Annotated in this window: 54 protein-coding genes, 5 tRNA genes and 1 rRNA gene; 23 read left to right on the top strand and 37 right to left on the bottom strand. The window is 45.8% G+C overall.

Translation table 11 applies throughout. The features are described 5' to 3' along the window. Positions 1-197 precede the first annotated feature (197 nt). The 3 genes from ACWJJS_RS15630 (at position 198) to hpaB (ending at position 4,467) form a co-directional block, all read left to right on the top strand. Positions 198-2,372, top strand: coding sequence for a glycoside hydrolase domain-containing protein (locus ACWJJS_RS15630; RefSeq protein ID WP_077721738.1), 2,175 nt, complete (start codon positions 198-200; stop codon positions 2,370-2,372). 72 nt (positions 2,373-2,444) lie between these two features. Next, positions 2,445-2,870 (top strand): hypothetical protein, encoded by a 426-nt coding sequence (locus ACWJJS_RS15625; protein ID WP_156735985.1) that lies wholly within the window; start codon positions 2,445-2,447, stop codon positions 2,868-2,870. Positions 2,871-3,021: 151 nt separating this feature from the next. Beyond that, positions 3,022-4,467 (top strand): 4-hydroxyphenylacetate 3-monooxygenase, oxygenase component, encoded by a 1,446-nt coding sequence (hpaB, locus tag ACWJJS_RS15620; protein ID WP_454023693.1) that lies wholly within the window; start codon positions 3,022-3,024, stop codon positions 4,465-4,467. 55 nt (positions 4,468-4,522) lie between these two features. Here hpaB and ACWJJS_RS15615 read toward each other — a convergent pair whose 3' ends face one another. After that, the gene (locus ACWJJS_RS15615; protein ID WP_003156724.1) at positions 4,523-4,765 is read right to left on the bottom strand and encodes a DUF2651 family protein; all 243 of its coding nucleotides are present in this window, start codon (positions 4,763-4,765) and stop codon (positions 4,523-4,525) included. Between the two features lie 334 nt (positions 4,766-5,099). Here ACWJJS_RS15615 and glpT point away from each other — a divergent pair, with 334 nt between their 5' ends. Both glpT and ACWJJS_RS15605 read left to right on the top strand, forming a co-directional pair. Next, complete coding sequence (glpT, locus tag ACWJJS_RS15610; protein WP_003156725.1) at positions 5,100-6,434, top strand: glycerol-3-phosphate transporter; 1,335 nt, start codon at positions 5,100-5,102, stop codon at positions 6,432-6,434. Positions 6,435-6,529: 95 nt separating this feature from the next. After that, entirely contained in the window at positions 6,530-7,414 is an 885-nt protein-coding gene (locus ACWJJS_RS15605) for a glycerophosphodiester phosphodiesterase (RefSeq protein ID WP_077721736.1), read from the top strand. A 183-nt stretch (positions 7,415-7,597) separates the two neighbouring features. Here ACWJJS_RS15605 and ACWJJS_RS15600 read toward each other — a convergent pair whose 3' ends face one another. From ACWJJS_RS15600 to ACWJJS_RS15585, 4 genes are all read right to left on the bottom strand, one after another. Beyond that, positions 7,598-7,846, bottom strand: coding sequence for a DUF2651 family protein (locus ACWJJS_RS15600; protein ID WP_077721735.1), 249 nt, complete (start codon positions 7,844-7,846; stop codon positions 7,598-7,600). A 67-nt stretch (positions 7,847-7,913) separates the two neighbouring features. Beyond that, positions 7,914-9,116: a hypothetical protein gene (locus tag ACWJJS_RS15595; RefSeq protein WP_063174900.1), complete on the bottom strand. Its 1,203-nt coding sequence runs from the start codon at positions 9,114-9,116 to the stop codon at positions 7,914-7,916. 397 nt (positions 9,117-9,513) lie between these two features. Beyond that, positions 9,514-9,678 carry a hypothetical protein gene (locus ACWJJS_RS15590; protein WP_164672390.1) on the bottom strand — a complete coding sequence of 55 codons (165 nt, stop codon included), beginning with the start codon at positions 9,676-9,678 and terminating at the stop codon, positions 9,514-9,516. Continuing rightward, positions 9,678-11,297 carry an APC family permease gene (locus tag ACWJJS_RS15585; protein WP_063174899.1) on the bottom strand — a complete coding sequence of 540 codons (1,620 nt, stop codon included), beginning with the start codon at positions 11,295-11,297 and terminating at the stop codon, positions 9,678-9,680. The genes ACWJJS_RS15590 and ACWJJS_RS15585 overlap by 1 nt, the downstream gene beginning before the upstream one ends. 185 nt (positions 11,298-11,482) lie before the next feature. On the opposite strand from ACWJJS_RS15585, the gene ACWJJS_RS15580 reads away from it, so the two are divergent. Next, entirely contained in the window at positions 11,483-11,743 is a 261-nt protein-coding gene (locus ACWJJS_RS15580; protein WP_003156732.1) for a hypothetical protein, read from the top strand. 45 nt (positions 11,744-11,788) lie between these two features. Here ACWJJS_RS15580 and ACWJJS_RS15575 read toward each other — a convergent pair whose 3' ends face one another. The 12 genes from ACWJJS_RS15575 to ACWJJS_RS15520 all read right to left on the bottom strand — a co-directional run bounded on the left by ACWJJS_RS15575 (position 11,789) and on the right by ACWJJS_RS15520 (position 21,938). Beyond that, positions 11,789-12,487, bottom strand: coding sequence for a YqeB family protein (locus ACWJJS_RS15575; protein WP_025650164.1), 699 nt, complete (start codon positions 12,485-12,487; stop codon positions 11,789-11,791). Positions 12,488-12,597: 110 nt separating this feature from the next. Continuing rightward, complete coding sequence (locus ACWJJS_RS15570; protein ID WP_007408989.1) at positions 12,598-12,846, bottom strand: sigma-G-dependent sporulation-specific acid-soluble spore protein CsgA; 249 nt, start codon at positions 12,844-12,846, stop codon at positions 12,598-12,600. Positions 12,847-12,926: 80 nt separating this feature from the next. Next, complete coding sequence (locus ACWJJS_RS15565; RefSeq protein ID WP_014304250.1) at positions 12,927-13,403, bottom strand: DUF4879 domain-containing protein; 477 nt, start codon at positions 13,401-13,403, stop codon at positions 12,927-12,929. A 103-nt stretch (positions 13,404-13,506) separates the two neighbouring features. Further along, positions 13,507-13,686, bottom strand: a complete 180-nt coding sequence (locus tag ACWJJS_RS15560) for a hypothetical protein (RefSeq protein WP_003156739.1) — start codon at positions 13,684-13,686, stop codon at positions 13,507-13,509. 13 nt (positions 13,687-13,699) lie between these two features. Continuing rightward, on the bottom strand, positions 13,700-14,842 hold the full coding sequence (locus tag ACWJJS_RS15555; RefSeq protein ID WP_317461723.1) for an ABC transporter permease: 1,143 nt from the start codon (positions 14,840-14,842) through the stop codon (positions 13,700-13,702). Beyond that, the gene (locus ACWJJS_RS15550) at positions 14,839-16,014 is read right to left on the bottom strand and encodes an ABC transporter permease (RefSeq protein ID WP_454023692.1); all 1,176 of its coding nucleotides are present in this window, start codon (positions 16,012-16,014) and stop codon (positions 14,839-14,841) included. Before ACWJJS_RS15550 ends, ACWJJS_RS15555 begins: the two co-directional genes overlap by 4 nt. Before the next feature lie 8 nt (positions 16,015-16,022). Next, positions 16,023-16,958 (bottom strand): ABC transporter ATP-binding protein, encoded by a 936-nt coding sequence (locus ACWJJS_RS15545; protein ID WP_454023691.1) that lies wholly within the window; start codon positions 16,956-16,958, stop codon positions 16,023-16,025. Positions 16,959-17,099: 141 nt separating this feature from the next. Continuing rightward, positions 17,100-17,744, bottom strand: coding sequence for a response regulator (locus ACWJJS_RS15540; RefSeq protein ID WP_017419306.1), 645 nt, complete (start codon positions 17,742-17,744; stop codon positions 17,100-17,102). A gap of 4 nt (positions 17,745-17,748) precedes the next feature. Continuing rightward, positions 17,749-18,879 (bottom strand): sensor histidine kinase, encoded by a 1,131-nt coding sequence (locus ACWJJS_RS15535; RefSeq protein ID WP_264101301.1) that lies wholly within the window; start codon positions 18,877-18,879, stop codon positions 17,749-17,751. A 10-nt stretch (positions 18,880-18,889) separates the two neighbouring features. Further along, positions 18,890-19,603 (bottom strand): YjjG family noncanonical pyrimidine nucleotidase, encoded by a 714-nt coding sequence (locus tag ACWJJS_RS15530; RefSeq protein WP_454023690.1) that lies wholly within the window; start codon positions 19,601-19,603, stop codon positions 18,890-18,892. Positions 19,604-19,695: 92 nt separating this feature from the next. Next, positions 19,696-21,081 (bottom strand): amino acid permease, encoded by a 1,386-nt coding sequence (locus ACWJJS_RS15525; RefSeq protein WP_077721718.1) that lies wholly within the window; start codon positions 21,079-21,081, stop codon positions 19,696-19,698. Positions 21,082-21,506: 425 nt separating this feature from the next. After that, the gene (locus tag ACWJJS_RS15520) at positions 21,507-21,938 is read right to left on the bottom strand and encodes a MarR family winged helix-turn-helix transcriptional regulator (RefSeq protein WP_070081297.1); all 432 of its coding nucleotides are present in this window, start codon (positions 21,936-21,938) and stop codon (positions 21,507-21,509) included. A 194-nt stretch (positions 21,939-22,132) separates the two neighbouring features. On the opposite strand from ACWJJS_RS15520, the gene ACWJJS_RS15515 reads away from it, so the two are divergent. From ACWJJS_RS15515 to ACWJJS_RS15505, 3 genes are all read left to right on the top strand, one after another. Continuing rightward, positions 22,133-22,537, top strand: a complete 405-nt coding sequence (locus tag ACWJJS_RS15515) for a CidA/LrgA family holin-like protein (protein WP_070081296.1) — start codon at positions 22,133-22,135, stop codon at positions 22,535-22,537. Further along, complete coding sequence (locus ACWJJS_RS15510; protein WP_070081295.1) at positions 22,507-23,199, top strand: LrgB family protein; 693 nt, start codon at positions 22,507-22,509, stop codon at positions 23,197-23,199. Before ACWJJS_RS15515 ends, ACWJJS_RS15510 begins: the two co-directional genes overlap by 31 nt. A gap of 110 nt (positions 23,200-23,309) precedes the next feature. Further along, positions 23,310-24,155, top strand: a complete 846-nt coding sequence (locus ACWJJS_RS15505) for an aldo/keto reductase (protein ID WP_079890943.1) — start codon at positions 23,310-23,312, stop codon at positions 24,153-24,155. A gap of 52 nt (positions 24,156-24,207) precedes the next feature. Here ACWJJS_RS15505 and ACWJJS_RS15500 read toward each other — a convergent pair whose 3' ends face one another. Further along, positions 24,208-25,374, bottom strand: coding sequence for a DUF4885 family protein (locus ACWJJS_RS15500; protein WP_454023689.1), 1,167 nt, complete (start codon positions 25,372-25,374; stop codon positions 24,208-24,210). Between the two features lie 135 nt (positions 25,375-25,509). On the opposite strand from ACWJJS_RS15500, the gene ACWJJS_RS15495 reads away from it, so the two are divergent. Beyond that, positions 25,510-26,391: a hypothetical protein gene (locus ACWJJS_RS15495; protein ID WP_454023688.1), complete on the top strand. Its 882-nt coding sequence runs from the start codon at positions 25,510-25,512 to the stop codon at positions 26,389-26,391. A gap of 76 nt (positions 26,392-26,467) precedes the next feature. Here ACWJJS_RS15495 and ACWJJS_RS15490 read toward each other — a convergent pair whose 3' ends face one another. The 13 genes from ACWJJS_RS15490 to ACWJJS_RS15430 form a co-directional block, all read right to left on the bottom strand. Continuing rightward, positions 26,468-27,130: an ABC-2 transporter permease gene (locus tag ACWJJS_RS15490; protein ID WP_026092313.1), complete on the bottom strand. Its 663-nt coding sequence runs from the start codon at positions 27,128-27,130 to the stop codon at positions 26,468-26,470. Then, positions 27,108-27,980: an ABC transporter ATP-binding protein gene (locus ACWJJS_RS15485; RefSeq protein WP_454023687.1), complete on the bottom strand. Its 873-nt coding sequence runs from the start codon at positions 27,978-27,980 to the stop codon at positions 27,108-27,110. Before ACWJJS_RS15485 ends, ACWJJS_RS15490 begins: the two co-directional genes overlap by 23 nt. A gap of 422 nt (positions 27,981-28,402) precedes the next feature. Beyond that, complete coding sequence (gene glmS / locus ACWJJS_RS15480) at positions 28,403-30,205, bottom strand: glutamine--fructose-6-phosphate transaminase (isomerizing) (RefSeq protein ID WP_003156758.1); 1,803 nt, start codon at positions 30,203-30,205, stop codon at positions 28,403-28,405. Positions 30,206-30,636: 431 nt separating this feature from the next. Beyond that, complete coding sequence (glmM, locus tag ACWJJS_RS15475) at positions 30,637-31,983, bottom strand: phosphoglucosamine mutase (RefSeq protein WP_007408011.1); 1,347 nt, start codon at positions 31,981-31,983, stop codon at positions 30,637-30,639. 17 nt (positions 31,984-32,000) lie between these two features. Continuing rightward, positions 32,001-33,440 (bottom strand): CdaR family protein, encoded by a 1,440-nt coding sequence (locus ACWJJS_RS15470; RefSeq protein ID WP_173613204.1) that lies wholly within the window; start codon positions 33,438-33,440, stop codon positions 32,001-32,003. Continuing rightward, entirely contained in the window at positions 33,433-34,254 is an 822-nt protein-coding gene (cdaA, locus tag ACWJJS_RS15465) for a diadenylate cyclase CdaA (protein WP_017419295.1), read from the bottom strand. Before cdaA ends, ACWJJS_RS15470 begins: the two co-directional genes overlap by 8 nt. 166 nt (positions 34,255-34,420) lie before the next feature. After that, the gene (gene rsiW / locus ACWJJS_RS15460) at positions 34,421-35,047 is read right to left on the bottom strand and encodes an anti-sigma-W factor RsiW (RefSeq protein WP_003156765.1); all 627 of its coding nucleotides are present in this window, start codon (positions 35,045-35,047) and stop codon (positions 34,421-34,423) included. Positions 35,048-35,060: 13 nt separating this feature from the next. After that, positions 35,061-35,624: an RNA polymerase sigma factor SigW gene (gene sigW / locus ACWJJS_RS15455; RefSeq protein WP_003156766.1), complete on the bottom strand. Its 564-nt coding sequence runs from the start codon at positions 35,622-35,624 to the stop codon at positions 35,061-35,063. A 231-nt stretch (positions 35,625-35,855) separates the two neighbouring features. Further along, a tRNA-Gln gene (locus ACWJJS_RS15450) sits at positions 35,856-35,927 on the bottom strand. A gap of 4 nt (positions 35,928-35,931) precedes the next feature. Next, positions 35,932-36,016: transfer RNA gene (locus ACWJJS_RS15445), tRNA-Tyr, on the bottom strand. A 19-nt stretch (positions 36,017-36,035) separates the two neighbouring features. Then, a tRNA-Thr gene (locus ACWJJS_RS15440) sits at positions 36,036-36,108 on the bottom strand. 5 nt (positions 36,109-36,113) lie between these two features. After that, a tRNA-Val gene (locus tag ACWJJS_RS15435) sits at positions 36,114-36,189 on the bottom strand. A gap of 3 nt (positions 36,190-36,192) precedes the next feature. Next, a tRNA-Glu gene (locus ACWJJS_RS15430) sits at positions 36,193-36,264 on the bottom strand. Between the two features lie 181 nt (positions 36,265-36,445). Between ACWJJS_RS15430 and ACWJJS_RS15425 the strand changes: the two genes are divergently transcribed. The 12 genes from ACWJJS_RS15425 (at position 36,446) to ACWJJS_RS15370 (ending at position 50,005) form a co-directional block, all read left to right on the top strand. Beyond that, the gene (locus tag ACWJJS_RS15425) at positions 36,446-36,898 is read left to right on the top strand and encodes a DUF523 domain-containing protein (RefSeq protein WP_003156767.1); all 453 of its coding nucleotides are present in this window, start codon (positions 36,446-36,448) and stop codon (positions 36,896-36,898) included. 18 nt (positions 36,899-36,916) lie between these two features. Beyond that, complete coding sequence (locus ACWJJS_RS15420) at positions 36,917-37,393, top strand: GNAT family N-acetyltransferase (protein WP_014304238.1); 477 nt, start codon at positions 36,917-36,919, stop codon at positions 37,391-37,393. Positions 37,394-37,492: 99 nt separating this feature from the next. Then, the gene (gene murQ / locus ACWJJS_RS15415; protein ID WP_070081289.1) at positions 37,493-38,422 is read left to right on the top strand and encodes an N-acetylmuramic acid 6-phosphate etherase; all 930 of its coding nucleotides are present in this window, start codon (positions 37,493-37,495) and stop codon (positions 38,420-38,422) included. A gap of 128 nt (positions 38,423-38,550) precedes the next feature. Then, the gene (locus ACWJJS_RS15410) at positions 38,551-39,918 is read left to right on the top strand and encodes a PTS transporter subunit EIIC (RefSeq protein WP_353575526.1); all 1,368 of its coding nucleotides are present in this window, start codon (positions 38,551-38,553) and stop codon (positions 39,916-39,918) included. An 18-nt stretch (positions 39,919-39,936) separates the two neighbouring features. Beyond that, the gene (gene pbp4b / locus ACWJJS_RS15405; protein WP_326359220.1) at positions 39,937-41,220 is read left to right on the top strand and encodes a penicillin binding protein PBP4B; all 1,284 of its coding nucleotides are present in this window, start codon (positions 39,937-39,939) and stop codon (positions 41,218-41,220) included. 46 nt (positions 41,221-41,266) lie between these two features. Next, complete coding sequence (locus ACWJJS_RS15400; RefSeq protein WP_454023686.1) at positions 41,267-43,180, top strand: glycoside hydrolase family 3 N-terminal domain-containing protein; 1,914 nt, start codon at positions 41,267-41,269, stop codon at positions 43,178-43,180. 15 nt (positions 43,181-43,195) lie between these two features. Next, the gene (locus ACWJJS_RS15395) at positions 43,196-44,440 is read left to right on the top strand and encodes an exo-beta-N-acetylmuramidase NamZ family protein (protein ID WP_198863453.1); all 1,245 of its coding nucleotides are present in this window, start codon (positions 43,196-43,198) and stop codon (positions 44,438-44,440) included. A gap of 137 nt (positions 44,441-44,577) precedes the next feature. Further along, on the top strand, positions 44,578-46,173 hold the full coding sequence (btr, locus tag ACWJJS_RS15390) for a bacillibactin transport transcriptional regulator Btr (protein ID WP_070081285.1): 1,596 nt from the start codon (positions 44,578-44,580) through the stop codon (positions 46,171-46,173). A gap of 87 nt (positions 46,174-46,260) precedes the next feature. After that, the gene (locus ACWJJS_RS15385) at positions 46,261-47,217 is read left to right on the top strand and encodes an ABC transporter substrate-binding protein (protein ID WP_003156778.1); all 957 of its coding nucleotides are present in this window, start codon (positions 46,261-46,263) and stop codon (positions 47,215-47,217) included. Positions 47,218-47,236: 19 nt separating this feature from the next. Beyond that, the gene (locus ACWJJS_RS15380) at positions 47,237-48,244 is read left to right on the top strand and encodes a FecCD family ABC transporter permease (RefSeq protein ID WP_007609051.1); all 1,008 of its coding nucleotides are present in this window, start codon (positions 47,237-47,239) and stop codon (positions 48,242-48,244) included. Between the two features lies 1 nt (position 48,245). Further along, complete coding sequence (feuC, locus tag ACWJJS_RS15375; protein WP_032872817.1) at positions 48,246-49,256, top strand: iron ABC transporter permease FeuC; 1,011 nt, start codon at positions 48,246-48,248, stop codon at positions 49,254-49,256. Beyond that, the gene (locus tag ACWJJS_RS15370) at positions 49,253-50,005 is read left to right on the top strand and encodes an alpha/beta hydrolase (protein WP_070081283.1); all 753 of its coding nucleotides are present in this window, start codon (positions 49,253-49,255) and stop codon (positions 50,003-50,005) included. The genes feuC and ACWJJS_RS15370 overlap by 4 nt, the downstream gene beginning before the upstream one ends. Here ACWJJS_RS15370 and ACWJJS_RS15365 read toward each other — a convergent pair. The 5 genes from ACWJJS_RS15365 to ACWJJS_RS15345 form a co-directional block, all read right to left on the bottom strand. After that, complete coding sequence (locus ACWJJS_RS15365; RefSeq protein ID WP_094247904.1) at positions 49,994-50,935, bottom strand: bile acid:sodium symporter family protein; 942 nt, start codon at positions 50,933-50,935, stop codon at positions 49,994-49,996. The two genes, ACWJJS_RS15370 and ACWJJS_RS15365, sit on opposite strands and share 12 nt — an antisense overlap. Positions 50,936-51,085: 150 nt before the next feature. After that, entirely contained in the window at positions 51,086-52,519 is a 1,434-nt protein-coding gene (locus ACWJJS_RS15360; protein WP_070081282.1) for a SulP family inorganic anion transporter, read from the bottom strand. Between the two features lie 231 nt (positions 52,520-52,750). Further along, entirely contained in the window at positions 52,751-53,797 is a 1,047-nt protein-coding gene (locus tag ACWJJS_RS15355) for a zinc-dependent alcohol dehydrogenase (RefSeq protein WP_003156784.1), read from the bottom strand. Then, positions 53,772-54,722, bottom strand: coding sequence for an inositol monophosphatase family protein (locus ACWJJS_RS15350; protein WP_369614603.1), 951 nt, complete (start codon positions 54,720-54,722; stop codon positions 53,772-53,774). The genes ACWJJS_RS15355 and ACWJJS_RS15350 overlap by 26 nt, the downstream gene beginning before the upstream one ends. Next, on the bottom strand, positions 54,719-55,987 hold the full coding sequence (locus ACWJJS_RS15345) for an aspartate aminotransferase family protein (protein WP_015388774.1): 1,269 nt from the start codon (positions 55,985-55,987) through the stop codon (positions 54,719-54,721). The genes ACWJJS_RS15350 and ACWJJS_RS15345 overlap by 4 nt, the downstream gene beginning before the upstream one ends. Before the next feature lie 228 nt (positions 55,988-56,215). Here ACWJJS_RS15345 and ACWJJS_RS15340 point away from each other — a divergent pair, with 228 nt between their 5' ends. Next, positions 56,216-57,427, top strand: coding sequence for an MFS transporter (locus ACWJJS_RS15340; RefSeq protein ID WP_369614602.1), 1,212 nt, complete (start codon positions 56,216-56,218; stop codon positions 57,425-57,427). A 95-nt stretch (positions 57,428-57,522) separates the two neighbouring features. Here ACWJJS_RS15340 and rrf read toward each other — a convergent pair. Continuing rightward, positions 57,523-57,638: ribosomal RNA gene (gene rrf / locus ACWJJS_RS15335) — 5S ribosomal RNA — on the bottom strand. Between the last annotated feature and the right edge of the window lie 33 nt (positions 57,639-57,671).

Raw genomic sequence — 57,671 nt, 5'->3', positions numbered from 1 at the left:
AAGCGCTATCCATTTTGCTGTTTTTGTATCAATTGTCATAGAGAGATCTTTTCCTATCAATGCCTCTCTATCGGCGTTTGTGCTGTGATTGTATGATGGGGCTGTCCCTGTTTGGACAAACTCATAAACCCATGACAAACTGTCATACGTTTGCCACCTATGAATGAACGCACACTACACGTAATGGAGGGATTGCAATGGACGAAATGGTCCTGGAAACACAACAATGGCTGAATGAGACGTACAAAGGCAGACACGGGTACAACAAGGTGCCAGAAAACGGAAAAACAGGCTGGGATACCATTTACGGTCTGACACGGGCGCTTCAAATTGAGCTCGGTATTTCAGAACCCGCCGATAACTTCGGACCGACGACACAAAGATTGTTTAAACCGCTGAAAAAGCAGGCTCCCGATTCTAAGCCGACAAACATGAATTACATTCTGCAGGGGGCGCTGTGGTGTAAAGGGTTTAACCCGGGCGGATTTTCTGGCGTTTTCTATGAAAATACCGAAAGCGCTGTAAAAGAGTTTCAAAAAGCGGCCGGACTTACTAAGCAAGACGGCATCGTCACGGCACTCATTATGAAGGCTTTGCTGGATATGAGCGCTTTTCGGTTAGTAGCGGGAGGCGACAAAAGAATCCGCCAAATCCAGCAGAACCTGAACCGGGATTACAATGACTACATCGGCTTGATGCCTTGTGACGGCTTATATGCCCGCGATACAAACAAGGCTCTCATCTATGCTCTGCAAAAAGAAGAAGGCATGAGCACAAGCGTCGCCAATGGATTTTTCGGGAACGGAACGACCAGCTTATGTCCTACCTTGACTCCCGGCGATTCACGGACAGGCTTTGTTTTGATTGTTCAATACGCGCTTTACTGTAATGGGAAATCATTTGACCCCGGTGAATTCGACGGAAAATACGGCGTCGGAGTTGTATCGGCAGTGAAAGCTTTCCAAGAATTTATGTGCCTGCCGCAGACAGGTTATGCGGACATGCCGACGATTAAAGCTTTATTATCAAGCTCAGGCGACACAACGCGGGCTGCTTCAGCTTGTGACACCGCTGCCATTTTGACGGCAGATACGGCTAAAACTTTGCGTGAGAATGGCTATAAAATCGTGGGAAGATATTTGACCGGGAATGTGCGGACGAGCAGCGGACTGACATCGAAAGCGTTAACGTCAAAAGAACTTTCCGCGATTTTCAATGCCGGCTTAAGTGTGTTTCCGATTTATCAGGACGGCGGCTATGAATCTTCTTATTTTGTAAAAGACCAAGGAACGAGAGATGCGTACAGCGCTGCATCAGCCGCCCGAAGATTAGGTTTTCCGTCAGGAACGACCATTTACTTTGCCGTCGATTTCGATGCGTATGATTATGAAGTTACGGATAAAATCATCCCTTACTTCCAAGAAATCAAGTCAGCTTTTATGAAAATGCAGGCGTTCTCAACTGCGCCGAAATATGAAATCGGGGTATACGGGCCGAGAAACATTTGTATCCGGACGTCAGAAGCAGGTCTGACCAAATATAGCTTTACGGCTAACATGTCGACCGGATTCAGCGGCAACCTCGGATACCCGATGCCGAAAAACTGGGCTTTTGATCAATTTTATGAAGGAACGATCGGAAGCGGAGCGGGAAAAGTCGCCATTGACAAAGACGGATACTCCGGAAAAGACTCGGGTGCAAGCAGCGTCCATCCGCCTTCTGATCCTGTGTATGATGCAAGAATGCGTACACTGACGGACATTTTAACAACCATTCCTGCTTTAGAAAATATATCGAATCTTGCGAATGCCATGTTTGAATTCGACAAGACAGAAACCATTTATACATCACCTGAAATGGATATTCTTTTATCCACTTCACTTTTGGCAACAGTGCCAAGCGAAGGTTCTCCTAACACAGTTACCATTACAAACGGCAAACCGGGAGCTTATATTACCGGTCTGATGGGAGATTCACAAGTCTCTTTTACAGCATCACAAATTGATTCCTATCAAAACCTGCTTAACAGTCTGAGCTTGTCAGTCCGCAACGGTTATTTAGAAGTGTATGTCAATCCGTCTGCGGGATCGCTGAATATTCAATTTAAAATTTATACACCTGATATTCCGGTCGGTGACAGTGCTACAACTGGACTAACAACTACCATTACATTTAAAATAAAACAAAAGAGCTTCAGGCTGCCGGATTCCGAAGAGGTGTACTCTCCGGATTGGGATTCTGTCGTGAATACCATGGCTATTGCAGGCGCAGGAATTATTGTTATTGTAGGGATCGGTGCTTTAGTCGTTTTAGCACCTGAATTAGGAGGAGCTGCAGCCTTGTTCAGCACAGTTTTATCACTATTTCTATAATTGAACAGGCAGCTCCTTGCTCCAGGAATGCTCAATGAGTATTCTTGGAGTTATTTTTAAAGGAGGATTCGCATGAAGATTGATATGGAGACATACAGGGAAACCGTTCAAAAAATAGAAAATGATTTGATTCCGCGAAGTCAAAATGACAAAGAACTGCTTACATATTTGATGAAACAAGATTCGCTCACACTGAATCAAATGAAAATGTGTTTCACTGAACCGCCCCTCACATTCCGACATACTGTCAAAATCGTATGTACAGTCACTTTCATCACATTATATATCTTTTTTTTCAGCACTCATTTTAATGAATTGATTGAAATGGTTCTGCAAATGGTTTTTGGCCTGGCCGGCCTTGTTTGGATTTTTGCTGTATTTCCGTTTTCAAGGAAAATCCAAGTGTCTGACCGTTTCAGACAAAAATCTGAAAACACCCGTATCACCGGAATGATAGACTTTGTCCTCGAACAACGATACAAAGACATGATCAGTTAAAAACCCCTCTGCTTAAGGGGTTTTTTTTATGATGCAATCCCTTCACCCCCCTTATCAAAAAAGGCTCTTCCCCTTTGGAAATAACCGGAACACCCAATTTCGTTTTCAATATAATGAGGTAGTGGATCTGCAAAGAAAGAAGGGCGACATGATGGGTATCATTAATGGCAAAATGTTCATTGACCGATTAAATCAGCTTGGAAATGAGATTTGGCTTGATGGTGAAAAGATCGAGGGACAGATTTCTGAACATCCCGCATTTAAGGGCCTTCTGGAAACGAAGCGCTCTCTTTATGATTTGCAAACGAAACCGGATATGAAAGATCAAATGACTTACAGTCTTCCCGGTAAAAAAGAACGGGCCGGGCTTTCATACCTGCAGCCGAAAACGAAAGAAGACGTAAAAAGAAGAAGAAACATGTTCGAACATTGGGCCAGACACACGCACGGAATGATGGGACGAAGCCCGGATTATATGAATACCGTGCTGATGAGCTTCGCCTCCTCTGCCGCGCTTTTGAAAGACCGCGATCATTGTTTTCCGGAACATGTTCAAGCGCTGTACGAACGCGCTGCCGCACAGGATCTTTCTTTTACGCACACGTTTATCACCCCTCAGGTGAATCGTTCACAAATGGGCGTAAACGTATCGCCGACACCTGTCTCGGCAAAAGTCGTCGATAAAAATGAAAAAGGCCTCATCATACACGGCGCGCGGATTTTAGCCACACAAGGCGGCCTGACGGATGAAGTGCTCGTGGTTTCTCTGCCTAAGATGTATTTTGAATCGGATGAAGCGTTCGCTTTTTCAATCCCTTCCAATACAAAGGGAGTAAAATTCATCTGCAGGGAATCTTTCGTACTCGGAAAATCATCGTTTGATTATCCGCTCAGCTCAAGATATGAAGAAATGGATTCTATCGTTGTATTTGATCACGTTTTGGTCCCTTGGGAACGCGTATTTTTTTACAATAATTACGAGGCGGCTTTTGATTTTAATATGAAAAGCTCTTTTAACGCCTTCGCATTTCATCAAGTTATCACGAGACAAATTGTAAAGACGGAGTTTCTCCTTGGCCTCGCCCAAACGCTTGTCGATGCGATAGATGTAGGCGAATATCAGCATATTCAGGCTAAGATGGCTGAAATCATCACCGGTCTGGAAACGATGAAAGCCCTTTTGGAAAAGTCGGAGAATGATGCGGAAACAGACGAATGGGGTTATATGCGTCCGAGTGTCACTCCGCTTCGTGTGGTCAGCGCGATTTTCCCTGACATCTACCCGCGCTTCACGGAAATCATCCAGCTGATCGGGGCAAGCGGAATGGTGACTTTGCCGACTGAAAAAGCGTTCCGTTCCGACATCAGAGGAGACCTTGACCAATATTTGCAGGCGGCCGAATTGAACGCTGAAGACCGGGTAAAAGTGTTCCGCCTCGCATGGGATTTGACCATGAGCCCCTTTGGAACAAGGCAGACACAATATGAGCGGTACTTCTTCGGTGACCCCGTCCGCTTAGCCAGCCATCTGTACAGAAGCTATCCGAAAGAAGAACAGACCGCGGTCATCAAGGAATTCCTGCACATGCATAAATAAAACAAAGCAGAGATGTGTTCTCTGCTTTTGATAGCTGGATCGGCTGCCGCCGATCCTATTTTTTATTTTGGCTGATCACCACCATCGTAATATGCGATAACGCGAAAGAGACGAGCGTGTACACGACGGCCCACCCGATAAACGAGAAATTCAATATGGTAAAGGTGCATATAAGGCAAACGGCCAAAGCGGCAGCCGGCATAATGAACGCGTTTTTAAACAGGTACGTTCCGGCGACTGACAGGATGATGATACAAAGCGGCAGAACACCGAACGCAAAATCCAATTCATCAATCAACAGATGCACTCCCTTCGCTTTTCTTAGTTCGGCCTAACACATCTTATGCCTGAGTACAAAATCGAGTACCTCAAATCTTTCGCGCTCCGGCTGATATTCCCTCCGGTTATTTATTCAAAAAAATGAAAACTTTCCTTAAAGCGTTTACATTCACGTCAGACTGTGATAATTTAAGAAAGCGCTATCATATACAAGTTAATGATTTTTGGATGGAGATGAGGAGAACCAGGAAACCGCGCCCTTTCATAAGGGTGATTTCTGGTTCTTTTTGTCATTTTCAAGGAAAGGAGTCATACATACATCATGATAGACGTTCAGCAAAGGGGAGGATATGATGTTTCAATTGTTCAAGCCGGCTCCGCATATTGAGAGATTGGATGATTCAAAGACGGATGCGGCCTATAAACGGCTCAGGCTGCAGGTATTTTTGGGGATTTTCATCGGGTATGCCGGGTATTATTTACTTCGCAAAAACTTTGCCTTCGCTATTCCTTATTTTCAGGAACAAGGGTTTTCAAAAGGGGAACTTGGCTTGGTGCTTGCGGCCGTATCAATCGCTTACGGCTTCAGCAAATTTATTATGGGGATGGTGTCTGACCGCTGCAACCCGAGGTATTTCCTTGCGACAGGTCTGTTTTTGTCAGGTGTCGTCAACATTTTATTTGTTTCCATGCCATGGGTCACGTCAAGCGTGACGATTATGTTCATTTTTATGTTTATTAACGGATGGTTTCAAGGGATGGGCTGGCCGCCTTGCGGACGGACGATGGCTCATTGGTTTTCCATCAGTGAACGCGGAACGAAAATGTCGATATGGAATGTCGCCCATAACATAGGCGGAGGTATTCTCGCCCCGCTCGTGACTCTCGGCATCGCCATGTTTGTTACTTGGAAAAGCGTATTTTTCTTTCCGGCGATTATCGCCATCGTCATTTCATTTGTGATTGTTCTTCTCGTTCGGGACACGCCGCAATCCTGCGGGCTTCCGCCGATTGAAGAATACCGGAATGACTATCCGAAACATGCGTTCAAAGACCAGGAAAAAGAGATGACGACCAAAGAAATTCTTTTTAAATACGTGCTGAATAATAAATTTCTGTGGTATATCGCATTTGCCAATGTCTTTGTTTATTTCGTGCGGTACGGTGTCGTTGACTGGGCGCCGACCTATTTGACGGAAGCGAAAGGGTTCTCTCCTGAAGACTCTAGATGGTCTTATTTCCTTTATGAATATGCGGGAATTCCGGGAACGATTTTGTGCGGCTGGATCAGCGACCGATTTTTCAAAAGCCGCCGCGCACCGGCCGGCGTGCTGTTCATGGCCGGCGTATTTATCGCTGTATTGGTCTACTGGCTTAACCCTGCCGGTCATCCGCTCATCGATAATATCGCGCTGATCAGCATCGGATTCTTAATCTATGGGCCTGTCATGCTGATCGGACTTCAGGCCATTGACCTTGCGCCTAAAAAAGCGGCGGGAACGGCAGCCGGCTTAACCGGGTTCTTCGGCTACATCGGAGGCTCTGCTTTCGCCAACGCCATTATGGGTTATGTCGTAGACCGGTTTGACTGGAACGGCGGCTTTATCATGCTTATCTCCTCATGTGTGCTGTCCATCGTCTTCTTGGCTATGACGTGGAATACAGGCAAGCGGGCGGAGCATGTGTAAGAAAACAACATAAAAGATTAATATTTTTGCAGTACAGCATTTACAACGATTTTCTACACTAGAGACAGATATTGATTTTTAAGGGGGAAGAAAACATGCGGAAACATAAGTTGTTTGCTTTGGTATTGCTTTCATTCGGTTTATTGTCATTCATCGTCACGCCTGTATCGGCGGCGGGAAAAGGAAACCTCTTGTCTCCTGACAGAATTTTAACCATTGCCCATCGCGGTGCTTCGGGGTATGTCCCGGAGCACACGATCCTTTCTTATGAAACTGCGCAAAAAATGAAGGCTGACTATATTGAGCTGGATTTACAAATGACAAAAGACGGCAAGCTGATCGTCATGCATGATGAAAAACTGGACCGCACCACAAACGGACAAGGCTGGGTGAAGGATCATACATTAGCAGAGATTCAAAAGCTCGACGCCGGTTCTTGGTTCAATAAGGCCTATCCGGAAAAAGCAAAACCGCAATACGCCGGACTTCGCGTTCCCACACTTGATGACGTGTTAAAACGGTTCGGCAGACATGCAAACTATTATATTGAAACAAAGGCGCCCGAAACATATCCGGGTATGGAAGAAAAACTGATCGCCTCACTGAAAAAATACAAATTGGCAGGTAAGCATGCGAAACTTGGACAAGTGATCATTCAGTCTTTCAGCAGGGAGAGCCTTCTGAAAATCAAACAGCTCGATCCGAAACTTCCCGCCGTCCAATTGCTTGAAGCGGAACAGATGACCTCAATGACTGACGCAGATTTAACAGACATCAAAACATATGCCGTCGGAATCGGACCGGATTACAAAGCGCTGAACGCTCAAAATGTCCGGAACATTCGCAGCCACGGCCTACTGCTTCACCCTTACACCGTGAACAGCGAGACGGACATGCGCCGTCTGCTGAATTGGGGCGTAACCGGTGTGTTTACCAACTATGCGGATATATTCCAAAAGGTTAAAAAAGAATATAAATAATAAACCACATGGGTTCGGAGATGATGCCGAACCCATGTTTTTTTGCCCGATAATGCAAACGCCATCATGGGTTATATAGCGGGTGGGGCATGTTATTAAAAGGCTGAGATTCACCTTAATTGTAAAAAGGTATCACAGTAATGATGAATTACTTGTGATACCTTTTTAATCAAAGGAATATAATTATTTATTTCTATTATCTATTTTCTTTCTTATACTATTTGTAATATATGATAATATTATTGATACTAAACCATAGACAACAACCCATCCCCAGAAAGATAGATTAAAAACAGTAAACATTAGTATGACAGAAACAACTATGCTGACAAGCGGCATTATATACACTTTTTTGAAAATATACGTGAATATAATCGATAAGACAATAATAGAAAGTGGTAAAATACCAAAAGCAATATCTAGCTCATCCATTATTATTCTCCTTTGTGAATTTAATTTCCCCTTAAGTATACTCACTCAGCTGTCTAGCCATTTATATCTAATCACTCCATACTTCTTTGTTTTTCTTAATCATAAAAAAGTCATATTCAGAAACATGGGTATTGTTAATAATTTTTTCAAGTCCTCTGATAGGAGTAGATTTTAATTTTTTTCCGTTTTTATAAGAGTAAGAATTAATCACATATTTCCCGCCCTTGCTTATTTCTAACAAGAAAATTTCAGACTCGTCAAAATAAGTGAATTTTGCTTGGTTTTCAAATTTTGTTGACCTATGTAATGGGAGTTTTTTCTTCGGCTTCATACTTTTCAGATCGAAAGTATAAAGTATTGAATTAGCTGCCAAATGATATAAAGTGTCATTTTTTACAAAAAAGTTATTAGTAGAAAGAGGAATAGCCAGCTGAGAAATTTCATCAGGGATATGATAACTGCCTAAAGGATATGCACCTTTAAACTTATTATGCTTTAAATCAATTTTTGCTACTTTGAATTGTACTTTGTTTGATTTATCCGTTTGGTTATATAGTATAAAAAAGGCTGAGCTTTTTTTAACTATTATCTGTGAATAAACACTCCAATTTTCTTCATTTAATATAGGAATTGTTGTTCCTTTCCCAACTGTAACTTTATCTTTATCTATTTTAATACCCTGAAAAGTCGGTGTTTTGATTGAAGAATCTTCATTTATCACGTAAATATATTCACCGTCATTACCGGTACTTGTATAGAAACCCGGAATAACTTTTTCATGAAATCCACTGCTGTTACCCCATCTGATTAAACTATTATAATGGTTTTCACCGACTCCTTGATTATTCAAAAAATAAAAGATATTTTCTTTTATTAAATGGCCTGATGATTGCCCATAACTTGTATGTACTTGATGCTGCATCGGGAATTTTTTAAAGTTATCGCCTATCATATAAACTTCTTTTTTGTCCTGTCTAACTATGTTTTTTTCATCTTGTGCAATGGTTCCAACTTCAATAGCATCTCCTTTTACAGCTGTTGCTTTTCCTTTTTCATCAATATATACAGTATAACTCCCATCTTTAGGGTAATCTATTGTAGCTGAATAATATATAGCTGCAATTTTATCATTCAAGAAATTCTTTTCTTTTTCTGTTTCAGTTTGTTTAACATCAGAAACTGTATTAGTATATTTAAAAGTTCCGATACATATAAATATACCTATTAATACTATGACCGCAATTATAATTAACCACTTAATCTTGTTCAAATATAATCTCACTCCTTAAAATAATATGACTCCCTAAATAAACTTAGGGAGTGAAAATAATTCATCTAATTGTTTTAATAGTTTTTGTATAACCGGAATCTCTGATGTCTCTAGGGTAGACGCCCAGTCCTAATTTTCGCGTTTTTATACTTATTACCTCGTGCTATTTGTTTATTCTCCTATATTTTAATTCATTATACAATTATTGTAATCTAAACTTACGTACTGAATTTTTTCTGTGGTTAATTATTTGTTTTGTCTCTAAAACTTTGACTTAGGAGTACAGGAAAAAGGATGAAGCATGGAGAAGAAGAAACATAAAAGATTAATAGTTGCCCAACATATCTTTTACATTCATTGTTTAGTATGGAAGGCAGTTATTGATAAGGCGGAGAAATCATGAAAAAAAAGAATACTGGCCTTGGTTTTCGTCGTTAGGCTTGCTCTCAATCATCGTCAGCCTGTATCGAGCCAGCATGGGTTCGGGGATGATGCCGAACCATGTTTTTTGCCCGATTAAAAAACCTTGCGGGAAATGTACCGCAAGGTTTGTATCAATCATTATTCTTTTCCGGCGGCGGCTTCCGCCTGTCCGCCTTTTAATTGATCGTTGATTGCTTTGGCGTCTTTCAAATACTCAGTCTTGAATCCGCTCTTCAGCGCCCACGCATAGAAGGCAAGGGCAACGATTGCGATCAGCCCCATATCCCATCCGTACGGAATGATGTTCAGACCGCCGAATTTTTCACTTCCGAGCCATGAAATGACCATCATGCTGAGCAGATAGACAACCATCCAGACGCCGCCTTTAAAGTTTCTGCGGAATCCTTTCCACTTCACTTTCGCTTGGTAGTAGAAATAAATCGGAAGGCCGATCAAAATGATAAACAGCACCTGCCCTGTTAACGGCCAGCGCGCCCAATACAGCACGAGAGACGCGAACACGAAGCCGAGCGGTGCAACCACGCTGAGGCCTTTCAGACGGAGAGGCCTGTACAAATCCGCCGCCGTCCGCCGCAGCGTCATCACCGTCACTGGACCCGTGATATAAGAAATCAGCGTCGCAACGGAAATGATTTCAGCAAGCACGCCCCATCCTCTGAATAAAAACAGAAAGATAAACGATACGATCAGGTTGAAAATCATCGCTTGGCGCGGCACGCCGTACAGCGGATGAAGCTTTCCGAAAATGCTCGGCATATATTTATTTTTTTCCATGCCGTAAATCATGCGTGACGTCGTAGCGGTATATGTGATACCCGTTCCCGACGGAGATACGAACGCATCCGCATAAAGAATAATGACAAGCCAATTGATATTCAATGCGATCGCCAAATCGGCAAATGGAGAGTTAAAGTTCAGGTGACTCCAGCCGTGAACGATCATGGAAGGTTCAACCGCACCGATAAATGCGATTTGCAATAGGACGTAAATGACGGTTGCGACCAACAGCGAACCGACAACCGCAATCGGAATCGATTTGCCGGGATTTTTTGCTTCTCCGGCCATGTTAATCGGGCTTTGAAACCCGTTAAACGCAAATACGATACCTGATGTGGCCACCGCCGTCAGCACGCTCGCCCAGCCGTTCGGCGCAATGCTTGAACCGGATGTGAAGTTTCCGCCGTGAAAACCGGTAAACAGCAGCGCTCCGATTGTCAGCCCCGGAATAATAATTTTAAAGATGGTAATCAATGAATTCGCTTTTGAAAACAAGTTAACTGTCCAATAATTCAGTAAAAAGTAAATAATCAGCAATACGGATGCGAAGCCGAGCCCCTCTCCCGTAAGTGTGCCGTTGTGAACGAGATTGCTTGTCCACTTTGCCCAGTCCCACGGCCATGAGCTCATATATTGAACAGACGCAACCGCCTCCACCGGAATAACGGAAACAATCGCAATCCAGTTTGCCCATCCTGCGATAAATCCAATAAATGATCCATGAGAATATTGAGTATATTTTACCATTCCCCCGGCTTCGGGGAACATTGAACCCAATTCACTGTAAGAAAGTGCGATAAACAAAATAACGATCATACCGATAATCCAGGAAATAATTGCGGCAGGTCCCGCAATCTGAGCCGCCCGCCACGCCCCGAATAACCAACCGGAGCCAATCATCGACCCAAGTCCGACCATCATGAGTGCAAACGTTCCCATTCTGCGATGTAATTGATTCATAAAGTTAACACCTTTCAATTAAAATATGACTCCAGCGCTATCATATATTTATAATATTATTCTGAAAATAGTTTTGTCAATCTTTATCGCATTAAAGCGGCAAGCCAAAATTAACCTTCCGATGTTTAAACAGCCGTTAAGCGGGAATAACTACTGCAAGCCAGAAATAGAAAGGAGTTTTTATCGTGAAACAAAAACTGCTCATTTCAGGACTTGCCGTGTCGACTGTCGGAGTGACTTCCTACCTGCTCAAAGATAAATCAAACCGCCAAAAGGTGATGAACTTTATCCGCAATATGAAAACATCGCTCTCCGGGAAGCAGGATATTGAATCATTCCCCGTCAACAAAGCAGGCAACCCGCATCCCGAAGATATTGAAGATAACAAAATGGTATCCGAAGGCTCCATGTACCCGGTTCAATATTATGATGACAAGAAGAAATAATCTGTTCCCGGGCTGCCCGGCCGTATCAAACGGCGGCAGCTTTTTTTATGCAGACGGCGTTTTATAGATCCGCCAATATTGGCGCGATCCTTTCTCCCGCACGGTAATGCCCAGTTTGGATATTTCCGCTTTCAGCTCTTTCGCATCAGCCTTTTCCTCCTCTTTCAGCGCCTTTTCTCTCGCTTTTAAAAGAGCATTTGCCCCAGGCTCCAAATCCGGCGTGTCCGGCACCCACCGTTTGTATTCTTCTTTAAAAGGATCTTCCGTCCCCAGCCAGACATACCCATGCGCGCGAAACGCATCAGCCGCTTTTTCAACCGCCGGCTCAAGCTTCTCCCGAAAAAGCTCCTGTCCTTCAGTGCCTAATAAGACAAGATACTTCCCATCCGTAAACACACCGGAAATGCTGTCTTTCGAAAACACGCTTTCTTCATTATATATGGTTAAGGACACCTCGCTGTCCGTCACGACTGCCACAAGACTTTCTTTAAAAGCTGCCCGCGTCAGCCACACTCCCCCAATTAAGCCGATAACGGCAGTTGCAGCCGCAGCCTTCCATCCGTGAAAGGAAGCGATTATTTCCAGCGGCCCGTGAAAAGGCAGCCAATCCAATGTTACGGCCCACTTCGCAATGACCGGCAGAAACCATCCGATGACCAGCCCTAATAATGGCGGCACCAGAAAAACCAAAGCTTTTTCAACCGATGACAACTCAAGAACCGTCTGTTTTTTTATTTCGTTCATGTTTCTCCTCCGTCTGTGTTTTTCACAACTATCCATTATACAAAGGGTTGGATGATTCTGTAAACTGTTTCCGAAACAATAAAAAAGCCTCCCGGCCGCCGGGAGGCTTTTTAAAACAGGAGCTCATATACTTCATTCAATTCCATCGTGCGCTTCTCATCCTGCTCGTTCTCAGCATATTTGATTTCCTTTTCAAGCACCTGATTCAGCGCATCCATTTCCAGATCATTTAGATCTTTCACGAACTCGCCTTCATTTGCATAATGCTTCACCTGAAGCTTTTTATAAATCCCCCGGCACACATCATGCTCCAAGTGGTTCGAAAGCGACTCACGCAAATATCCGAGTGTCCTGTCCATCATGTAAGCCCTCCCTTTTCTTTAGGAATAGCTTCCCGGAAAGAGAGAAAAACTATACATGAAAGCACCGGGCGGCTGTTTTAACTCTGTACCTGAATGGAGAAAAATCCGCTGCTTAACGGCGTGTACGGCCCGTTCAGTCCCGTTGCGGAGAAAGAGAACGTTCCTGAACTGACATAAGAAAGAGGAACGCTGTAATATTTAATATAGCCTGTAACGATATTGCCGTTTTTCGTATATTCATCTTCCAGCGCTTTTGACGTAAGATTTGTAATATTCGTTCCGTTGTTAAACGCCTGAATCGTGTTATTGTTCGGATACCCTTGGAAATATACGGCTAAATAACCCGTTGTCCCCTTCATCGGTTTTGATGCGCTGATTTGGTTCGGCCCGATATTTTCCCATTGGTAATTCTGACCGTCAGACGTCACACCGATAATACGGATTTGTGTTAAAGCAGGAGCCGGCGCCGCAGACGCTGACGGAGCCCACAACCCGCTCACAAGCAACAAAGCAGCGGCGGCCGCGGCAAATAGCATAACGAGTCTCTTTTTCATGTTTCTTCCTCCTCTTATTCTTTTCGTAGAATCCTATACTATTTTACATGATTCCCAAGGAAAAAGATTACATTTTATAAAAGAGTCCGGAATATTTTGTGAACTAGATATGAAACGCTCTGGAAACGCCATTGATTATGAGAAAGATGCCGCAGATTCTTAACACGACTCTTGAACTTCTGTCATCTTTACCGAAAAAAGTTTTTCCGAGCCAGCCGATCCATACGTTCATTGCGGCTCCAGCGAGCACTTCTATGATTCCGATGATTTCTGCCATATACAAAGCAGCCATCCTCCTAACTGTGTTTTTTCATATTACGGTTTATCAAATAGAGTGATAAAACCAATGACGCTGCACCGGCGGCAAGAAACAGGCTCAGCGGCACTATCTGCATGCTGTCTCCGCCATTGTTTTGAAATGCGCCGATCGCCCATTTTTCAGGGGTAAACAATGACAGCATCCGCATGTACTCCGGAGCCGTGTCTAATGTGAAGAAAGCCCCTCCCAATAAACCCGTGACAGCTATAAAAACGGAAGCAAGCGACGTGAATTGCTTTTGGCTCTTCATGAACGGTATCACGGCCATCGTTACAGCAGTCAGCGCAAACGAGCAGGCCGCAAGCACCGCTCCAGCAGCAAAAACATGATCAGCAAAACGGATGTGCAGCATGAATGTTCCGGCAGCGAGAATCACGATAATATGGAGAAGTCCGAAAAGATACGCCGCCGCAAACTTAGAAATTGCATATGCCGTATAGGAAACGGGCGTGCTCAGCAATCTGTCATATGTATGATTTTCTTGTTCATCTATAAATGATCGCAGGCTTTGGACTGCAACGAACCAGATAAACATCACTAAAAATCCGATGAGTCTGTCGACCGCCTGCCCGCCTGCATAAACGTGATGGCGGTCAACGGTGACGGCGGAATGACCCTGAATATCCTTCAAGAGATCAGCTGCCGCCTGCTTCCCGTCGGTGTGCAGCGTGCGGGATATCACTTTTGCATCGCGGACTATTTTTTTCAGCGCGCCCGCCTGCTGCGCAATCAGCTGCTCTGTCAAAACAGCATCACCCTTTTCTTCATTCTGAATAAATGAAACGTTCAATTCATCTCCGGAAAATAATGTCTCTTCAAAATGAGAGCCGATCAGCAATCCAAAGGATATATCCTGATGATTAACCTTTGTTTTTAATACGTCCTCCGTGACCTTCGTGACTTTTATATGGCCGGCTGTCTGAATCATTTTCATAAATTGCGCTGAATAGGCGCTCTGATCCTCATCAGCTACATATACTTCCTTCTGCTGACTGCCTTCCGCAGAAAAGGAAAAGAAATATGTGAGAAGGAGCGGAGCGGAAATCGTCGCAAAGATGGCAGCCCGATTTTGCAGCATCAGTTTCAGCTGATGTCTGATCATGAATAACAGCTGCATCATGAAACCGCCTCCTTCCGTTTAAACACCCAGACGGTCAAACATAAAAACACGGCGCCGATGGCAGCAAGCTCTGCCAAATCCGCCGCAATACCGCTCAGACCGGCATGCTGCGTGACACTGATATAGCTGTTGATCGCTTTGCCGTTCGGTATCAGCTCCTGCACGATTTTCAAACTGTCAGGCAAGCCGTCTTTTGCGATAAAACTTCCGCCTAAAAAACTGAAGCCATACAGAATAGGAGCCGCCATGCTTGAGACGGTCTCGTGGTTTTTTGCAGCAGCCCCCCAAAGGAGCACAATACTGCCGATCGCAAATGAATAAACGATCGTCACCAGCAATACTTCAAACAAATTGCCCCATTTTACCTGATATAAGATGCTGCTTGCGATGATGACAGCAGCCATTTGCATCAGGATGGCAAACATGATTCCCAAAAGCTTACCCGCCACGTATTGGATACGTAAAACAGGCATTGATTTGATTCTGAATAACGTGTGCTGCTGTCTCTCTTCCACTATCCCGTGAATGAGCGCAAACGCGGTCATAATGGAGAACATGACGACCATTGCGATTGAATAATACTGCATCGCATCAATCGGAGCCGCGTGATTGCCTGCGGACTGTTTCGGAATGGTGACAGCCTGTCCACGTTCACCCGAAAGGCCGCTGACATCTCTCTTTGACAGATGTCCCGACTGCTTCAGCACCGCTTTTTCTTCGCTGAATTCCGCTTTTACTCTGGTGACAAACGAATCGGCCATCATTTCCACAATGTCTCCGTTTACAGAGCCTTGTTGGTCCGAGATGACTTTGATACTTGTTTTTTCATTGTGTTCCGCCGCTTTTGCAAAGCCTTTCGGCACGTATACAAAAACGGAGACTTTGCCGCTTTCGACCAGCTGTTTCCCTTCTTGATAACTGCCTATATCTTTTACACGGATGCGATCATTTTGGTTCAGCACGTCATTCTTTAATTGGTCACCCAAAGAACTCTCCGCGTGATCCGCATTATAAAACGCGGTCTGAAATGGCTTCACTTTCGAATCGCCGTGAAAAACCGTTCCTAAAATGAAAATCATCAGCGCCGGAAACAGAAGCAGTTTTATATAGAAAGACTTTGCGCCGGCCAATAACCGAAAATCTAATAAGATCAGCCTGAATAATATTTTCATGACGCCCCCTATGAATCCCGCAGCGTTTTGCCGGTGAGCCGGAGGAAAATGCTTTCCAGATTGGCTTCCTCGAAATGAATGCCCTTAATGGTGATACCGGTTTTCCTGATATCATCCGCAATATCAAGGATATTGCGATCTGCCGCAGAGACGAGCATCGTAATGGTCTGCCGGCTGACAGCAGCCTCAGCAACACCGGGAATGCGGCGGATTTTTTTAACGGCATCATCATTCAGCCCCTCTGCATTCACGGTCAGGGTATCAGAGGCTTTGGCTGACTGCTTCAATTCGTCTTTCGTCCCGCAGGCAATGATTGAGCCGTGATCCATGATCGCCGCTTTTTCACAGAGGTATTCGACCTCTTCCATGTAATGGCTCGTGTAGATGACGGTCATCCCTTTTTCTTGATTTAACGTCTTCACGGTTTCAAGAATGTGGTGTCTGGATTGCGGATCAATTCCGACGGTCGGTTCATCTAAAATGAATAGTTTCGGTTCATTCATTAGCGCGGCACCGATATTCACCCGTCTTTTCATGCCGCCCGAAAACTCAGATATCCTTTGATTTCGCTGTTCCTGTAATTCGATGATGTCCAGCACTTCATCAACCCGTTTACAAAGTTCCTTACCGGAAAGTCCGTACAGACTTCCGAAAAAAGCCAAATTATCCTTTGCGCTTAACGCTTGATATAAAGCGATTTCCTGCGGGACGACTCCCATCACTTTTTTTATGGCCGCAGGCTGCTCCTGCAATGAGGCTCCGTCAATACAGATTGTTCCGCCCGTCGGCGAGAGCACGGTGCTGATCATCGACACCGTTGTTGATTTACCGGCGCCGTTTGGCCCCAGCAGACCGAATATCTCTCCTTTTTCGATGCGCAGTGATATATGATTGACAGCGGTAAAATCGCCGTACTTCTTTGTCAAATCCGTTAATTCGAGCATTCGTGCAGCACTCCTTGTGTCATGTCTGCACTTATTCTACTCTTGGCGATCCTTGTTTTCTATTCACTTTCGTACTCGATATGGGTATTACTTTCGTCATATGTTTAGTGATAAAAAGGGAGAGAGGAGGGTGAAGCGGGGTTATAGCAATTTTTGCAAATATAAGGTAAGCTCGGTTCTGTTTGACACTTCAAGTTTATCGAGGATTCTGGATACATAGTTTTTCACAGTGCCTTCAGTCAGAAATAAGTCTGCGGCAATGCGTTTATTGCTTTTGCCTTCCATAATGTGTTTCGCCACATCAAGCTCTCTCGGCGTGAGAATCTCCTTCAGCTTTGACCGCGGCTCTTCCTGCACCGCAGGGATCTCCAAATTGTTCAGCGCTTTTACGACGGAAACCGTGATTTTGGGATTCAGCATCATCTTCCCTTCATAAACGGCTTGAAGGGAGGCGGTAATTTCATCTGAATCAGCATCCTTCAAGAGATAGCCGTCGGCTCCGCTTTTCAGCCCGGCAAAAATATAGTGATCATCTTCAAACGTTGTCAGAATGATGACTTTTACGGAAGGATATCGCACTTTTACCGCTTTTGTCGTTTCGATTCCGTCCATACCGGGCATTCTGATATCCATCAAAATCACATCGGTTTCGGTTTGAGAAAGCAGCCGGAGTACCTCTTCGCCGCAAGAAGCCTCTCCCGATATTTGAATTCCTTCGTGAAGACTCAGAATCATTTTCAGCCCCTCTCTCACAATGGACTGGTCGTCTGCAATCATGACATTCACTTGATTATTCCTCCTTGCATGGAATCCTTATTTTCACGTCAAAACCCGTTTCCTTCCCGGAAGAGAAAACAGCCTCTCCGCCAAGTGCGGCCGCTCTTTTCTCAATTCCTTTCAGACCATTTGATTTTATGATCGTTCCGCAGGCTGAGCCGTTATTATGAATGTGCGCCAATATCATATTTCGGTTTTTTTGAATCCGGACAGAAACATATGAAGCATGTCCATGCTTTATCGCATTCGTAATCGTTTCCTGAACGGATTGATAAAGACAATGCTTCACATCCGGCTGTTCCGCTTCTATGGCCGCGTCCGTCTCCAGCTCGAAGCGAATGCCTCCCGCCTCTTGAAAATGACTGAAAATGTCACGGAGCTCTTGCTCAAACGCCCGCCCGGCCAAAGAGCCCTGCAGCAGCGTAACCGCCTGGCGAAGCTTTAAAATGGATTCTTTCGTAAGATCATGCGCCTTATGAATGATCTGCTTCACTTTGTCCGGCTGATGCCCGGCTGTCTTCCCGGCAAATTCTAAATTCATTTTCAGAGCAGCCAGATAATGACCGAGAGAATCATGCAGCTCCTGCGCAATTCTTGTTCTTTCTTTCGTAACGGCCAGTTCCTCAATCCGGTCTGAATATTCCTTCAGTGTGTCATTAGCGGTTTTCAGCTCTCGGTTCAGCAATTCTACCTTCGACTTCTCCTGCAGGTTTTTCCGATATAAATAAATCACCGCAAACATGATGAAGTATGGCGGCACGATATCACTGACACCCGCTCCTCCGGCGTATAAAGCTGCTGCAAATGCGGCGGCATTCACCGTTAACAAAACAGCCGGAATCTGCTGATCAGTAATAAGCACCTCCGCCAATAAAAGCACCATTACGGCCTGTGTCCCCACACTATAGACATTGTACAAAAGAACTCCCGCGATAACGTTGCTCAGGAGAAAAGAGCCTTGATATACAGCAGGCCTTCTCTTCATATATAGCGGCCGCAGGCAGTCATTAGCCGTCAGCATCATCACGAGCACAGACAAAAAAACCTTCAGCTCCCCCCGGCCGGGAGGAAGCTGAAGAATCGCATGAAAGATTGATAGTAATGCAAAACCCCTGATCAGTAACTTCGTATGTGCTATCTTCATCGTATTCTCCTTACAGATGAGCGGCGGCTTTTCGCTCCACGTTCAGCACATCATACAGCTCATCAAGCGAATGAATTTCATGCGTCGGGATGATCCCGGACTCATTTGCTTTCTTTCCGGGATTAAACCAGCACGTATCCATTCCCGCCATCTGACCGCCTTTTATGTCCGCGCTCAATGAATCGCCGATAATAAGCCCGTGCCCGGCAGAAAAACCGGGAATTCTCGCAAATACATAATCAAAGTATTCCTTCATCGGCTTTTGAAAACCCGTGTCCTCAGATACAAACACATCTTTAAAAAACGGATACAGACCGGAGTCGCCCAGCCGCTTATATTGTGATGTTGAGACGCCGTTCGTCACGATGTATAAATCAAATAAAGGACTCAGCCGTTCAATCAGCTCATAAGCTCCGTCTATCATCTGGTGCCCTTCTTCTAAGTATTGGCGGTACGCCTGATTCATCAGCACGCCGTCGGCTTCGAGGCCGTATTCTTTAAACAAAAGGGCAAACCGTGTATTCACCACTTCATCGCGGGTCATTTCCCCCTCTTCAAACGCCTTCCACAGCCCTTGATTTAACGCTTTATAACGGGCTTCCACCTCTGCCGTCAGCTCCAGCTTTGAACCTTGAAACAATTTTTGAAGAGCATCGGTTTCTGAAGCGGTAAAATCCAGCAGCGTATTGTCTATATCAAATAATAACGTACGGTAATGACTCATCGATGTTTCCCCCGGTTCTGCTTTTTTTAACCAGTATACCACTCGCGGACAAGCCGAAAAAGACACCCCTGTAAGAGAGGTGTCTTTTTGAATTATACAGCGTCTTCTATTTTCGATTTTTCACCAGGCATGCGCTTGCCGATACCGAACGCATAATAGCTGACCGTCACAACCGCCAGGAAAATCACCCCGACAACCAAAGAAATCCGCGTATCTTTGTTAAACCACATGCCGATCAATACCATGAGTAAGAAAGAGATCGTCAAATAGTTTGTAAACGGCGCAAAAGGCATTTTAAACGGATGCTTATCAAGCTCAGCGCCCTTCGCTCTTCTGAAACCGAGATGGCTGATTAAAATGACGAACCACGGAATCATTCCCGGCAGCACACTCGCGCTGTACACATAAACAAAAATTTTCGGAGGCGCGATGTAGTTCAGCACGACACCGATCACAAGTCCGATTAATACCGCAAGCGTACCGAATATCGGCACACCGCTCGAAGAAACTTTCTTAAAGAATTTCGGCGCCTGTCCGTTCACGCCTAACGTATAAAGCATACGTCCCGCACTGAATATCCCGCTGTTGCATCCGGACATCGCAGCGGTAATCACAACAAAGTTAATCAAACCGGCCGCCGCCGTAATCCCGACTTTCGCAAATGTCGAAACAAACGGACTGCCGAGTGAGTGAAGCTCATTCCACGGATATACGGTAACGATCACGAAAATCGCACCGATGTAGAAAATCAAAATCCGCCAGATAATGCTCTGAATCGCGCTTCGCAGCGTTTTTTGCGGGTCCTTCGCTTCCCCTGCCGTAATTCCGATCAGCTCGACCCCTTGATAGGCCGCAACAACCAAAGACAAAGCAAAGAAAAATCCTGAAAAACCATTTGTAAAGAAACCGCCGTGCGACCATAAATTAGATAATCCGATCGCATGCCCTCCGTTACCGAAACCGAAGAAAATAATCCCGATTCCGGCAACAATCATCAGAATAATGGTGACGATTTTGATCATGGCAAACCAAAATTCAAACTCACCGAAAGATTTTACCGAAATTAAATTCGCCGCACCGAGAATGGCCATGGCGATAATGCCGGGAATCCATGCCGGCAGATCAGGAAACCAATATTTCATATACGAACCGACGGCGATAATTTCAGACATCCCGACGATCACCCATTGAAACCAGTTGCTCCACGCCGTCATATAGCCGGCTAACGGATGTATATACTTATGGCCGAATGTCGCAAACGACCCTGTACTCGGCTCTACATAGAGCATTTCGCCCATCGCACGCATGATAAAAAAGATAAAGATACCCGAGATCGCATAAGCCAGCAGGACAGACGGCCCGGTCCATCCGATCGTGCTGGAAGACCCCATGAATAAACCGACACCGATCGTGCCGCCCAGCGCAATCATCTGTATATGACGCGCGCCTAAGCCTCTCTTTAATTCTTTGTTTGCCACTTCGCTTCCTCCTCTTAACAGCTCTGATATATGTGAAATAATGAAGCAGAAGGTGCACCTGTTGAACCTAACTCAATCTTCATTTCCCGCAATATTAGAAATATTCTATCTTTCTATCGTTATATAATCTCCAATTTCCTTATTCCATCATAATAAATTTTCGTGAAAAATACAATTGTTTTTTTCAGGTAAACACCTTACACTCTGAACCAATGGAGTAAAAATAAAGCGCTTTCATTTTCATTGAATTATGAATATTGAGATAATAAATGCCGCAGCCTCCGAGAAACATTATTTCCCAGGAGAAACGTTTTCCGCCCCCTATTCAATATTATTTTTGCTAAGCAGAATGGCGTAAAGCCTTACTCTCTTCCATTCTCCCTTGTATACGCCATAATCCTGCTTAACCCGGCAAAAATCATGCATTAATCGATAAATGCCTCATTCAGCCGCAGCAAAAGCCGGCTGAACATTTCTTTTTCATCGCCGGACCAATCGTCAAGCATACGATGATACCGCTCAAGACGCATCTTTTTATCAGCTTTTAACCTCTGTTTGCCAAGCTTCGTAATCGCAAACAGACTGACCCGCCCGTCAGAAGGATCAGAAAAACGCTGGATCAGCTCTTTCGACTCCAAGGCCGCTGCCTGGCGTGACAATGTGGAAATATCCAGCTTAAATGATTCGGCCAATTCCTTCACACGCGCCGGCCCGAATTCATCCAGCTGCCGTAATAACAAATACGCAGCCCTTTCCAGATGTCCGATTTTACGGTCGGAGTTATCAAGATAAACAGCTCTCCTGATAAAAGTGGTGAGCTCATATTCAATTAATTCAATCGGATCTTGTTTTGACAAACGCCTCACTCCTTACATTGACAACAGCAACATTAGTTGTATAATACAAACATATGCACATTTACTCAGAAAACATATAGAAATATTTTGCATACATATATTTGTATAGTACAAATATATGTGCCAAAAGTAAAGAAACTTATAGAAACATCAAGAAAGGGGGAAGCTGCTCTTCTCCAAAGAACAGCATTGTCGTGAAAGTCATACGCATCATCTTGCAAATCATTATTTTATTCGCATTTTCCTTTATCGGGGGAACCGTTCAGCAGTTCTTTCACCTGCCCATTCCCGGAAGCATCATCGGTTTGATCCTGCTGATCATATGTTTATCGGTTAAGATCATTCCCGTCAAAATGATTGAAGACGGAGCCGGATTTTTGCTGTCTTTTCTTCCGCTCTTATTCATTCCGGCCATGACGGGCGTCATCAATTACCCGTCACTGTTTTCCGCCAGCGGGGCTGCTCTGTTTCTGATCATCGTGCTGAGCACCATCGTCACAATGATCGCCGCAGGATACGCGAGCCAGCTGTTAGAGCACAAAGCCAATCAGAGAAAGGAGAAAAAGAAGTGCAGCAAGCATGTATCGCAATCGTTATAATTTTGTTCACGGCCGCCGCCTATCTGGCTATGGTGAGATTATATGTGCGCTTTCCATATCCCTTTCTCATACCGGTTTTGACCACTACGATTTTCATTATCGCCGTGCTGCTTGTTTTTCATATTCCGTATAAAGCGTATATGATCGGCGGACAATGGATCAATTCACTGCTCGGACCCGCCGTGGTGGCTTTGGCATACCCGCTTTATAAGCAGCGCCGGGTGTTAATCAAGTATATGTTTCCGATCATCGGCGGCGTGTTGGCCGGTTTATTCTCCGGAATGGTCAGCGGCCTGCTATTTGCAGAGCTGTTCGGCATCAGCCGGAGTTTGATTTTGTCAATTATCCCAAAATCAATTACGACGCCTGTCGCCATACAGATTGCGTCCGGTATCGGCGGTGTCCCTTCCATGACAGTCGTGTTCGTCATGATCGCAGGGTTTTCCGGCGTTATCTTAGGACCGCTGCTTCTCAAGTGGATCCGCATCCGCAGCTCACTCGGGAAAGGAATTGCATTCGGGAGCGCTTCCCATGCGCTCGGCACCTCAAAAGCAATGGAGTACGGAGAATTAACGGTCTCCATGAGTTCTGTTTCCATGACGCTCTGCGCCGTGTTAGGGTCGGTCTTCGGCCCCGTTGTAGCATGGATGTTTCAAATTTAAAGCCGGCGGTTCTCCGTCAGCTTTTTTCATGTGCGGATCATCTCATTTCCTTCCATTATTATGTTTCATTTGTAAGAATAATGGTAAAGTAGAAAACAAGGAGGGATTTAATGATGACTGGGACAATTCCGCAAAAGAAACTGCTGGATGGGACAAGCATTCCCGCGATCGGCTTCGGTACATACGCTCTTAATGGAAACAATGGCGTTCATGCCATTACCAGCGCCATTGATATCGGCTACCGTCTGATTGACACCGCTTATAACTATGAAAATGAAGGGACGGTCGGAGAAGCCATCCGCAGAAGTTCTGTTCCGAGAGAACAGCTATACGTGACGTCCAAGCTGCCCGGGCGCTACCATGACTATGACAAAGCTGTACAAACCATCCAAGAATCTTTATACCGCGCCGGTCTGGACTACTATGACCTGTATCTCGTCCATTGGCCGAATCCGAAACAAGACCGCTACACGGAAGCATGGCAGGCACTGATTGATGCGAAAAAATGGGGCCTGATCCGATCCATCGGCGTCTGCAATTTCCTGCCTGAGCATATCGAACGGCTCGAACGTGAAACCGGCGTAAAGCCAGGCATCAACCAAATTGAACTGCATCCCGCTTTTAATCAGCAGCAGCAGCGCCAATGGCACGAAGAACAGGGTATCGTGACAGAATCATGGAGTCCGTTATCCCGCGCCGGTGAAGTATTAAACGATCAAAAACTCGGACAGATTGCGGACAAATACGGCAAAACCATTTCTCAAGTCATTTTGCGCTGGCATATCCAGCTGGGCGCCATCCCGATTCCAAAATCAGCATCGCCCGAGCGCCAGCTTGAAAACATCTCTGTTTTTGATTTCTCCCTTGATGAAAACGACATGAACATCATCGACTCGCTTACCCGCCCCGACGGACGCATAAACGGCCAAGACCCGGCGGAGTATGAGGAGTTTTAAGAAAACACATAAAGAAAAGCTGACGGCATCGTTCGTCAGCTTTTTTCTCATTTTATATACGCACACACAGCTCCCGTTTCCATTCAGAAAGCCAATCTGTATCCCCAGATCCGTATTGCCTGCTTTGACCGGCATCACGCAGAGATCCGTTTTTATACTCAATGGACAGCACCAAATCAGGAATGGCGTCATAACCCGTTCTCGCAAGCTTCGTGAGCGCCTGTCCGTAATGGGCGGCCGCTTCTGCCGCCGTATGTTTCAGCAAAGGATCGTGCTGCAGCGCTTCCTTATAGACGTCTAAAAGGTCACGGCCGTCTTCTGTGACGTACTTTCCGTCCACGATCTGCAAGTCTTTCAGATGATAGCCGGTCACCTCATACATTTCCCGAACGACTTGATATTTCTCATATGTTTCCGGCGTAAACTGCGAGGAGTCATCACTCCGGCTGCGAATGATGTGCGCAAACAGCTCTTTGCTGTTTTCCCCGGAGTTTAAGACGGCTTCAATCTGCTGAGTGAGCTCTTTATCGTCAATCCCGCTCACTTTTAACAGATAATCAATCGGTGATATCGTAAATGTAAGATTCGCACCCTCCGGAATCTGAATATGATTCCGATGAAAAAGCACACCGATTTGCTGATTGACCTGCCCTCTCTGAAACACCTTTTCATTTTCTCCTTGAATCTCTCCGTTGAGCGTTTCACCCCGAAACGCCGCATCACGGAAATCATAGCTCTGGGCTTTCCCCTTAAACAGCCATTCCGTTTCATTATGATAAGCGGCCTGACGCTCTGATTCTGTTAAATCACTCCTGAAATAAGGTGAATCGGGACGCTGGTATTTGTCCTTAATAAAACGCAAAGGATCTGATTTTCGTTTATTGATTTCATTGATACGGCTGTATTTCTCATCAAGAATCCTGCTTGCAATATCACTCTCAGACTCATACGGATTATCAGCGGCTATTACTGTCTCATTCCCATTATCCGCAATCGTTTTCTGATTTGCGGATTGATATAAACGGGACAGGCTGCTCCCTTTCTCAGTGACACCGCTCCTTGAATAATTCACCTGGCTGAGATCGCGGGTGCCGCTTGCCTGAATCAATAAGCTGTCCGGCCCTTTTGCCGCATCTTTCACATTTGTTTTGGAAGAATACCGCTGAAGCGCTTGCTGAGCCATTATTTGATTTTTTATATAACGAGCGTTTAGGCGCATGTTTTTAACCTCCGCTTGAGATAATGTTCTAGTGTTTGTATCGGCTGTTTTCCAGTTGATTTTAACCTAAAATAACAAATGTTTACATTATGGGGGTTTTTTATGTATGATGTAGTCAAAAAGGGGGATTTTTCCATGAAAAAGTATATATCTATACTATTTGTCAGTGCAATCGTATTATCAGGCGTATTGTTTGCACCTTCAGCCTCTGCCTCTGCGTCTCAAAAGAACTCATCACAAATAAGCGCTATTACAGGAAATCACTCATTTGAAACTGCCAATCCGGTAGGCTACTGGAAATATAAAAATATTGATACAGCCATATTGCCGGAAGGGGAAAAAGAATCGTACTTCACTTTCACGGCAAATAAGGGAGAAAGACTCTATGTCAGGAGCTCAACAAGAAGTGAATACAAGGGAATGAGCATTGAAATTTATAATAAAAATAAAGTGCTGGTCAGTAAAGGCACAGAAGTGATAAACCCTGATACGCCGCTTCCTTTTATCTATGCCATTACAAATGCGAAAGAGAATAACGAGATGTTCTACGTGAAAGTGTCCCGCGGCTCATACACTGATGATATATACTTTACACTCTCCATTTACGATCGAATCAAAGCTGGAAGCGAGACCTTCGCATTCAGCGGCGCAGCTGAAAATAAAGGAAATACAAGCCTCAGTCCGAACGGATCAGATTCAACCGTTCTCAGGCTCGACTTAACCAAACAGACAAGCATTCCAAAAGACGCCATAGTGAAAAGAATCGGCACCGCCGCGACTCAAATACCAAGTCAAGGAAACACAAGACACTGCATAATGTCAGAAGAAAATAAAGTGTGGCACCGCGCACTCGCAAACAGCTCCACTCAAGGAAATTACGATATCACACTGGAAGATAACCTCTCAGTCTCAAGCATCTGGAATTTTAAATACAACACACTCGCAACAGCTAGATCGACTATGAAAAATGTAAAATTGAAGATTGATTATGAGTATGATGTGACATCACAGTATTAATGAGAAGAACTGCCGCCCATTGTGCGGGCGGCTGTCTGCTTAAAGTTTAAGTGAATTTATGAGCCCGTTCCTTGCCTTATCCTGTTGTAAATTCTTTTTTATGATAGATAGCTGCGGCAATGAAAAATGAAATGATATATAAGATAACGCCGATCATGAGATATATAATCGGAACATATAAAGAAGGATTTATGTGCAAAAATGACAGCGGTACTTGTTCTGCTACATACCCAACGACACTTTGCAATCCAAAGGTAGCAAAAAGTCCCCCCATTGCCCCTCCAATCACGATAGCATCGGATTTTTCCGGACCTATCATGTAGAGAAGAGGATAAACGATTGCACCGGCAAAGAGAACGATGAACGTTCCAAAAGAGACAATATTAAATATGCCGTCAATTGGTTCATCAGAACCCAGGCTGTATACAACGAAAATACCATAAGATATTACGGCTCCGATCACAACAATCAAAAGATAAAAGAAATAGTGACTTTGAACAATATTTGTTCTGCTGACGGGTAAAGTCAAGACATACCTGTCATAGCCAGACTTGCTCTCATACTTTATAACCTCAAGTGCGGGCATAACGACAAACAAAATAATCAGCATAGCAACAAAACGATGCATTGAAGCATCCCCAAAATAAAAAATGACTGCTGATACCAATATGGCCAACCCTGTGTATGCAAAGAAACTCCGATAAACCAAGTAATAGTTAGTCAGTAACAGACCTCTCAATGTTTTCACTCCTCGTTAAAAAGACGCTGATTTCTTCTATGGAAATGGTGTTGGCCGTTACGCCATTCGGCAACTTCTGTTGATCCGATACAAGCACACTCCAATAAGATCCATAATTCCTTTTTGCTAGAACGATATCTTCGTCAAGCTCAGCCAATTGGCCTTCATCAACATCTATAACGGTATAGCTTTCAAGAACCTTATCTTTCTCTTCATTTAATAAAATTTCGCCATCTTTCATCATAATGATATGGCTGGCTATCTTCTCGACATCAGTCATAATGTGCGATGAAAGTAAAATACCGCCGTTGCTTTTACTCACAAAGCTTTTTAATTCATTTAACAGATCATCTCTTGAAGAGGGATCAAGCCCTCCAGTTGCTTCATCCAGGAGTAATAATTTTGCATTATGCGACAAAGCAACAGCTACAGATAACTTCATTGACATGCCGCGCGAGAATGTATTCACTTTTTTGTCCATAGGTAAAGAGAAAGAATGAACCAACCGGTAAAAATGGTCTTGGTCCCAAGCGTCGAATAGTTTCTTAAATACATGGTTCAGCTGCTTTATCGTAAGGTGCGCGGGAAGATTCATCGCATCAAATACGACACCAATATCTTCTTTGAACTTTATATGTTTATCCAGATTCTCTTTACCAAAGATTCTCACTTTACCTCTATCCTGAGAGATTAATCCTAATATCGTTTTAAATGTTGTTGATTTGCCTGCGCCGTTATCACCGATAAAACCGACAATTGATCCGGCAGGCACATTGAATGTAACATCCTTTAAAACAGCTTTATGACCAAAAGATTTGCTGATGTTTCTGATTTCTAAAAGGTTTGACATCATTCCACTCCTATCATTGTTGTCAGGACTTTTTTAAGAATTGAACCGGAGTATTGCAAAATGTTGTTATTTTCATATCTAGTCTAGGTATTCATAATGGATCAGGAGCCGACAAATACAAAAGGGATTTTAAAGTCTTTTTTAATCATAATTTGGAAGTGTAATCGATTGATTACATTTATATAATGGATATTCATGATGAAAATTACTGGAGGTGATTACTTTTCGATGAGACATACACAAAAATGATTTACTAATGATTACATTTATGGATGTTAACCGGAATGCATCTCGTATTATAAAGCAGGTGTTATTCCTTTTCAATATATAAAAGGGGATTTCTTTACAATCGCAAAGAGTATGTATTTCTCATTTCCGCATTAAAAAACCCCTCTGGCTAATAACCAAAGGGGTTAAATATATTATTCCACCGTAACACTCTTCGCAAGGTTGCGCGGTTTATCAACGTCACAGCCGCGGTGCAGTGCAGCGTAGTAAGCGATCAGCTGCAATGGCACAACAGATACCAGCGGAGCAAGCGCAGGGTTGACTTCCGGCAGGATGAATCTGTCGTCTGCGTCTTCTAAGCCTTTCAGCGAGATGATGCAAGTGTTGGCGCCGCGGGCTGCGACTTCCTTCACGTTTCCGCGGATGCTCAGGTTGACGTGTTCTTGTGTCGCAAGCGCAAAGACCGGTGTTCCTTCTTCAATCAGTGCAATTGTTCCATGCTTCAGCTCGCCGCCGGCGAAGCCTTCCGCCTGGATGTAAGAAATCTCTTTCAGCTTCAGGGCGCCTTCGACACATACGAAGTAGTCAAGGCCGCGGCCGATGAAGAAAGCGTTTCTTGAAACAGTCAGGTACTCACGCGCGATCATTTCCATTTCGTCCTTCTGGTCGCAGAGGGCTTCCATGGCGTTTGCCGCGATACCTAATTCTTTGACTAAATCAAAACCGATATCAACGCCGTTGCGTTCTGCCGCAACTGATGCAAGGATCGCGAGGACGGCAATCTGAGCCGTATACGCTTTTGTTGATGCCACGGCGATCTCAGGGCCTGCGTGCAGAAGCAATGTGTAATCCGCTTCACGGGAAAGCGTTGATCCCGGAACGTTTGTAATCGTCAGCGCTTTGTGACCCAGCGCTTTGACTTGAACAAGCACGGCACGGCTGTCCGCTGTTTCTCCGCTTTGAGAAAGGAAGATAAAGAGCGGCTTCTTAGACAGAAGCGGCATGTTGTAAGAGAATTCACTCGCTACATGCACTTCAACCGGTACGTTTGCCCACATTTCAATATATTGTTTCCCGACAAGACCGGCGTGGTAGCTCGTTCCGCAAGCCACGATATAAATGCGGTCCGCTTCCGCCACGGCGTCAGCGACATCGCCCGCCACGGCCAGTCTGCCGTTTTCGTCCTGATACGTTTGGATGATTTTGCGCATAACAAGCGGCTGCTCATCCGTTTCTTTTAACATGTAGTGAGGGTATGTGCCTTTTTCGATATCACTGGCGTCAAGCTCAGCGATATAAGACGCACGTGTCATGACTTCACCGTCAAGGTTTTTAATCACGGCTTCGTCTTTTGTCACGATCACCATTTCTTTGTCCAAAAGCTCAACGTATTCATTCGTTACTTGAAGCATAGCCATCGCGTCAGATGCCACGACGTTAAACGTATCTCCAAGACCGATTAACAGAGGGCTTTTGTTTTTTGCAACGTAAATGGTGTCTGTGTTTTCACCGTCAAATAATGCAATTGCGTAAGAGCCTTTTAACAGAGTCAGTGTTTTACGGAACGCTTCTTCTGTGCTGAGTCCTCCCGCCACAAATTGCTCAATCATTTGAACGACTACTTCAGTGTCCGTGTCGCTTTTCAGTTCAACGTTTTCAAGATATTCGCGCTTCAGCTGAACATAGTTCTCGATCACACCGTTATGAACAAGTGTAAAGCGGCCGAGTGCGCTTTGATGCGGGTGAGCGTTCAGGAAGCTTGGTTCGCCGTGAGTCGCCCAGCGTGTATGGCCGATTCCCGCTTGAGATTCAACCGTGTGATCCACCACTTCACGAAGGTCGGCGATGCGGCCTTTTTCTTTGTACACATGCACGCCCTGCTCATTCGCCACAGCGATACCGGCAGAGTCATAACCGCGGTACTCAAGCTTCTCTAATCCTTTTAACAAAATCTCTTTCGCATCAAGCTGACCGATGTAACCTACAATTCCACACATATTTTCTTCCTCCTAAAGGTGTAAAAGGAGACGAAGAAAGTCAAATTACAAGGGGACTTTCAATCGTCCCCTCCCACATGTTTTTTTGGAAGATCATGTGATTTCTCTTTGTTCGGAGAGTCGCCCCTCCGGTTTGAAGAAATCCTTACGGCTGTGATCTAAATGAATCAGCCGGGAGGCATCCGCCGAAAATTCGATAACCTCCATCCTCGTCAACTAAGCCGTTTTTCGGGCGCTTAGTTCGGGCGCTGTAATTATAAAAGATGCAAACAATCCCGCCTTTCCTGCAAGTGAAAAACAAAGGCTGAACAAGCTTGATTTTACAGCATGTGCCAAGGACGGTCAATTATTTTTTGCCGCCCCGGCATCATGTTTACTATCATTTTATGCTGATCGCACTTGTCTTGTTCGCTCTCTGCTTATAAACTTCGCTACTCCGCTCCCATTTCTGTCCGCACGACATCCACGATTTTTGTGACATATTCGTCACAAAGCTCTTTTGTTCTCGCTTCCGCCATCACGCGTACGAGCGGTTCGGTGCCTGACGGGCGCACTAAAATCCGGCCGTCTCCGTTCATTTCTTTTTCCACTTCAGAAATAACGGCCTTCACCTTAGCGTTTTCTTCTACCTTATATTTATCCGTCACTTTCACGTTCACTAAGAGCTGCGGGAATTTTTTCATTTCATCCGCAAGTTCTGAAAGGGTTTTGCCGGACGCCTTCAGCGTATTCACAAGCATGATCGCGGACAAGAGACCGTCGCCGGTAGTGTTGTAATCAAGGAAAATAAGGTGCCCTGACTGCTCGCCGCCGACATTATAGCCGTCTTTTTTCATCGCTTCTACGACATAGCGGTCGCCGACTGCCGTTTGAACGCTTTTGATTTCTTCTTTTTCAAGCGCTTTGTAGAAACCGAGGTTGCTCATCACGGTCGATACGACGGTATCATCCTTCAGACGGCCTTCTGATTTCAAATACTTCGCGCATATGTACATAATCTGATCGCCGTCGACGATGTTTCCTTTTTCATCAACGGCAATGAGGCGGTCGCCGTCTCCGTCAAACGCAAGGCCGATATCGGCGTTTTTTTCTTTGACGAAAGCACTCAGCGCTTCCGGGTGTGTAGAACCGACGCCATCATTAATGTTTAATCCGTTCGGAGACGTCCCCATTGTAGATACGTCAGCATCGAGATCGGCAAAAAGGTGCGTCGCAATGGAAGATGTCGCACCATGGGCGCAGTCAAGCGCTACATGAATGCCCGTAAAATCTTCGTCCGCCGTCTGCTTTAAAAATTGCAGATACTTTTGAACGCCTTCAAAATAATCGTTCACAAGCCCGAGGTCCGCGCCTGTTGGTCTCGGCAGCTTATCTTCCGGTTCATCCATGAGACGTTCAATCTCGGCCTCCTGTTCATCAGAAAGCTTAAAGCCGTCCCCTCCGAAAAATTTAATTCCGTTATCCTGTACGGGGTTGTGAGAAGCGGAGATCATGACGCCCGCCTCAGCATCCATGGCTTTCGTTAAATAGGATACCCCCGGCGTAGAAATAACGCCGAGGCGCATCACTTCAGCTCCGATCGATAAAAGTCCGGCGACAAGGGCTCCCTCCAGCATATGTCCGGAGATACGTGTATCACGGCCGATCAGCACTTTCGGGCGCTGCTTATCTTTGGTCAGGACATAACCGCCAAAACGCCCCACTTTAAAGGCCAGCTCTGGCGTAAGCTCGCTGTTGGCAACACCTCTTACACCATCTGTTCCAAAATACTTGCCCATTTTGTATCGCTCCTTTTTCATTCTGTTGAAGAAGAATCAGCGCTTGATCCGTCTTCATCCTGGTCTTGATTTTGATCCTGGTTTTGACTTTTATTCTGATCGCTGTCAGTGTCGTCTTCCCGGTTCTTGCTCTTGTCTTTGTCTGCGTCTCCGCTTGTGCCGTTATTATTGCCGGAATCAGCGGAGCCGCCGTCATTTTTATTTGAACTTGTGTTTTTCTTAGAAGTCAGCTTGATCTTAACCGTGTCTTTTGACAGGGACCATGTGACGTTTTGCGGGCCGTTTACTTCAAGCTTTACAGAGTGCTCTCCGTCATCCAAGTCCGAGACATTGGCATACAGTTCAATGTCCGACTTTTTCAGCGCCTTAATGTTGGCGGGAGAGCCTTTGGCCGTAATATTTATCGCCTGCGATTCAGGGTCGAGAAACTCAATCTGCTGTGAGCCTCCCAGTCCGACCGTCTTGATTGCGACATTGTCAAAATCCTTTTTGTCTTCACTGTCCACTTTAACATGAAGCGTGATTTTTTCCGGTGATACCTTAGTGACACCCTTAGGAAGCGGGATATCGGCATTGATATCGGTATCTTTATCAATTTTGCCTAAATCAAGAGATACGCCGTCAATAAATTCCAGTGAATCCAGCACATCCTGCGGGCCGTAAACCGTCACCTCACTCGGATTCGAGTCAATGCTCGCAACACTCACCCCGTCCGGAAGACTTCCCTTTCTTTCGATTTTGAAAGGAAGCTTTTTGCTCGGACTGGCTACGGGAACCGTCACTTTAATGACTGACGGTTCAACATCAACAGGAAGTGCGTTGCCGTCTTTGTCATAGACGGTCACCTTCACTTCCTTTTCAATGGTCTCATTTGCATTTTCAAGGTTCACGGATGCTTTGACAAGTGAAATGTTATCAATCACATTTTTCGAACCTGTAATCTGCACGTTTTTCGGGCTGATAATCGGCTGCTGAGGGGTATATCCCTTTTTCATTTTGCTTTTATTGTAGTATTCAACTTCCACGGGAAAACTCTCAGCCGTTTTTTCCTGAATCGTAACCGTCGTGACTGATGGGTTAATGGAGATCGTCAGTCCGTCCGATACGTTTTTCGCCTTCAATTCGACCTTATGAGTCCCGGTCTTCAGCTTATTCATATCGGCGTATATCTCAAAATTCTTCGTCTGTCTCGCCTTTTTCACCGCGCTTGTCGAGCCTTTAATCGTGACATTTACCGTCTGGGGCACGCCGGTGACGACATAGTTCGCTTCATCGTAGTATGCTTTTACAGGAATATCAGTAAGCGTAGCCTCGTCAGTCGTTGATGTCGGAAAAAAGGATTCCCCCGGCTTTTTCGGAGTCGGCGCCTGGTTGTTGTTAACCGCAACGTAAAGCAGCAGCGCCAAGAGCAATGCAATGATCTTTACAGCCCAGCGGTTGTTTAAGAATTTATCCATTTTTCTTGCCCCTCCAGTACCAGCGGTTAGAAGAAGTATCTCTGGCGTTCTTCTTAAACTCGGCTTCAAGCATTTCTTTCAGTTCTTCTTCCGTCAATTCTCTGTGAAGGTCTCCGTTTTTGGCCACACTGATGGCGCCCGTCTCTTCAGATACAATAATGGTTAAGCTGTCCGTCACTTCACTGATGCCGACAGCCGCTCTGTGACGTGTCCCCAGCTCCTTTGAAATAAACGGGCTTTCAGAAAGCGGCAGATAACAGGCTGCCGCCGCAATCTCGTTATTTTTCATAATGACCGCTCCATCATGCAGCGGTGTATTCGGGATGAAGATATTAATCAAAAGCTCCGAGCTGACCTGCGCATTAAGCGGGATGCCCGTCTCAATATAATCGCCCATTCCCGTATCGCGCTCAATGGCGATGAGTGCGCCGATGCGGCGTTTCGCCATGTAGCTGATCGATTTTGTAATCGCTTCAATTGTCTTATGCTGCGCTTCTTCCACGGGGGTTCCGCTCCTGGAAAAGAACCGGCCCCGTCCGAGCTGTTCAAGCGCCCGTCTCAGCTCAGGCTGGAATATAATGATGATCGCTAAAAATCCCCATGTTATCGCTTGGTCCATCAGCCACTGAAGCGTGCTGAGTCCCAAATATGAACTGGCCATCCGGACCAATACGATGACGACGATTCCTTTTAAAAGCTGAACCGCCTTCGTCCCGCGTATGACCATGATTAATTTATATATCACATACCAAACAAGGAGAATATCAACGGCATTGCCGAGGTATTGCAAAAATGGGATGTCCTCAAAAGCCATTTCCTCGTCCTCCAAGAATTCAGTCATTTCGTTTTTTCCGTTATGAATTGTGCTGCATGAGCAATATGTACATCATATAGCGTGCTCATTATACCACATTTTGATTTCTCAAGTGAAATGGGCCGGCACGGCGATGCACAAAAAAAGAGTAAAGCGATTATACGCTTTACTCATCTTCATTCGGGTCCAAAGCGCTTACGACGCCCTGGCCCGCCGATTTCAGTTCGTACCAGACCCAGTCAAACAATTGGTTAATCTCTTCAATCTGCCCGGTGACTTGTCCGGCTGAGGCCATGTATTTTTCTCCGTTGACGACGGTCACATTGCCGTCGACTTTTCCTTCAATGAACAGCTTGCCGTTTTTTACTGTGACATCGCCCTTTACGGTCTCGCCTTCAGGGACGGTGACCGTGTGATTCTGCACGACAAGGTTCGGCTGTTTGGACACACTGAAATTGTGGTCATTATGCCAGCTGTTGAAAAAACCGCCGCCCATTAAAATCACAAAAACCGCTGCGGCTGCAATCATCGGATGAGTTTTGATCCATCGTTTTACAGAAGCGCGTTTTTTCTCTTTTGGAAGATTCGCCATAACTTTGGCAGTAAAATCAGCAGGGGCCGTGACATGCGATGTGCTTCGGACGAGTGCTACGGATTTCTCCATTTCATGAAAATGCCGTTTGCAATTCCCGCATGACTGCAAATGTTGTTTTAATACGTTTTCATCTTCAGGAAGGATATCTCCATCAAGATGCTTATGCATAAGCTGCACAATCTGTTCAGGACAGCTCATTTCATCACCCCACTTAAAGATCCCTCAATTGTTTTCTAAGAGCCTCTCTGCCTCTGTGTATCCTTGTCTTGACGGTGCCGACAGGGATATTCAGAATCTCCCCGATTTCAATTAAAGAGAGTTCGTCAATATACTTTAATACAATAACTGTTCTGTACTTGTCCGGCAGCTTTAAAATCTTTTTCTGAATTGTGTCCGACAGCTCCAATGACAATACGGCGTCTTCAGGGAGAACCCCGTCCGCGGCGATCTGCGAATACATCGTCAGCCCTTCTGCTCCCGCTACTTCTGCGTCCAGATAGTAATCAGGCTTTTTCTTGCGGATGCGGTCAATGGTCAGGTTGGTCGCAATTCTGTAAAGCCACGTTGAAAACTTTCTGTTGATATCGAAACTGTCGATATTGACATACGCTCTGATAAAAGCTTCCTGCGCAATATCTTCCGCTTCGTGAACATTGCCGAGCATGCGGTAGCAAAGCTGGTAAATCTTATCTTTATAAAGGTCAACGATTTCTGCAAACGCATTTTGATCGCCTTTTTTGACTTGCTTGATTCTTTTTTTAATCAGGTTTTCCATGTTTTATCTTACCTCTGCCCTTCACCGGTCTGTATCTATACGTTGATTGTTTTAAAAGGTTTCATTTTTTTTATTACATTTATTTTACCAAATTTCAGGCAGGGTGTAGATGGAAAATACAGAATATACTGCCTTAACAGCAGCTTAAAAATAGTATATCTGATGAACAATCAAAAATCGAAACAAACTGCTGATAAAAAAAAGACACCTTTATGCAAAAGGTGTCTGAGACTGGGCTAGCTGGATTCGAACCAACGCATGACGGAGTCAAAGTCCGTTGCCTTACCGCTTGGCTATAGCCCAAAGATGGTGGAGGGGGGCAGATTCGAACTGCCGAACCCTGAGGGAGCGGATTTACAGTCCGCCGCGTTTAGCCACTTCGCTACCCCTCCGTATTTTTTTGGAAAACAGTGCCGGCCAGAGGACTTGAACCCCCAACCTACTGATTACAAGTCAGTTGCTCTACCAATTGAGCTAGGCCGGCAAATATGGTGGAGGATGACGGGCTCGAACCGCCGACCCTCTGCTTGTAAGGCAGATGCTCTCCCAGCTGAGCTAATCCTCCATATGACCCGTACGGGATTCGAACCCGTGTTACCGCCGTGAAAGGGCGGTGTCTTAACCGCTTGACCAACGGGCCGTTGTGTCCGCGTCGAGCTGACAAAAGTTATTATATACAGGTTGTACCCTATTTGTAAAGAGAAAAATTATTTTTTTTATTTTCAAACTTTTTTACTCGTTTTTTAACAAGAAAAACTCATCCCTCCTCTCTTATTTCATTTATGATGAAAGTATCAAAATATTGAAGGGAATGGACACAGATGATCTTAGTCAGCTCTTGTCTCGGCGGTATCGAATGCAGATATAACGGCTCTCACGCCGCTTCGGAAAAAATCCGCAGACTCGTAGAAGAAAAGAAAGCTGTTATGGTCTGCCCCGAACTTTTGGGCGGCTTCACCACTCCCCGCGAACCGGCGGAAATCATCGGCGGCACGGGTGAAGACGTGCTGAACGGAACGGCAAGAATCGTAACGGCATCAGGCGAAGACGTTACAGCTTTATATATGGACGGCGCGGAAAAAACGTTAGCATACGCAAAAGAAATAGGCGCCGCAACGGTCATCCTTAAAGAAAACAGTCCGTCCTGCGGCAGCAGCTTTATCTATGACGGCACTTTCTCAGGAAAAAAAATACTCGGAGACGGCATCACTTCCGCTCTTTTAAAACGGGCAGGCTGCCGTGTTCTATCAGAAGATGAATTGGATCAATTATAAAAAAGGAGAGTAGATATCATGGATGTAGCCCTGTCCTTTTATAAACCGGAGCATGCAGACGGGCTGAACGGGTTTGTGCTGAGTGAAGAAGATAAAAAGTTCACAGCTCTGCCGATAGATGTCCTGCCGCAGGCGCTTGTCATCCGGGATCGCTACCCGACAGTCATTTTAAAAGAAGACCGCCCCGTCGGTTTTTTTATTTTACATACCTCAAAAGAAACCATTGCCCCGTATTCGAACAATGTGTCTGCCATTTTGCTGAGTGCGCTGTCATTACATGCGCCGCATCAGGGAAAAGGTTATGCCAAACAAGCGATGCTGCAGCTCCCCGCTTTTGTCGCAAATTACTTTCCTTGGTGTGATGAAATCGTGCTTGCTGTAAACCATCGCAATCAACGTGCAAAGAACCTGTACCGGTCTTCCGGTTTTATTGACAAAGGGCGGCGCAGGATCGGCCCGATCGGTGAACAGCACATTCTGCATCATTTTTTGTGAAAGCGCTTGATTATTCATCTCAACCCTGCCGATTTTTCTTGAAACATCTATTCAGATGCCCATATACTTCAAGTATTAACGACTTGGGAGGGTACAATCATGACAGACCGGCTTAACATTCACAGATTGACCACAGAAACCAGAAACCCGCAGACCGCTTCAATCCATCAGGCAGACACGATGGAAATTCTCCGCATCATTAACGAAGAGGATTTCAAAGTGGCTGAAGCCGTTCAGCAGGTGCTGCCCGATATTCAGATTGCCGTTCAATTCGCCCATCAGTCCTTACGGCGAAACGGCAGGCTGATTTATGCGGGAGCGGGCACAAGCGGCAGACTCGGTGTACTGGATGCGGTTGAATGCCCGCCTACATACAGCGTAAGTCCCGACACCGTCATCGGTCTGATGGCCGGAGGGGCAGACGCCTTTTTGCAAGCGGCTGAAGGTATAGAAGACAGCGAGGAAACCGGCGCTCTCGATCTCAAAACGATCGGGCTTACCGCAGAAGACACCGTGATCGCCATCGCGGCAAGCGGGCGCACGCCGTATGCGGCCGGTGCACTGAAATATGCAAAAACAATCGGCGCCAAAACCGTCGCGCTCACATGCAATAAGAACTCATTGATCAGCACCTTTGCCGATCACAGCATTGAAGTCATTGTCGGCCCCGAAGTGATTACAGGGTCAACACGAATGAAAGCCGCGACGGCACATAAAATGATTCTGAACATGATTTCCACGGCCGTGATGATTAAAAGCGGCAAAGTGTACGAAAATTTAATGGTGGACGTTCATGTCAGCAACGAAAAATTGAAAGAACGCGCAATCGGCATTATCCAAAGCATCACTGGCGTTCCGTACGACAAGGCAAAAGAAACGCTTGAGGCCGCAGGCAGCCATGTCAAAACGGCAATCGTCATGCTGAAGACGAATTCGGACGAAACACACGCGAAGGCACTGCTCAAAGAATCAGAAGGATTCATTGATAAAGCCATTGAACAGCACGTTTCAAGAGAAAAAGAACGCTGATCGTTCTTTGGTGAAAAATAATGTGCTTTTACGAGCCCGCGCCGTTTTCATGTTCGGCGCAGGCGCTTTTAGGACGCGTTTCAGGCATAGCTCCCCGGGAAAAATCGTACGGAAAAAGGAGGATCTCCATGAGCAAAGAGGCATTTTATCAGTCACTGGCCAAAGATATCCTGGACAATTGCGGCGGTTCATCGAATATTTCAGGCTTTACCCACTGTATGACACGCCTGAGGATTACACCTTTAGATCGGGATAAAATGGATATTGAGGCGCTGAAACGGCTTGACGGGGTAATAGGCGTCGTCGAAGCTGAAACACTGCAGATCATTCTCGGCACGGGTGTCGTCAATCATGTCGCCGACGCTTTCGCAAAACTTATGCCATCCGGAAAAAACATTGATTTAAAAGAAGCCGCCTCACGGAAAAAAGCCGATCTCAACAGAAAAAACACCACACCCATCAAATTGTTTCTGAGAAAAATATCAAGCATCTTCATTCCCCTTATTCCCGCACTCATTGCATCAGGTTTAATCACCGGTATTACGAAAGCCGTCATTCAGGCCGGCTGGCTCCCGAAAGAATCTCAAATCGCACTTATTTTAACGGTTATCGGTTCAGGCTTGTTCGCTTACCTCGGCGTCCTTGTCGGCATCAATGCGGCGAAGGAATTCGGCGGGACACCCGCGATGGGCGGCCTTGCGGGCATATTGATCCTTAACCCTGAGATCGCCAATATCAGTTTGTTCGGAGAGAATCTGCTCCCTGGCAGGGGAGGATTAATCGGCGTTCTTTTCGCTGCGGTTTTTATCGCTTATACCGAACGGTTTATCAGAAAGTACGTCCATCAATCCATCGACATTATCGTCACGCCTACATTGTCTTTACTTATCACCGGGCTGGTGACATATGTCGTTTTTATCCCTGCAGGCGGTTTTATTTCTGATCTGATTACATCAGGTTTATTGTCGCTGCTGAATGTCGGGGGAGTGCTCTCAGGGTTTGTACTGGGAGCCGCCTTCCTGCCGCTTGTCGTCACCGGCCTGCATCAGGGCTTGACTCCCGTACATTTGGAATTAATCCGATCAATCGGAGATGACCCGCTTCTTCCGATTCTCGCGATGGGAGGCGCGGGTCAAGTAGGCGCGGCCTTCGCCATCTTTATGAAAACAAAAAAAGCCTCATTAAAAAGAGCGATCGGCGGCGGACTTCCATCCGGTCTGCTCGGAATCGGAGAGCCGCTCATCTTTGGCGTCACGCTCCCGCTCGGCCGGCCGTTTTTGACGGCGTGTTTAGGGGCGGGAATCGGCGGCGCCTTTCAAGCCCATTTTCAAGTGGCTACTTTTTCAATCGGTGTCTCCGGCCTTCCGCTCTCGTTTCTCGTACAGCCGGCTCAAATCGTTTTGTATATCATCGGTCTCTTCATCTCTTACGCGGCGGGCTTTGTTTTCACTTATACGTTCGGATTTAAGGATGACATGGCTGCTGAATTTGAATAAACCGGGAGGGATCAGAATATGAAAACACTGACAGCCGCCGTACTCACAATCGTCATCAGCCTCTCTTTTCTGCCGCAGCACAAAGCCGAAGCCCAATCCAAATTATACGACGCAGCAAAGCTCAGAAAGGTTGATCAAATGATTGAAAAAGACATCGCAGCAGGATTCCCCGGAGCCGTCCTCGTCGTCGTAAAGGACGGACGGGTGATCAAAAAGAAAGCATACGGCTACAGCAAAAAATATGACGGGAACACCCTTTTATCCCGTCCGAAAAAAATGAAAACATCAACCATGTTTGATTTAGCTTCCAATACAAAAATGTACGCGGCCAATTTTGCACTACAGCGACTCGTCAGCCAGGGAAAGCTTGATGTGTATCAAAAAGTCTCGGCTTACCTTCCTGATTTCAAAGACAGAAAAAGCGATCCGATTCAAGGAAAAGACCGCATACGCGTCATCGATGTGCTCCAGCATCAATCCGGTCTGCCGGCAAGCTTTTATTTCTATCAGCCGGACACCGCAGGCCCTTTATATTCACAAGAACGGGATAAAACGATCCGTTTTCTCAACCAAATCCCGCTTGAATACAAGCCGGGAACAAAACACGTATACAGCGATATCGGTTACATGCTTCTCGGCTGCATCATTGAAAACATAACCGGAAAAACCCTTGATACCTATGCTGAACAAGAACTGTACAAACCGCTGAAACTGACGCACACACTGTTCAATCCGCTGCAAAAAGGTTTTAAAGAAAAAGCATTCGCAGCTACTGAACGTTTAGGCAACACACGTGACGGAGTCATCCATTTCCCTCACATCAGGACGTATACGCTGCAGGGGGAAGTTCACGATGAAAAAGCATTTTACTCAATGGGAGGGGTGTCCGGTCACGCCGGGCTGTTTTCCAGAGCTGATGATTTGGCCGTCCTTCTTCAAGTCATGCTGAACGGCGGCAGTTATAAACATGTTTCTCTCTTCAATAAAAGAACGGCCGATTTGTTCACAACCGCGGCATCCTCTGATCCGACATTCGCTCTCGGCTGGCGGAAAAACGGCAGCCCGGATATGGAGTGGATGTTCGGACCTTATGCAAGCAGGCAGGCATACGGCCATACGGGATGGACCGGCACCATCACGATTATTGATCCCGCTTATAAGCTGGGGATCGCACTTTTGACCAATAAAAAGCATTCCCCCGTCGTCAGCCCCGGTGAAAACCCGAATGTTTTTGAAGGGGATCTTTTCCCGACCGGAAGCTACGGCAGCGTCATAAAAGCGATTTATGAAGCCATTGAATGACAACCCATGTCTTTTGTCCAAACTATGACGGCAGGAGGGCACCATTATGAAACTTTTCATCTCAGCTGTATTACTGTTGTTTATTGTTTTCGGCACGCATCATGCATCGACAAAACCGGATATTCCGTCACAGGCGGAACAAGCGGTATCCCGTATGACATTAGATGAAAAATTAGGGCAGATGCTCATGCCTGATTTTCGTAATTGGCAAAAAAAGGGGCAGTCATCACCTGAGGCTCTTACCCAAATGAATGACGAAGTCGCAAGGCTTATTCAAAAGTACCGGTTCGGCGGCGTTATCTTTTTTTCAGAAAATGTAAAAAATACTGAGCAAACGGTACGCCTGACAGATGCCTTTCAAAAGGCGAGCCCTGACATTCCGCTATTATTAAGCATTGATCAGGAGGGCGGCATCGTAACTAGACTTGGTGAGGGCACTCATTTCCCAGGCAATATGGCGCTCGGGGCTGCTAGAAAAACAGCCTACGCGTCCCAGACCGGCGCCATTATCGGGAAAGAACTGAAAGCACTGGGCATTAATACGAATTTCGCTCCCGTTCTCGATATCAATAATAATCCTGGAAACCCTGTCATCGGCGTCAGGTCGTTCAGTTCAGACCGTGATCTGACAGCTTCACTCGGCCTTGCCTCAATGAACGCTCAGCAAAAGCAGGATGTCGCTTCCGCCGTCAAACATTTCCCGGGACACGGCGACACGGATGTCGACAGCCACTACGGCCTTCCGCTTGTCACCCACAATCAAGAAAGGCTGCGTCAGATTGAACTTTATCCGTTCCGGCAGGCCATTCAGGCCGGAGCTGATATGATCATGACAGCCCATGTGCAATTTCCCGCTTTTGACGATACAACCTATAAAAGCAAGCTGGACGGTTCAGACATCCTCGTACCCGCCACACTCTCGAAAAAAGTGATGACTCATCTTCTCCGTGAGGAAATGGGATTTAACGGCGTCATCGTTACGGATGCATTAAATATGAAAGCCATTGCCGATCATTTCGGCCAGGAAGAGGCGGTCGTCATGGCAGTAAAAGCAGGAGTCGATATTGCCCTGATGCCGGCCCAAGTGACATCGCTGAAAACGGAAAACCGCTTTGCCCGGGTTCATTCCGCTTTAAAACAGGCGGTGCAAAAAGGGGAAATTCCGCTTCAGCAAATTAACAAATCAGTTGAACGCATCATTTCCCTGAAAATAAAACGAGGGATATATCCCGCACCGAAAGAGACAAATCTGAAAAAGAAGATTGCAAAAGCAAAGAAAACCGTCGGCAGTAAAAATCACCTGAAAACTGAAAAACAAATCGCGGAAAGATCCGTCACCGTCTTACAAAACAAAAACCGCACGCTCCCATTCAAACCGAAAAAGAACAGCCGCGTTCTCATTGCCGCTCCTTATGAAGATCAAACAGCGTCAATGGAACAAACCATCCGGCAGCTCATCAAGAAGAAAAAAATCCGGCCGGTAACCATCAGTAAAATGAACTTCGCCGAGCGCACATTTCATGATGAACACAAAAAGCTGGTATCCGACGCGGATTACGTGATTACAGGCTCATATGTCGTAAAAAATGACCCTGTCGTAAACGACGGCGTGATTGACGATTCCGTCACAGATCCCGGCAAGTGGACGACTGCATTTCCGCGGGCCGTCATGAAAGCCGCACAATCGAACCAAAAACCCTTTGTGCTGATGAGCCTGCGTAATCCTTACGACGCCGCGAATTTTGAAGAAGCTGAAGCCCTTATCGCAGTCTACGGCTTTAAAGGATATACAGACGGACAATTCCTCCAGCCAAACATTCCGGCAGGCATTGAAGCGATATTCGGACAGACAACACCGCAAGGCAGGTTGCCCGCTGACATTCCTTCCGTCACGCATCCGGGAACGACACTGTATCCTTATGGTTTCGGTATCAATCTGAAGACCGGAAAACCGCTTTAAACAGGAGGGCTGATTATGAAAACACATACGGCTGCACTTCTCGCCGGACTTGTCGTCATCAGTGCTATGACGGCAGTCTCGGCGGCTTCTGACAGAAACCTTCATACCGCCAAGAAACCAAGCATCCAAACAGGAATCGACCGCCTGCTGAAAGATTATAAACAGGAACTGAAGGGAAAAAGGGTCGGGCTGATCACCAACCCGACCGGTGTGAACGCATCATTGAAAAGCAGCGTTGACGTGCTGTATGAGGCGCCAGACATCCATTTGACGGCATTATTCGGACCCGAGCACGGTGTCCGCGGCGATGCTCAGGCCGGAGACAAAGTCACATCCTATATAGACGAAAAAACAGGGCTTCCTGTCTACAGCCTATACGGGGAAACGAGGAAACCGACGCCTGACATGCTGAAAGATACAGATGTGCTGATTTTCGATATTCAGGATGTCGGAACGCGGTACTACACGTACATTTATACAATGGCCTATGCCATGGAAGCGGCCAAAGAAAAAGGCATTCCTTTTTATGTCTTGGACCGGCCGAATCCGCAAGGCGGACGAAATCCGGACGGCCCGGTTCTTGAACCGGATTACGCTTCATTTGTCGGACTGTATCCGATCCCGCTGAAGCACGGCATGACGATCGGTGAGCTTGCTCTTTTATTTAATAAAGAGTTTCATATTGGCGCCGACCTCACCGTCGTAAAAATGAAGCGCTGGAAGCGGACGATGACGATTGAAGATACCGGTCTGCCGTTCGTCCTCCCTTCGCCAAATATCCCGACCCCGGACAGCATATTCGCATATTCGGCGACAGGACTAATCGAAGGCACAAACGTGTCCGAAGGAAGGGGCACGACAAAGCCGTTTGAACTTATCGGCGCGCCTTATATGAAAAGCACCGAGCTCGAAGAACGCCTGAACAGTCTCAAGCTTCCGGGCGTCACCTTCAGAGCCGCTTCATTCATCCCCAGCTTCTCCAAACACCAGGGCAAGCTGTGCCACGGCGTACAAGTCTACGTAACAAACAGAAACACATTTGAAGCGGCAAAAACAGGGCTCTCCATTCTGAAAACCATGCATGACTTATATCCGAATGACTTTTCATTCTTGCCGACAGGCTCTTTTGACAAGCTGATCGGTAACGGCTGGGTACGCAAAAAAATAGAAAAAGGCGCCTCCATTGAAGACATCACCGGCACATATCAACGCCGGCTGGACCAATTCAAAACTCTAAGAAAACAATACCTCATATACTGACAACATTCGTGTTACACGTGTAACATTTTGTCGCATTTCACATTTCCGCTTTTTATAGGAAAACATTCATTTATTTGGTACAATTTAAATGATAACAGTTATCATTTAAATGAATGTTTCCTAAAAGGTGGTTTCTCATGAAAAACACATTATTCTTTCAGCCCATTGATATCATCTCCGTAAAAAAAACAGCCGACCTTCTGTCAGAGCATCAGCTCACTGATTCCCCCGTATTGATCTTTCATGTGAAAGGCGAGGGACAAATTGATATCGGCACAGACAGCTTTCCGCTGCAGAAGGAAACGCTCTACATCTGTCCTTGTGATGAGACATTCAATATTGCCCCTATATCGTCAGGCGGCATCCATTTGTATATCGTCAGACTCCGTGTTTTCTCCTATTCCTCAGATGATGAAGCGATGCTTCCGGATAACGGGGAAGACATCTTCCACGGACTTCAGCAAATGAATTTACAAACGATTGATCATTTGACAAGCCGGCTTCAATCACTTTCTGAAAACGTGCGATCGGCGGATGGATTGCAGAAAATGAAATATACAGCCGACTTTCAGCAGCTGATGTACGACCTTTATGCCGCAAAAGTATGCCATCAAAATAATACGAAAGCGGCGATCGAACAGACAAAACAATTCATACATGCTCAGTCCGACACAAAAATCACACTCACCCAGCTCGCTCATATGGCGGGAATCAGTCCCAAGCATTACAGTGAAACCTTTAAAAAACTATACGGGCAGAGCGTAACTGAATATATCACAGACATCCGCATAACCAATGCGAAAAAACTGATGGCCAAGGCAAGCTGCAAACTGCGGGAAATCGCTCATCAAATCGGCTACCAGGACGAATTTTATTTCAGCCGCATCTTTAAAAAACATACCGGCAGCTCACCTACAAGCTACATGAAAAAAAGGCGCACAAAAATGGCCGCGTACGGAAAAGAAACGATGGGGCATCTGATTCCCCTGCATCACGTGCCTTACGCTGCGGCGCTGCACCCGAAATGGACGGCCTATTATTACAAACAATTCTCTTCCGATATTCCGGTTCACCTGAGCGCTTACCGCTATAATGCAAATTGGGAAGAGAACCTGCACACGCTGTCTCAAGCTGCCCCGGACATCATTTTCAGTCTCGATTCTGTCAGTGAAGAAGAAAAACAGCTCCTGAATGACATCACTGAAGTTTTTTACCTTCCGGCTCAAGAGAATTGGAGAGACCAGTTTCTTCGCACAGCCGCATATCTGAATGAAGAGCAGGAAGCGCGGCACTGGCTTAAAACTTATCAAAGTCTCGCCCATTCAGCGAAAGATGCTCTTAAACACGTGCGGCACCAGCGGTTCTTATTTGTCCGTGTATATAAAGAAAATATGTACATCGCCCATAACAACAGTATTGAGGAAGTCTTCTTCGGTGATTTAGACTTTGCCTCCGCAAAACCGGAATCTTTTGCTCCTGACGAAAAGATTTCCTTGGAAATGCTGGCGGATTGCCAGGCTGACTGCATCATGCTTTTCACTTGTAAAGAACCGGAAACGCTTCGCTATTTTCAGCGGATTCAGCAGACCGGGATATGGCAGAACCTTAGTGCCGTCAGCAATAAACGCGTGTTTCCCATTTCATCTGACCCGTGGATTGAATATTCTCCAAGCGGACATCAGCGGATGATCGAGCAAAGCATTTCCATTTTATCCGAAGATCGTCCATGGTAATGCCGGAAATTATCCATGGTCTTATCCCTATTCATTCTCTATAATTCCAATTGATAATAGTTATCAATTGAACAGGAGGAACAATAGATGAAGAAATTGGCATTCGCTTTCATGATTTTGCTTTTGGCTTTCACGGCCGCGGCTTGCGGAAGCTCAGAAACATCTGATACAGCAAGTAAAGGAAAGGACGCTTCTTCAGATAAAAAGAAAATCGAATATCTCGGAAAAACATATGAAGTCAAAGCGCCGACTGACAAAATCGCCATTACAGGCAGCGTAGAATCAATGGAGGACGCCAAATTGCTTGACGTTCATCCGGCAGGAGCAATTTCTTTCTCCGGCAAATTCCCGGAACTGTTTAAAGATATTACAGATAAATCCGTATCAACGGGAGAAAAAATGCAGCCGAATATGGAAAAAATTCTTGAGCTGCAGCCGGACGTCATTCTGGCATCAACCAAATTCCCGGAAAAAACCTTGAAAAAATTGAGCGGCACCGCTGAAACCATCCCTGTCTCTCATATCTCATCAAACTGGAAAGAAAACATGATGCTGCTCGCCCAGCTTACAGATAAAGAGAAAAAAGCGAAAAAAATCATCGCAGATTACGAACAGGACCTGAAAAAGACAAAAACAAAGATCAACAGCAAAGCGAAACAGTCAAACGCACTGGTCATCAGAATCAGACAAGGCAATATTTATATTTATCCTGAGCAAGTTTATTTCAACTCCACGCTTTACGGTGATTTAGGCCTGAAGGCGCCGGACGAAGTGAAAGCGGCGAAAGCGCAGGAACTGATTTCTCTTGAAAAATTAAGCGAAATGAACCCTGACCATATCTTCGTACAATTTTCTGATGACGAAAACGCAGATAAGCCGGACGCTTTGAAAGACTTAGAGAAAAATCCGATCTGGAAGAGCCTGAAGGCAGTCAAAAAAGACCATGTATACGTCAATACGATTGATCCATTAGCCCAAGGCGGAACCGCGTGGAGTAAAATCAGCTTCTTACAGGTTGCGGCTGACAAATTGACTCAAGACTAATAAAGAGTAGGTTTTTCACATGTATGCAAAACGGCGGACACACATTATTATCATTGCTTCACCGATTGCCATTGTTCTGTCACTGCTGCTTTCCGTTTTATACGGTGCAAAGCAGCTTGACTTCCATACCGTGTTCTCCGCATTGCTGCACTTTAATCCGGAGAATACCGACCATCAGATCATATGGCATTCAAGAATCCCGAGGGCTGCCGGCGCTATGTTTATCGGCGCCGCCCTTGCTGTTTCCGGAGCGCTCATGCAGGGAATCACACGGAACTATCTGGCCTCGCCTTCGATCATGGGTGTGTCGGACGGCTCCGCTTTTATCATCACCCTTTGCATGGTATTGCTCCCTCAATCGACATCCATTGAAATGATCATATACTCGTTTATCGGTTCCGCATTCGGCGCGGCTCTTGTTTTCGGGCTGGCCTCCATTCTTCCCGGCGGTTTTACCCCTGTGCAGCTTGCCATTATCGGAACGGTAACCAGTATGCTTCTCAGCAGTCTGTCGGCTGCGCTTTCGATTTATTTTCAAATTTCGCAGGATCTCAGTTTTTGGTACAGTGCGAGACTGCATCAAATGAACCCTGATTTTTTGAAACTGGCCGTCCCATTTTTTGCGATCGGAATCATCACGGCCATGATTCTCAGCAAAAAGGTCACTGCCGTATCATTAGGAGACGACATTTCAAAAAGTCTGGGACAGCAGAAAAGAACCATCAAACTCATGGCGATGGCAGCCGTTGTCATATTGACCGGAAGCTCGGTGGCGCTCGCCGGAAAAATTGCCTTTGTCGGTTTGGTCGTTCCGCACATCACACGTTTTCTCGTCGGATCGGACTACAGCAGGCTGATCCCATGCGCGTGCATCATCGGCGGCGTCTTCCTGACCCTTTGCGATCTTGCCAGCCGATTCATCAATTACCCGTTTGAGACGCCTATTGAAGTAGTTACTTCTATCATCGGTGTTCCTTTCTTTCTTTATTTGATTAAAAGAAAAGGAGGGGATCAGCGTGGTGCGTAAAATGGCCGGAATTTATATCATTCTGATTGCTCTCATATTGCTCGTAAGCTATTTCAGCATGACAAGCGGTTCTTTTTCCGCAAAGCCGGGTGAACTGCTCAGTACGCTTTTCCGCATCCATCCGAATCCGCAATATGACATTTTGCTGTTTCAGCTGAGGCTGCCGCGCATAGTCATGGCTGCTGCCATCGGACTCGGATTGGGGATAGCCGGAGCCGTTATTCAGGCCATTACCAAAAACGGTCTTGCCGATCCCGGTATTTTGGGCATTAATGCAGGAGCCGGAGCGGGAATCGTCACGTTTATGCTTCTGTTTCAGGGACAATCTGAAGCGACGGCACTTGCCTCTGCGATGGGTATGCCTGTCTTCGGCCTCATCGGAGGATTGATGGCAGCCGTGCTGATCTATATTTTCGCCTGGCACCGGGGGCATCTGGAATCGGGCAGAATTATTCTCGTCGGGATCGCCATGAATTCCGGATTCAGCGCGCTGTCTTTATTTCTTTCATTAAAAATGGACCCGCAGGATTATGAGATGGCGATGGTTTGGAAAAACGGCAGCATCTGGTCGGCAAACTGGATGACCATTACGGCAATCCTTCCGTGGCTGATCTTGTTCATTCCTCTTCTTATGGCGAAAACGTCATTGCTGGATACCATTCGTTTCGATGAGGACACGGTGAAAAGCCTCGGTGTTTCAACCAATAAAGAAAAAACCATTTTACTCATTGCCTGCATCGCTTTGATCAGCGCATGTGTAACCGCAGCGGGCAGCATGGCATTTGTCGGACTGATCGCGCCCCATATTTCCCGCAGGCTCGCCGGCATTGAGCACAGATACTCATTACCGGTCAGCGGACTGGTCGGTATGCTCCTCGTCATATCCGCCGACTTTGCGGGCAAATTGTTCTTTCAGCCTTCAGAAGTGCCGGCGGGAATTATTCTTGCGATTCTCGGCGTTCCTTATTTCTTTTTTCTTCTGTTTAAGCAAAAGAAGGGGCTGGACGCATGAGAGGCACCCTTACAGAACACCGGATAAACGGAAGGGAATGCACTGTGTATCTTCCTCCGTCCTATTCGGTTCAAACGGGGGCTTTACCCTGTGTGTACGTACTTGACGGAGGATCTTTGTTTTTAGAACAGATAGATAAGCTTGAATTCCAATTTGCAGACGGAACACTTTCCGAATTGATTTTCATCGGCATCAAACCGGCTGACAGACTCGATGAGTACACACCGTGGCCCGCGCCTTCCCTGAGCCCTGCGTTTCATGATTTCGGCGGCAAAGGGAGGCTCTTTCTTGAGGAGCTGACAAATGTCATCATTCCAACTGTTGAAGATATGCATCACATTTCTGCACATTCGGAAACGAGAGGACTGATCGGCGCGTCATTAGGCGGACTGTTTTCGATATACGCGATGCTGCAAAAGCCTGAAATATTCGGCAGAATCGGCTGTATTTCCGGTTCCTTCTGGTATGAAAAATCAGCAGATTATGTCCGCTCCGCACCTTTGCGGCCGGCACGGCGGCGTATCTATATGTCTGTCGGCAGCCGTGAAGCAGAGCAAAAATGTAACATCCAAAACACCATGATCGGACAAAATAAAGGCGTGTACAAAAGCCTGAGGCAAAAAGGCTTTTCTCAATCTCAGCTCTCATTTACGATCGAAGAGGGTGCCGTGCACCATCAAGAAGCGTTCAAACGACAATTCAATTCAGCACTAAGCTGGCTGTACGGAAAAAACCGCTCACGTAGCTGAGCGGTTTTTTTCATACTTGATCACGACCGGCTTAAGTTCAAAGCGTCTCAGCAAATAGCCGAACAAAGCGGCAAGGATTTGCTGAAAGAGCATCCCGATGACGACCGGAACCGCCACTTGAGACGGAAAAAAAGACACGGCGAGAACAGCTCCGGCGCTGATATTGCGCATGCCCCCCGTATAAATCAGAGACACGATTTCATCCTGGCTCCGCTTCATCAGTCTTCCGATCAGCCAAGCCACGGCATAACCCGTCATGGCAATAAAAAATACCATGCCAGCGATGCCCGCAAATTTGATATCCACATGCGTGACATACGGCGCGATTTCCGAACTGTTAATGGCAATGACAATCATCAGACAGATTTTTGAAAAAGGAGACAATGACCGGCTTATCGCCTGAGTCCTTACCGGCGGGGAAAACTGGTTGACCATCATCCCTGCGATGGACGGAATCACCACCATCTCCGCCAGCCCTTTCATCATGCCCCACACATCCATCTGAACATTCGCCCCGGCCAGGACAGACAGGCTTAACGGTACGATAAAAGGAGAAAGTACGGTATCAACCAGGATAATAGACAGCGTCAATCCGACATTTCCCTTATACATCGCAGCCCAAATCAAACTCGTAATTCCGGTCGGGATCACCACACCCATAATCAGCCCCGTCACAGTTAAAGGGTCACCGCTGAAAATCAGATGGCCGCTTCCCCATGCAAAAACAGGCATGAAAATATGCAGAACAAACAATGCCATGATCATCGGGAGCGGCTTCTCGATACTGCGCTTCAGCGATTGAAAATTGGCACTCAGACTGCCCGTAAATGTAATAAATGCAAATATCCACGGCACAGCGCCGGCCATCCAGCTGATATGCTGAGATAACAGCACACCCGCCGCCACACTAGACGGAGTCAAAAGCGGCATGATTCTCCCCAACACTTGGTTCAACTTCTGAAGCCACATCATATGCAAGTCTCCTATATACGGTTTTCAAGTCTCATTCATTATAACAATGCACACCGGCAAATTTAACCGAAAAAAAGCCCGGATATATTCATCCGGACTTCACAAATTCTATGCCATTTGTTTCATTAAATCTCGGCTTTTCTGATTTAATCCCTTTAATTCAGCCTGAATTCCGTATTCTTTACATTTGGCGACAATCTTCTCAAGAGCCGCCGCTCCCGAATCATCCCACACATGGGCATCGGTCAAATCAATGACAATCCGCTTCACGTCTTCATCATAAACGATGGCATTCATCAGTTCAGACACGGAAGCAAAAAAGATCTGTCCCGTGACCTTATAAGTTCTGACATCTTTCTGTTCGGAATGTGACACAATCTTCAGCTTAGAAATTTTCGCCGTAAAAAAGATCGCGCTTAGCAGCACACCCGCGAAAACACCCTTCGATAAATCATTTGTCAGAACGACTGTCACGACGGTAATAACCATAACGATCGAATCAGTAAGGGGCGCTTTCCGCAAACCTTTAATCGACGACCAGTCGAACGTGCCGATGGACACCATAACCATCACGGCCACAAGTGCAGCCATCGGAATTTTCACGACGATACCGCTTAATACGGCAATTAAAAACATTAAAAACGCTCCGGCCGTAAAAGCCGACAACCGGCCGCGTCCGCCGGCTTTCGTATTAATGACAGACTGGCCGATCATGGCGCATCCGGCCATGCCTCCGAAAAATCCGTTCACAATATTGGCGATGCCTTGTCCACGGCTTTCTTTGTTCTTATCACTATCCGTATCCGTCATTTCGTCAATGATCTGGGCCGTCAGCAACGACTCAAGCAATCCGACGAATGCCAGCGCCAGTGAATACGGGAAAATAATCCGCAATGTCTCAAACGTCCACGGAACATCCGGTATCAAGAAATGCGGAAGTGAACTTGTAATCCCGCCCATATCACCGACCGTGCGGACATCCGCATGGAAGACCACCGCAATGATCGTCATGACAATAATCGCCACCAGCGGAGACGGCACAGCCGTCGTAACCTTCGGCAAAAGATATATGATAGCCAGTGATCCGGCAAGCATGGCGTACATGACCCATGAAGCTCCTTTGAACTGCGGCAGCTGCGCAGAAAAAATCAAGATCGCCAAAGCATTCACAAATCCGATCATGACCGAACGCGGAATAAATTTCATCAATTTCGCTATCTTACTGACACCAAGAATAAATTGAATAATACCTGTCAAAATGGTTGCCGCAAACAAATACTGCAGCCCGTAATCAGCCACCAATGTCACCATGACAACCGCCATTGAACCCGTAGCGGCTGAAATCATTCCCGGTCTGCCGCCGAAGATAGAAATAATAATCGCGATACAAAATGATGCATAAAGCCCGACCATCGGATCGACACCTGCAATAATTGAAAATCCGATCGCCTCAGGGATCAGAGCGAGAGCAACCAGAATACCGGCCAGAATGTCTTTACGGACATTTCCGAACCATTGCTGCTGTAACGTATAATCTTTCAAATGATAACGACTCCTTTTCACTATAAAAATCCGCACCTTATCAGTTGGAAACATTGATTTTTATCTGGGGAATATGAGGCAAGCTTACGGGGAAAAAGGGGACACGCTCAGAGTATAATGTCGTTGAGGAAAGGAATGGTTAACAAAGAGTATCATATTAAACTTTAAAGAAATGTGCAAGACCGTATAAATAAGAAAAGAAAACGGCTCTCACTGGAGCCGTTTCCGCTTTTATAAAAGTTCCGGATCAGACACAAGAATCGTTTTTATTGCGCTGATATCCTTTCTTTCTTTTGTCACCGGGTCGATGCCCATAAGATGATCAATGGCTTCTTCATAATTCTTCAGTTCCGTCTTTTCCGTAATAAAATCATAGAGCTGCGGAAGGTCGGACGCGCATGCTAACGCAGCCTCCATGATCTGACGGGCTTCACCTGTGCCCACAATCGTTACGCCGTTTGACAGCAGCTGGTACGGCCTGACTGTCATCTCATACGTATCATCAAAGCCCATCGGCACGATTCTGCCTCCCTTTTCAATAAAAGGATAAGCCCAATCAAGCTGATTGCCGATCGCGTCAAAAATCACATCAAATTTTCTTCCTTGATTAATCCGTTTCACTTCATCCACGGTTAATGCTTCAGGGTGGTAGACATAATCCGATATCCGGCTCGCCGCTTCGCTTCGGAAACTGCCTATTTCAGTCGCAACCGTCAATCGCGCCAGTTTTTTCACCATCATTTGCACAAGCAGTCCGATCGGTCCGGACCCCAAAACCAAGACCGAGTCCTCCGGCTGAATCGAAGCTTTGTCCACAACATTCAGCACACAGGAGAGAGGCTCAACCAATGTGGCCCGCTCCCATTCCATTGAATCCGGAATTCTGTACATGAACCTGTCTTCTCCCACGTAATATTCCGCAAACGTTCCGTGCGCCCCGATTCCGAGCTGCCAATCCTCGAAGGTTTCGCAATAACACGTCAGCCCTCTCCGGCAATAATGACATTTCCCGCAAAACTGCGTAGGATCTATCACGACGCGGTCTCCGACTTTTACATTTGTCACGTCCGGTCCGATTTCCACGACCGCTCCCACCGATTCATGCCCCATAATCATATGATGGGTTGCATTCATTTTTCCTTTCAGCACATTTAAATCCGTTCCGCATATACCGGTGCCGAAAATTTTCACTTTCACATCATTGGATTTCCGAATTTGAGGCTCGTCCACCTCTTGATATTCAAGCTTATCATTAGGAGTCCAGACCAACGCCTTCATATTTCTCTTCCTTTCTGCCCCAGCGGATTTGGTCTAACAATGTTTGATGAAGCTCCTTCGTTGATGCCGCAATACATGATTGCTGATTCTGATAACTTAAATCTGTCAGAAGCGTTTCGTCCAAAGACCGGCCGTATGCATCCGTAATGACCACTCCCGCTTTCTTCGCCAAAAAGACGCTTGCGGCAATATCATAAGGAAACAAATGCAGCACCTGTCCGTTCCCGACCTGCTGAAAATCTGAAAGCAGCTTCGGATCATCTTTCAGCAGACGATTGCCGATATCCACATAAGCATCCATTTGCCCCGTGATAATTCGTGAAATTGAATAAGAAGCGCTGTTGAAAACAAAAACCCCGCCATTATTAGCCGATTGGTCAATCAGATGGCCGTATGCGTCCGTCATCAGCTTCGCCGGATGCCCGTTAAATTCAAGGCTCCAAAACATATTCTTAATATCCCGCACTCCGCTCAAATTGGGCAATTCTCCCTGATACCCCTCAAATTGAATGACATCGCTGTAAATATCACCGTACATATAAGCGCCCGATTTCAATTCAAGCAAAAAAGCAAATTCGATATCCTTAATCTTTGCGTTTGGCTTATATGAAGCAAGCGCAATCGAAATACACGACATTTCAAGCCCCGCGGCGGCTGGACGCGTTCCGTCTATCGGATCTACAATTAAAATATATTGCGGATCTTCTCCAATCAGCTTCAGGCCGCCATCCTCCGTGTAAAAAGCAACCGGATGGCCCTTTTCTTGAATATAATCCAGCACCGCCTCCTCAGCAGCGGCGTCTATGTTAAATTGGGCGTCGCCTCCCGGAGAATAGCCGTTTACGAGTCGGTTTTTCAGCGTGCCTTTTTGATTTTTCACCTTATGATAAACAAATTGTCCAAGCTCAATGATATAGTCTCTCACTTGATTTCCTCCAATAGCTTGCGAAGTCTGTAGCAGAGCACTTCGGCTTCACTAAGTGTAATGGTTAAAGGCGGACGGATTTTAAATACATTTCCGAACCCGTAACGGGATGTCCGGAGAATCAGCCCGTAATCCATCGCCCGTTTGGCAATATAATTGGTCAATTCCACATCCGGTTCATTGTTCTCTTTGACAATTTCCACACCGATCATAAGACCGACGCCTCTTACCTCAGAAATAAAAGCGAAATCCTCTTTCATCGTTTCTAAGCGATCCATAATATAATGACCGACCGTCGTTACATTTTCCAAAAATCCCGGACGCTGCATGATATCTATGGTTTTACACGCGGCAGCGGCGGCCATCACATTTGAGCCGTACGTGAAGGAGTGCGTATACCCCGGAAGCCCGGTATACTTGTCCTCCGTCAGAGTGGCGGCGACTTGGAAGCCTGTGCCCCCGAGCCCTTTTGCTACCGTCATCATATTAGGTTTCACATCGAAGTGGTCCGCGGCAAACATTTTGCCCGTCCGTCCGAACCCGGTCTGAATTTCATCAAAAATCAGGGCGATATCGTGTTCATCACAAAGCTGTCTCAGCTGTTTAAAATACTCTTTAGGCGGAACGACGTTTCCACCGTTGCCGGATATCGGTTCAATAATCATGGCGGCAATTTTTCCATTGCTCGCATACTCAATAAAATCATTAATTCTTTCTACACACAGCATACCGCATGAATCAGGTTTCTGATTATAAAAACAGCGGCTGCAATACGGATCAGGGACTTGAAGGCCAAAAGAAATTTGCGGCGGGAAAGGTTCTTTTCTGAATGAGTTGCCGGACAAAGCGGAAGTCATATACGTTTGTCCGAGGTGGCTTCGAAATAAGGAGATGACATCGGTTTTTCCGGAGTAATACTGAGCCATTTTAATAGCTCCTTCATTTGCACCGGAACCGCTGCTGACTTTAGGGTGTACTTTTGTGAGATTATCGGGGGCGATTTCTACTAGTTTTTCTGCCAGTTTATTTACGGCGTCTGTTTGAAAAGATGATGTCACATGGATCAGCTTATCGGCTTGTTCTTTAACCGTATCAATGACTTCTTTGTTACCGTATCCTAAATTCAAGTTAAATGTGGCAGAAGCGCAATCAATGTACTCATTCCCCTCTTGATCGTACAGGTAAATCCCTTCTCCGCGCTCCATTACTACATCGTCAACACTGTAATACAAGCTGTCTGGATTCGTGATTTCCTTCGTTCCCACAAATACCACCCCTATGAAATTATTAGAATTTCGCTTTTTATCGTATTAATTATTGAAAATAATGTCAACGATCTTTCTTGTAAAAAATGTTAACAATTTGTTAACGTTACCATAAGGGATGTACGAGAAAAAGTTATGTGATATAGTAACAATACTTGGATTTTTTGTAAAAACGTCATGTCATACGAGTAGAGAGAAATATTATTTTACCAATAAGGAGATAAAATGATGAAAACTCGTCTGCTGTGGATAAGCTGTTTTTCTTATGGATCGATTGCTTTTACACTTGTTATTCTGGGCGCCGTACTGCCTGAGTTACTCACACATTATTCACAAAGCTACAGTAATGGCGGTGTATTGGTATTCTCTCAGTTCATGGGCTTTCTCATCGGTGTCATCGGAATGCCTTACATGGTGAAAAAGCTTGGGCGCAAAAACGTCGTTATCTTTGGCATGGCACTCATCAGCTGTGAAATGTTCATCACCTTCCTGCCGCCCTGGCCGCTGCTCTTTCTTCTCGTCAGCATCGCGGGGCTTGGCGCCGGATTGGTGGAATCCTGTGTAGGCACGATCATCCTCACCGCTATTAAAGAAAGACAGGCTGTGGCCATGAGCAAGATGGAAGTGGCCTACGGATTAGGTGCGCTTTTCATGCCTCTGCTCTCAGGCTTTCTTATCAACAACCACATGTGGACAATTGCTTTTTTAGTATTAGGGTTATCCAGTTTTGCACTTTTAATCGCATGGAAGCAGATGAGTTTCGGCAGTATTGATCAGCTTCTCATCCGAAAAGAGGTCTCTTCCGATGACACTAAAAAAGAAAGCACCGGTTATCAGTCACACGGATTGCTTTTTATTACCTTGGCGGGGGCTTACTTCTTCTTTTATGGTGGCAGTGAAGTTTCAATTGTACATTTTATCCCTTCCATTTTCGCTGAGAAATGGGATATCCCCAACTCTTTGGCAACGATAACAGTTACAGTGTATTGGACGGGGATGATCATCGGAAGGTTATTAACAGGCCCGGTATCAGAAAAGCTGACATATCACCGTTATCTTCGTCTCATAAGCATTGGAGGTCTGGCTGCACTTACCGTATTGGCACTAAGTAAAAACGTATGGTTCGGCTTTGCCCTTTGCTTCTTTTTAGGGCTGTTCATGGCAGGCATGTTTGCAATAGCCCTAATCATCACGAATCATTTTTATCCCGGAAAGACAGAAACGACTACCAGTATTCTGCTCGCTTCAAACGGATTAGGAGGTTCACTCCTTCCGATCGCCGTCGGCTGGAGCTTAGATGAATATCCCGCACAAACTGCATTCTGGCTGTTTACTGCACTGATGGTCCTTATGCTGCTGATTGTGTTCAGTTTAAGAATGCTCGAGACAATAAAATCAAACAATCTTCAAAATCACAACAGCAAAGCAAAATCAATGTAAACAAAAAAGCTAATGCCTTTCAAGGGCATTAGCTTTATATATCTATGTGATCTTTCATATAAAAAAACCAGTTCATCATGAACTGGTTTAAGACAGCTTGGCGACGTCCTACTCTCACAGGGGGAAACCCCCGACTACCATCGGCGCTGAAGAGCTTAACTTCCGTGTTCGGCATGGGAACGGGTGTGACCTCTTCGCTATCGCCACCAAACCATTGAGAGTGTTCTCTCAAAACTAGATAACA

Source organism: Bacillus sp. JK106 (assembly GCF_053663355.1).
The sequence above is the reverse complement of the archived record's forward strand: the minus strand, read 5'-3'. Positions and strand labels throughout refer to the sequence as shown.

Excerpts from the sequence above, each read along its gene's own strand:
- ACWJJS_RS15630 (WP_077721738.1), top strand. The coding sequence starts at position 198 with ATGGACGAAATGGTCCTGGAAACACAACAATGGCTGAATGAGACGTAC.
- ACWJJS_RS15625 (WP_156735985.1), top strand. The coding sequence starts at position 2,445 with ATGAAGATTGATATGGAGACATACAGGGAAACCGTTCAAAAAATAGAA.
- hpaB (WP_454023693.1), top strand. The coding sequence starts at position 3,022 with ATGGGTATCATTAATGGCAAAATGTTCATTGACCGATTAAATCAGCTT.
- glpT (WP_003156725.1), top strand. The coding sequence starts at position 5,100 with ATGTTTCAATTGTTCAAGCCGGCTCCGCATATTGAGAGATTGGATGAT.
- ACWJJS_RS15605 (WP_077721736.1), top strand. The coding sequence starts at position 6,530 with ATGCGGAAACATAAGTTGTTTGCTTTGGTATTGCTTTCATTCGGTTTA.
- ACWJJS_RS15600 (WP_077721735.1), bottom strand. The coding sequence starts at position 7,846 with ATGGATGAGCTAGATATTGCTTTTGGTATTTTACCACTTTCTATTATT.
- ACWJJS_RS15590 (WP_164672390.1), bottom strand. The coding sequence starts at position 9,678 with ATGATTGATACAAACCTTGCGGTACATTTCCCGCAAGGTTTTTTAATC.
- ACWJJS_RS15585 (WP_063174899.1), bottom strand. The coding sequence starts at position 11,297 with ATGAATCAATTACATCGCAGAATGGGAACGTTTGCACTCATGATGGTC.
- ACWJJS_RS15575 (WP_025650164.1), bottom strand. The coding sequence starts at position 12,487 with ATGAACGAAATAAAAAAACAGACGGTTCTTGAGTTGTCATCGGTTGAA.
- ACWJJS_RS15570 (WP_007408989.1), bottom strand. The coding sequence starts at position 12,846 with ATGGACAGGACACTCGGATATTTGCGTGAGTCGCTTTCGAACCACTTG.
- ACWJJS_RS15565 (WP_014304250.1), bottom strand. The coding sequence starts at position 13,403 with ATGAAAAAGAGACTCGTTATGCTATTTGCCGCGGCCGCCGCTGCTTTG.
- ACWJJS_RS15555 (WP_317461723.1), bottom strand. The coding sequence starts at position 14,842 with ATGATGCAGCTGTTATTCATGATCAGACATCAGCTGAAACTGATGCTG.
- ACWJJS_RS15550 (WP_454023692.1), bottom strand. The coding sequence starts at position 16,014 with ATGAAAATATTATTCAGGCTGATCTTATTAGATTTTCGGTTATTGGCC.
- ACWJJS_RS15545 (WP_454023691.1), bottom strand. The coding sequence starts at position 16,958 with ATGCTCGAATTAACGGATTTGACAAAGAAGTACGGCGATTTTACCGCT.
- ACWJJS_RS15535 (WP_264101301.1), bottom strand. The coding sequence starts at position 18,879 with ATGAAGATAGCACATACGAAGTTACTGATCAGGGGTTTTGCATTACTA.
- ACWJJS_RS15530 (WP_454023690.1), bottom strand. The coding sequence starts at position 19,603 with ATGAGTCATTACCGTACGTTATTATTTGATATAGACAATACGCTGCTG.
- ACWJJS_RS15505 (WP_079890943.1), top strand. The coding sequence starts at position 23,310 with ATGATGACTGGGACAATTCCGCAAAAGAAACTGCTGGATGGGACAAGC.
- ACWJJS_RS15500 (WP_454023689.1), bottom strand. The coding sequence starts at position 25,374 with ATGCGCCTAAACGCTCGTTATATAAAAAATCAAATAATGGCTCAGCAA.
- ACWJJS_RS15495 (WP_454023688.1), top strand. The coding sequence starts at position 25,510 with ATGAAAAAGTATATATCTATACTATTTGTCAGTGCAATCGTATTATCA.
- ACWJJS_RS15485 (WP_454023687.1), bottom strand. The coding sequence starts at position 27,980 with ATGTCAAACCTTTTAGAAATCAGAAACATCAGCAAATCTTTTGGTCAT.
- glmS (WP_003156758.1), bottom strand. The coding sequence starts at position 30,205 with ATGTGTGGAATTGTAGGTTACATCGGTCAGCTTGATGCGAAAGAGATT.
- glmM (WP_007408011.1), bottom strand. The coding sequence starts at position 31,983 with ATGGGCAAGTATTTTGGAACAGATGGTGTAAGAGGTGTTGCCAACAGC.
- ACWJJS_RS15470 (WP_173613204.1), bottom strand. The coding sequence starts at position 33,440 with ATGGATAAATTCTTAAACAACCGCTGGGCTGTAAAGATCATTGCATTG.
- cdaA (WP_017419295.1), bottom strand. The coding sequence starts at position 34,254 with ATGGCTTTTGAGGACATCCCATTTTTGCAATACCTCGGCAATGCCGTT.
- rsiW (WP_003156765.1), bottom strand. The coding sequence starts at position 35,047 with ATGAGCTGTCCTGAACAGATTGTGCAGCTTATGCATAAGCATCTTGAT.
- sigW (WP_003156766.1), bottom strand. The coding sequence starts at position 35,624 with ATGGAAAACCTGATTAAAAAAAGAATCAAGCAAGTCAAAAAAGGCGAT.
- ACWJJS_RS15425 (WP_003156767.1), top strand. The coding sequence starts at position 36,446 with ATGATCTTAGTCAGCTCTTGTCTCGGCGGTATCGAATGCAGATATAAC.
- ACWJJS_RS15420 (WP_014304238.1), top strand. The coding sequence starts at position 36,917 with ATGGATGTAGCCCTGTCCTTTTATAAACCGGAGCATGCAGACGGGCTG.
- murQ (WP_070081289.1), top strand. The coding sequence starts at position 37,493 with ATGACAGACCGGCTTAACATTCACAGATTGACCACAGAAACCAGAAAC.
- ACWJJS_RS15410 (WP_353575526.1), top strand. The coding sequence starts at position 38,551 with ATGAGCAAAGAGGCATTTTATCAGTCACTGGCCAAAGATATCCTGGAC.
- pbp4b (WP_326359220.1), top strand. The coding sequence starts at position 39,937 with ATGAAAACACTGACAGCCGCCGTACTCACAATCGTCATCAGCCTCTCT.
- ACWJJS_RS15400 (WP_454023686.1), top strand. The coding sequence starts at position 41,267 with ATGAAACTTTTCATCTCAGCTGTATTACTGTTGTTTATTGTTTTCGGC.
- ACWJJS_RS15395 (WP_198863453.1), top strand. The coding sequence starts at position 43,196 with ATGAAAACACATACGGCTGCACTTCTCGCCGGACTTGTCGTCATCAGT.
- btr (WP_070081285.1), top strand. The coding sequence starts at position 44,578 with ATGAAAAACACATTATTCTTTCAGCCCATTGATATCATCTCCGTAAAA.
- ACWJJS_RS15385 (WP_003156778.1), top strand. The coding sequence starts at position 46,261 with ATGAAGAAATTGGCATTCGCTTTCATGATTTTGCTTTTGGCTTTCACG.
- ACWJJS_RS15380 (WP_007609051.1), top strand. The coding sequence starts at position 47,237 with ATGTATGCAAAACGGCGGACACACATTATTATCATTGCTTCACCGATT.
- feuC (WP_032872817.1), top strand. The coding sequence starts at position 48,246 with ATGGCCGGAATTTATATCATTCTGATTGCTCTCATATTGCTCGTAAGC.
- ACWJJS_RS15370 (WP_070081283.1), top strand. The coding sequence starts at position 49,253 with ATGAGAGGCACCCTTACAGAACACCGGATAAACGGAAGGGAATGCACT.
- ACWJJS_RS15365 (WP_094247904.1), bottom strand. The coding sequence starts at position 50,935 with ATGCCGCTTTTGACTCCGTCTAGTGTGGCGGCGGGTGTGCTGTTATCT.
- ACWJJS_RS15355 (WP_003156784.1), bottom strand. The coding sequence starts at position 53,797 with ATGAAGGCGTTGGTCTGGACTCCTAATGATAAGCTTGAATATCAAGAG.
- ACWJJS_RS15340 (WP_369614602.1), top strand. The coding sequence starts at position 56,216 with ATGAAAACTCGTCTGCTGTGGATAAGCTGTTTTTCTTATGGATCGATT.